Genomic DNA, 42951 nt, shown 5'->3' with positions numbered 1-42951 from the left:
ACTGTCTGTCCAGACCGGTTTCGAGAGGGAGCCCGTGAGGGCTCCAGTAAATCTCCGTGTGCAGGATGTCCCTGATGTCACTCACACTTATAGCAACACTCCGGCATCAGCCGGCATCCTGCACCCCTCATACCGCCAGGCGGAAACGCCGTGGCGCTATCGGTGTTTCGTCCTCCCCCGCCGGGGGAGGTGTCCCGAAGGGACGGAGGGGGATGGTGCAGGATGAAGCGCCGAATACCCCCATCGACCCGCGGCCTTGCCGCGGCCCACTTCCCCCGGCGGGGGAAGACGAAAGAGGCACTGGAAAGCGCGACTGCGCGCCGGCCCTTATGGGCCGCCCCATCGGAGGCGTCCGCGAAGCGGACTGCCGTGAGATCGAACAGATTCCCCCCCATCGACCCGCGGCCTTGCCGCGGCCCACTTCCCCCGGCGGGGGAAGAAAGACAGTCTTCCCTCATAATCAATTGCAGCAAGTTTACTGGTACGTCAGGGCTGATCCGTTTAGTTCAATCGCCGTAATCAGATCGGGGAGTGTTCCATGCGTATTCCTGCCGTTGGTCTTGCGGCCAGCCTTGCCTCCTTTGTGGTGTTTTCCGGGGTTTCCACATCGGCCGGGCACGCGCAGGACACGGCGCCCATCCCGGTCGAGCGCATATTCGGCTCGCCCTCCCTGAGCGGTCCCTCCCCGCGTTCGCTGACCTTTTCTCCGGACGGCAGCCGGGTGACTTTCCTGCGGCCCAAGGACGAGGATGCGGGCGTGCTGGATCTCTGGGCGATGGATATCGACGGAGGTGAACCCTACCGCCTCGTCGACAGCCGCGTGCTCGCCCCGGAAGAGCGCGCCCTGTCGGAAGCCGAGCGCCAGCTGCGCGAGCGCGCCCGCATTCGGGGTTCCGGGATTGTGCGCTACGACTGGGACAGCCAGGGCGAAGCGATCCTCGTCCCGCTCGACGGCGACGTCTTCCGTGTCGATGTCGAGACCGGCGAAGCGCGCCGCCTGATGGAGACGCCGGAATACGAGACCGATGCGCGCATCTCCCCGCAGGGCAATTTCGTGTCCTTCATCCGCGAGCAGAATCTTTACGTCACCGACCTGGAAACCGGCGAGGAACGTCCGGTCACGCGTGACGGCCGCGGCCTGCTCTCCTGGGGTATGGCGGAATTCGTCGCCCAGGAAGAACTGGACCGGTCGACCGGATACTGGTGGTCGCCCGACGAGCGCTTCATCGCCATCGCACGGGTCGACGAAACGCCCGTCGACAATGTCCCGCGCATGGAGATCGATGCCGACGGCTCGGCCCGCGTCGTCGACCAGCGCTACCCGCGCGCCGGTACGGACAATGCCAAGGTAGAGCTTTTCATCGTCGAGCTGGCGACAGGCGAATTCCGCCAGGTCGAGCTCGCCGAAACGGACGACATCTATCTGGCCCGCGTGAACTGGGCGCAGGACAGCAGCCGCGCCTATGTCCAGGTCCTCAACCGCGCCCAGACCCGTCTCGACATCCTCGCCGCCGATCCGGCAAGCGGCGATGCGGACATCTGGCTTACCGAAACGACGGATGTCTGGATCAATCTGACGAATGACTTCCGCGCCCTCGACGACGGCAGCGTCCTCTGGACCAGCGAGGACACGCCCGGGGGCTTTCGCCACATCCAGCACCGTGCAGCCGATGGCAGCCTGATCGCGCAGGTCACTTCGGGCGAGTGGGTCGTCTCGGAAATCGATGCCGTCGATCGCGAAGCCGGTCTCGTCTATTTCACGGGCTGGATGGAGACGCCGCTGGAAAGCCATCTCTATGCCGTGCCGCTGGACGGGTCTTCGGAGCCGGTCCGCGTGACGGAAGGTCAAGGCCGCTGGTCGGCGAATTTCAATGCCGGCGCCACCGTTTTCATCGGCCGTTATTCCGATCCGGAAACCCCGCCGCAGACCGCGCTCTACGCCGCCGACGGCTCGCGCATTCGCTGGATCGAGGAAAACCGTCTCGATGAGACGCATCCCTATTTCGCGTATCTCGACGATCACATCACGCCGCAGTACGGCACGCTGACCGCAGCCGACGGGACCGAGCTGCACTACCAGGTCTTCCTGCCGGCGGATTTCGATCCGTCGCGGCAATATCCCGCCGTCCAGTATCTTTACGGCGGACCGCACTCCCAGCGGGTCCATCGCGGCTGGCAGTCCCTGCGCGCCCAGATGTTCGCCCAGCGCGGCTATGTCTATTTCACCATCGACAATCGCGGCTCCTGGAATCGCGGCCGCGATTTCGAAGCCCCGCTGCGGCACGCCATGGGCTCGGTCGAGGTGGAGGACCAGCTCGCCGGTCTGGACTATCTGAAAAGCCTCGACTTCGTCGATGAAGACCGCGTCGGCATCTGGGGCTGGTCCTATGGCGGCTATATGACGCTGATGACCACGCTGCAGGCGCCGGGGGCCTATGCCGCCGGCGTCGCAGGTGCGCCGGTCACCGACTGGGCGCTCTACGACACGGCTTATACCGAGCGCTATATGGGCCATCCCGAGGAGAATGCGGACGGCTACGAAGCTTCCTCCGTCTTCGCCCATCTCGAGAATTACGAGACGCCGCTCCTGCTGATCCACGGCATGGCGGACGATAATGTCATCTTCGCCAATTCGGTCCGGCTCTTTGCCGAGCTTCAGGCCAGGCGCGAACAGTTCGAGATGATGACCTATCCCGGTCAGCGTCACGGCGTGCGCGGCGAGGACCGCCAGATCCAGATGTGGACGATGATCCTGGATTACTTCGATCGCATGCTGGGCGAGGCGGAGGAGGATTAGGTCCTTCCCCTCGACGGGGAAGGTGACCCGAAGGGCCGGAAGGGGTGAAACGCGGAGCGTTCCTTTTTGGTGAAGTCACCCACTCCACCTCGCCCATCAAGGGCGAGGACCGTCTGGCCCTAAAACGCCACCCAGCGATGCGCTTCGTCGCGCATGCGCTGCCGGCGGGGCTTCCAGTCGGGCATGAGCTGCTCGACCACGGCCCAGTAGGCGGGCGAATGATTGACCTCGACGAGATGGGCCGCTTCATGGGCGCAAACATAGTCGATCAGCGCTTCGGGAAAGCCCATCAGCCGCCAGTTGAGCCGGATCGTTCCGTCCGGGGCGCACGAGCCCCAGCGGCGTTTCTGGTCACGGATGACGACCTTGGCCACGGACCGATCGAGCGCGGCAGCGTAGGCTTGGACCTTGGGCGCCATGAGCGCCAGTCCCTCGCGCTTGAAATACCGCATCAGCGCCGATTTCAGCGTCCGCTCGCGCAGGGCACCATCGAGCGCCGGATCGACCGTCATGACGAGGCGACCGGCTTCGTGACGGACGCGCGTCCGCACGCCGCGCTCCTCGATTTCGAGGCGGAGGTCGCCACCGAGCCAGGGAATGATTTCGCCGCTCCGGAAGGCCAATGAGCGCGGTTCGGGCCGGTCCGCCCATTTGTCCAGCTTGTCGAGAATCCAGCGCGACTTCTCGCAGAGCGCCTCCTCGACGTGACCGAGACTGGCGCGCTGCGGCGCCGTGACGGAAAGGCCGTCATGGGAAACCGAAAAACCGATCGTGCGGCGGCGGCTGCGCTTGAAGCTGTATGCGACCGGGCGGCCGTCCAGAAGGATGGTCCGCCTCTCGCTCATGCGATGGTCAGCAGCTCGTCGCAAATGGCTTCCAGGCCGGCCTGGTCGTCCGTGTCGAAGGCGCCGAATTCGGTCGAGTCGATATCGAGGACCGCGGCGAGTTTGCCCTCCGCATCGCGGACCGGGACGACGATCTCGGAGTTCGACCGGCTGTCGCAGGCGATGTGATCGGGAAAGGCATGCACGTCCTCGACCAGCTGGGTTTCGCCGGTCTGCGCGGCCGCGCCGCACACGCCCTTGCCGAAGGGAATGCGCAGACAGCCCATCGTTCCCTGATACGGCCCCACGACGAGCTCTCGCGGCTTGTCGGGATCGACGATGTAGAATCCGGTCCAGAAGAAGCGTTCTCCGAACATCTCGCGCAGCAGGCAGGCCGCCGTCGCATAGCGCGCCGTCACCGATGTTTCCCCGGCGATCACGGAGGCGATCTGCTTGCGCACGTCTTCATAGAGTTCGGTCTTGCTGGTCATGCTCGGGCCCTTCCTTGCGGTCGCGCACAGATTGGGTGTGCCCGCCTCCGGTTCAAGGACGCAATGCAGTCGGACTCAGAAACGCAGCCCGCCTCGCAATGATTGCCGAATGGCGTGCTCAAGCACCTGTTCGGCCCCTTCCGGATCGTCGCGTGGCTGCGGCGCGTCGCTACCCTGCTCGCCGTCCTCGTGTTCGAGACGGGTATTGATCATGCGGATGCGGGCATCGACCAGGCCGTAGATTTCGGACGGGATCTTCGTCGTCACATTCATCCCCAGCTCCTTCGCCTCTTCCGGCGAAATGGCCTGGCTGTGCGACAGAGTGCCGGAGGAAAGGTGGTCGGCGAGGAAATGCTCGGGCCGGCTGCCGTCACGGTGGGCCGGATTGACGATCTCCCGCGCCACCTTGGAGGCATAGCGATCGTACTTCTCCGCTTCGTGAGCCAGCATGACCAGAACGTCCTGCGTCGCCAGCGCGCCTTTCTGCTCGAGCAGATCCTTGTAGGCCTCGGTCGGAAAACCGCCATAGACGGTATCGATCGGACCCAGCGACGCCGTCCCGTCGAGACCGACCTGGTCGGCCGCGAGCGCGATCATCGTCCCGCCGGACATGGCGACATAAGGCACATAGGCGATCACCCTCGGCGCCTTGCGCGGATTGTAGTGGCCTTTCGCCTTGCCGATATGGTGCTTCAGGGCGAGCGCGATCATGTGCGCCGGACGGGCATATCCGCCCAGCGTATGCAGCACGACGACGATACGCGTCCGCTCATTGGCCTGACGGATGGAGGCGACGGCCTCGAAGGCCTCGTCGAAGGCGATCTGCTGCTGGGCGCTGTCCCGACCGACGAAATCGTCGCCCAGGTCGTGAATGAGATCGATCAGGATGGTATTCCCGCTCTCGATCTTCTTGCGGAATTTCTTGTATTCGGCACTGGCCGCCTTGTAATCGAGCGCACGCTTGCGGCGAAGCTTGGTGATCTGCTCGACATCATGGGTGAAGCGCTGACGATTGGCCCAGACCGCCATGCCGACAACCAGCACTGCCGTAAGCGCAACCCCGCCGGCCGCTGCCATCAGAGTGGAATTGTCGAAACCTTCGATCACCCGGAATCCCCCTCGCCGCGCTCCCCGCGCGACGCTCCGGGTAATATTAGCCTGCGTTAACCATAGGACAAGCGATTGCGGGGACGCGGTCTCGCAAGGCCCTGGAGTTGTGCCCCATTGATCACAGCCGCGATTATCAGCTTATCCCCGCTCAGCAGAATGCCGCTACGCTGGCCAGCATCATGGAGCGAGCCGGTACGAAATACTCAGCGCATACCCTAGCCCGTCGCGTCGGCCGGCTCGTCGTCATCGGCCATCTCCGCATCGCGAACGATACGGTTCAGCAGACCGGCGAGACGGACGCCGCCCTGCTTGAGCTGGTCGCGGTTCGTGCGGAGAGAGCGCTGGTAATAGGCCTCGCCGGGCTCGATGGTCTCGTCGGCACTGGCCCAGTAATAGGCAAAGTCGCGCGAGCGGACGATGTCATGGCTCTGCTGGGCCCAGGCGATCGGATCGAGCGGCGCATACACCGTCACGCCGTCGAGCGGGATTTCCGCGGCGAGCGCATCGGCGAGATACTGCCAGCGGTCCTCTTCCGGTGCCCAGGGCCATTCCTCGCTCATATGGTCGAGCAGGATCTCACTATCCCAGACCCGGTGGAGATTGGTGCGGCGCTCGCCGCGCCAGAGCACCGGAATGTCATTGCCGCCACGGTCGCCCTCGATGGAAACATGCAGGGGTTGATGAATATCGCCGAGCCAGTGGGCCAGGAATTTGAGCGCCTCCAGGCGCTCCTCGTCCGACTGCGCCGGATCGGCGAATACGCCCGCATGCAGATCGATCGCCTCGGTAATGCAGCCATTGTCGGCGCAATCTTCCGGGTCGATATGCGGGTCGTCGCGACGCTGATTGATGTAGTGCCAGGGGGCCGTATGGCGATGCGTCGTACCGCGCACCTGATCGGCCCAGGAACAGACATCCCGGAAGTGGTCGAACTGCGCGTCCCGGGCGACCAGACGGTCGATTTCTGCGCGCGCATCATCAGTCAACAGCCGGTAGGCGAGATCGCAGACGATGCGGTGTCCGTCCCGGCCATAGGCCTGCGCCGGAGATACGGAAAGGAAAGCAGCAGCAAAACCCGCTGCGACAGCGATACGGAACAGGGCGGTCATGACAGTCTCCCGGTCGGCCGGGAGCGCCCGCGCCCCCGTTCAACCGCTGTCTAGGCGACCGTTGAACCACGCTCTACAATCCTCTGCGAGCACTATTCAAAGCTCACAACCATCAGATGCAATTCAGGATTTTTGTGTCTGAATTGTCATCCCCGAGACCCTCAGAATCTTACGCCTCATTGCGCAAAGCAAGCAGCACTATACCGTCCGGACGGTATTGACTGTACCGTCTGGACGGTTTATGTGCGGCGCAACATTTCAGGCATCCGGCACCCATGAGCAAACCATCCACAAGAGACACCATCCTTGATGCCGCGACCGACGTCGTGGCCCTGGACGGCGCGAAACAACTGACGATCGACGCCGTCGCCGCGAAAAGCGGCGTTTCGAAAGGCGGCGTGCTCTATCACTTCCCCAACAAGGTCGCGCTGCTGCAGGGCATGGTCGATCGTGTCATCGCCGAGGTCATCGACGATGTTCAAAAGGCAAGACTCACGGCCACGGAAGCCGGCGAGCCCGTCCTGCCGCGCGTCATCGATGCCCTGTTCGAGCGCATCGATACCAATGACAGTGTATCCGGCGGACTGCTCGCGGCCTCGGTCGAGCATCGCGACCTGCTTGGTCCGGCCCGCGAGGCCATCAGCGGGCTGTTCCAGCAGCTCGCGAACGAGGCACCGGATCCGATCCAGGCACAGATCATCCTGCTCGCGCTCGACGGCCTGAAAATGACGTCCCTCCTCGGCATCAGTCATGTCGATCCCAACCAGATCACCGCCATCCGCCAGAGAATGATCGCGATGGCCCGGGAGCCTTACGCATGAAACGCCTGTTTCTGACCGCCACGACCGCCATCCTCGTCCTTGCGGCGGCCTGCTCCGAAGCACCACCGGAAGTGGAGGCTCCGCCGCGGCTCGTCCAGCTGGGCGAGGTCGAAGGCCTGCGCGAGCAGACACGCTATGAGTTCGTCGGCCGGGTGGAAGCCCGCCAGTCGGTCGACATGGCGTTCCAGGTGGCAGGACAATTGGCAGATTTGCCCGTAAGCGACGGACAGCGCGTCATGGAGGGCGATCTCGTTGCACAGCTCGATCTGGAAGACTTCCAGCGGGCCGAACGCGAAGCCCGAGTGCAGCTTCAGCAAGCGCAGACCGAGCTCGAGCGCCAGCAAACCCTGCACGAACGCGGAATCGCCTCCCAGGCCGCGCTCGACACGGCTCAGACCAATTACGATTTGCGGGCCGTCGCGCTGGAGACCGCCCGTCGCAATCTGGGCTATGCCACACTGACCGCGCCCTTCGACGGCCTGGTCAGCCGCCGGTTGATCGACAACTACACTATCGTCTCGCCCGGCCAGCCGGTGCTGCGTATCCAGGATATCGGCGAGCTGCGCGTATCCGTACCGCTCTCCGAAGACATGGTCGCGACCTTCGATCGCGATAACCTCGTCTCCCTCGAAGCGAGCTTTGCCTTCCTGCCCGGACAGACCCTTTCGCTTGAGCCGCGCGAACTCGTCGCCGAGCCGGATGCTGCCTCCCGCACCTATCGGGCCGTGGCGGCACTGCCGGACAATATACCGGCCAATGTCCTGCCCGGCATGACCGCGTCGGTCACCGCGCAATTCCGCCGCAGCGAGCCGGTCAGCGCCGATGTCCGCGTTCCCGTCACAGCGATTTCCGAGCAGCCCGACGGAACGACGACGGTCTGGGTCTATGATGCGGACGCCGGAACCGTCGCATCCAGGACGGTCCGCACGGGCGAAATCATAGGTCACCATGTTGTCATCACCGAGGGTGTGACGTCCGGCGAAGCCATCGTCACGGCAGGGGTGTCTGCCCTCTATGACGGCATGCGGGTGCGTCCGCTCGACGACCGCCAGCGCTTCGGGACTCCCCAATGAGCCTGCAGCAGTCCAGCGCCGTCTCCCTTGCCCGCCTGTCCATCGAAAAGCCGGTCCTGACCTGGCTGGTCATCCTCTTCTGCGCGCTGGGCGGCTTGCATGGGTTTACCAATGTGGGGCGGCTCGAAGACCCGGCCTTCACCATCAAGCAGGCCATCATCTTCACGCCGTATCCCGGCGCGACCGCGGAAGAGGTCGAACAGGAAGTCACGGAACGCCTCGAGATCGCCATCCAGCAAATGGGGCAGATCGACCTGATCACCTCGGAATCCTCACCCGGCATTTCAGAGATCCATGTCGAGATCCAGGACATCTATGGCGGCGACGAGCTGACCGATGTCTGGACCGAGCTGCGCGCGAAGATCCGCGACACGGTCGCATCTCTCCCGCCCGGCGCCGGGGCTCCCAATGTGATCGACGATTTCGGCGATACCTACGGGATTTTCTACGCCGTCACGGCAGACGGGTATTCGGACGACCGGATACGCGACGTCGCCCGCATGCTGCGCCGCGAATTGCTGACCGTCGAGGATGTCGCGAAGGTGAGCGTCGAGGGGGAGCCGGAAGAGCGCATCTATATCGAGATACCCCAGGAAAATCTTGCTCGTCTGGGACTGTCCTACGACAATCTCCTGGCCGAGCTCGGCCGTGAAAATGCCGTGGTGACTCCGGGCTCCACACCGCTGGGCGGCCGCTATGTCCGCATCGACCTGCCGCAGACGCTGGGAGGGGTCGATACCATCCGGAACCTGCTGATAACGCCGCGCAATGACGGACAATCGATCCGGCTTTCGGACATTGCCAGCGTGACGCGCGCGCCACTCGAGCGGCCACGCCAATTCATCTATCACAACAATGTCCGCGCCTTCACACTGGGCATCGCCGGACGCCCCTCGGCCAATATCGTCGATGTCGGACATGCGGTAGAGGCCCATCTCGCCGGGCTCGAGGCCAATCTTCCGGCGGGCGTGGAACTGCACCCGATCTACCAGCAACACGAAGTCGTCGACACCGCGATCAATTCCTTCCTTTTCAGCCTGGCGCTGTCGGTGGGTATCGTGGTGGGCGTGCTCTGCATCTTCATGGGGTGGCGAGCCGGGCTGACTGTGGGGTCCGCCCTCTTCCTTACCGTTTCGGGCACCATCTTCTTCATGAATCTCTGGGCCATCGAGATGGAGCGCATCTCGCTCGGCGCTCTGATCATCGCCATGGGCATGCTGGTCGACAATGCGATCGTGGTGGCCGAGGGCATGCTGACCGGCGTGATGCGCGGCAAACCCCGTCTCCAGGCGGCAGAGGAAGCCGTCACCACGACGCAATGGCCGCTTCTGGGGGCCACGGTCATCGGCATCCTGGCCTTCGCCGGGATCGGTCTGTCGCCGGACTCGACCGGCGAATTCCTGTTCTCCCTGTTCGCGGTGATCGCGATTTCGCTTCTCCTGAGCTGGGTCATAGCCGTGACCGTCGTGCCGATGGTCGGCTTCCACCTCTTCTCTGCACAGCGCAAGCAGGCGCAGGAGCAGGACGATACACAGCAGGACGCCGCGATCTATTCCGGCCGCATGTTCGCCTTCTATCGCGGGCTGCTCGGCACGGCCCTGCATCGACGCTGGCTCGTAGTTGCGGGCCTGATCGCGGTGACCATCACCTGCTATGCCGGCTTCGGCTCGGTGAAGAACGCCTTCTTCCCGGCTGCCAATACGCCGATGTTCTACGTCAATGTCCTGCACCCGCAAGGCACGGACATCCTCACAACCGACGCGACCTTGCGCGAAATCGGAAGCTTCGTCGCGGAACAGCCTGAAACGACCGATTTCGACACTTTCGTCGGTGCCGGCGCGACGCGCTTCATGCTGACCTATAATGCCGAACAGCCGAACACCGCCTACGGACAGCTGATCATTCAGACGTCACACCGCGACCAGATTCCCGACCTCTCCGAGCGTATTCTCGCCCATGTGCGCGACAATTTCCCGGACGTGGAGGTACGCGTGGACCGGATCGTCTTCGGTCCGCCGTCCGGCGCGCAGCTGGAAGCGCGCTTCATGGGGCCGGATGCCGACATTCTCCGAACGCTTGCCGACCAGGCCATCACAGCGCTGCACGAGCGCGGCAATGTCATCGACCTGCGAACAGACTGGCGCAACCGGACGCCGGCCATGCGGCCAGTGCTCAATGAAGGCCGCGCCCAGACCATCGGCGTGACGCGAGAGAATATCGCCAATGCACTGCAATTCGCGACCGAGGGCTCGCAGGTCGGAGTCTATCGCGAAGGCGAGGAACTGATCCCTATCATTGCCCGCGCGCCTGCCCGCGAGCGCGCCGGCGATACCTATCTGTCGGACCGGCTGGTCTGGAGCCCCAGCCAGAATGCCTACATCCCGATCGACCAGGTCGTCTCCCATTTCGCCGTCGAGTTCGAGGACGTGCTCATCCAGCGGCGGGACCGCTTGCGCACCATATCCGTGCGCGCCAATCCCCTGCCCGGCGAAACTGCGGCAGAGGGGTTCGAGCGCTTCCGGCCGATCATCGAATCCATCGAGCTGCCGCGCGGCTATGGGCTGGAATGGGGGGGCGAATACGAAGCCTCCATGGATGCCAATGCCTCTCTCGGCAGCAAGCTTCCGCTCACCTTCATTGCCATGCTGACCATCTCCTTCCTGCTGTTCGCGAAGGTCCGGCAGCCGCTTATCATCTGGGCCGTCGTCCCGATGGCGGTGAACGGCGTGGTGATCGGCCTGCTGGCGACCAATATCGCCTTCTCCTTCACCGCCCTGCTCGGCCTGCTCTCCCTCTCCGGCATGCTGATCAAGAATGCGATCGTGCTGGTCGACGAGATCGATATGCGGATCGTCGCCGGAGCGGAGCGGTTCGCGGCGGTCAGGGACGGCTCGGTCAGCCGCCTTCGCCCCGTACTCCTTGCGGCCACCACCACCATACTGGGCATGACGCCGCTGCTCTGGGACGCCTTCTTCCAGGGCATGGCGATCACGATTATTGGCGGCCTGGCCTTCGCGACCGTCCTGACCATGATCGCGGTGCCGGTGCTCTACGCGCTCTTCTTCAACATCAAACGGCCGCAAGCCGCTTGACCCGGACGCGGCGGCGGGCAAGCCTCGCCGCATGAACCGGGTTGAAAACGCTCACAATATCGACGCCCTGCGCGAACTGGCACGGCGGCGGCTGCCGCGCATGGTATTCGACTACATCGACGGCGGCGCGGACGACGAGATTACCCTGCGCGCCAATGACACCCGGTACGGCGATTATGCGCTCAACTGGAAAGCCCTGGTCGATATCGCCGAAATCGACATGACGACGACGGTGATGGGCGCCCGGACGCGAGCTCCCATCATCGTCACGCCGACCGCAGCCCAGCGCCTCTTCCATCCACGGGGCGGTGAGGCTGCCGTCGCAAGGGCGGCGAATAAGGCCGGCCTGATCTACTGCCTCTCCACCCTCGCCTCCACCACGATCGAGGATATTGCGCACTTCACCGACGGACCGAAATGGTTCCAGGTCTATGTCTGGAAGGATCGCAGCCTGGTCGAGAAAGCCCTGGAGCGGGCCAAGGCCGCCGGATATACAGGCGTCATCCTGACCGTGGATGTCCCTGTCGCCGGCAATCGCGAACGCGATCATGTCAACGCCTTCACCATTCCCCCGAAGATCAATCGGAAGACCGTCAGCCAGGTCCTCGCCCGGCCGGGTTATCTCGCCGATATGGCGATGACGCCGCAGATCGCGGCCGCCAACTGGGCCGAACTCGATACCGGCGGCATGGGCATTGTCGAATTCCTCAACAGCCAGTTCGACCGCTCCGTCACCTGGGAGGATGCGAAATGGATGAAGGAGGTCTGGGGCGGTCCCTTCGCCATCAAGGGCATATCACGACCCGACGATGCACGGCGCTGCATCGATGTGGGCGCGGACGCCGTCTGGGTCTCCAATCATGGCGGGAGGCAGCTCGACACGGCACCGGCCACGATCGACACGCTGGCCGATATCGTCGCTGCGGTCGGGGACGAGGCGGAGGTCATCCTGGACGGCGGCATTCGCCGCGGCACCGACATCATCAAGGCCATCGCGCTCGGAGCCCGGGCCGTCGCGGTCGGACGCCCCTATCTCTTCGGCCTGGGTGCCGCCGGCGAAGCCGGCGTGACACGTGCTCTCGAAATTCTCACTTCCGCCCTTCAGCGCGACATGGCCCTGACGGGCGTTTCGCGCCTGGACGATTTGTCGCCGGACTTCGTCCGCATGCCCTGATAGACAGACCTCTACGACAACACCGGAGAGCCCGACCATGTTCGCTGCCGAAAGCCTTGTCCGCACGCTGATCAATCAAGGCGTCGAGGTCTGTTTCACCAATCCGGGCACCTCGGAAATGCACATGGTCGCCGCCCTCGACCGCATCGACGGCATGAAGTCGGTGCTCTGCCTGTTCGAGGGTGTCGCGACCGGCGCGGCGGACGGTTATGCCCGCATGGCCGGAAAGCCGGCCTGTACGCTGCTGCATCTCGGCCCCGGAGCAGGCAATGGTCTCGCCAATCTTCACAATGCGCGTCGCGCCTATGCACCCGTGATCAATATCGTCGGCGATCACGCCCGCGATCACGTCATTCTCGACGCACCGCTCACCAGCGATGTCGACGGCGTTTGCGAGCCGATGTCACGCTGGGTCGGCCGCGTCGGCGCGCCCTCCGAGGTCTCCGCCATGGCTGTGGAGGCCGTGCGCCAGGCCTACGGTCCGGAACGCGGCGTCGCCAGTCTTGTCCTCCCGGCCGACTGCGCCTGGTCCGACCAGGAACCCGATGTCCTGCCGGCGATCACGCCCCCCGCGCTCCAAACCATCGACAACAGCCGGATCGCAGAGGTCGCAACCGCTTTGCGCAACGCGGACAATCCGGTCATCCTGCTCGGCAATGATGCCTGCCTGGACGCGGGTCTGGAAGCGGCAGGCCGGATCGCGGAAGCCACGGGTGCCCGCCTTTTCATGGACACTTTCGTACCCCGCATCGCCCGCGGCCATGGCCGGGTATCGCCCAAGCGCCTGGCCTATTTCGGCGAACAGGCGCTGGAGGAACTTGCCGGTACGGACCTGCTGGTCGTCGCCGGGTCGAAGCCGCCCGTGGCCTTCTTCGCCTATCCCGGACAACCCGGCGAGCTGACACCTGAAGGCACGAATACCGTTACGCTCGGCGGTGCTGCCGACGACATGGGCGCGGCACTAAGCGCATTGGCTTCCGAACTCGGCGCCGATAAAGCTCCCTCGAAACCCCAGCGCTCCCAGGCCCCGAAACTCTTCCCGGACGAGGCGCTCAATCCCGGCTATGTCGGCATCTCGCTCCTGCGGCACATGCCCGAGGACTCGATCATCTGCGACGACTCGACCACTTCGGGCATAGGCGTGTTTCCCTGGATCGACGAAGGCCCCCGCCATGACTGGCTCTGCCTGACGGGCGGATCGATCGGCTCCGGAATGCCGCAAGCGGTCGGCGCGGCACTGGCCTGCCCGGACCGCCAGATATTTGCCCTGTGCGGCGACGGAGCAGCCGCCTACACGCTGCAGGCTCTGTGGACGCAGGCACGCGAAAAACAGAATGTCATCAATGTGGTCTTCGCCAATCACTCCTACCTGGTGCTGAACGTCGAGCTGGCACGGGTCGGAGCGGGCAATCCTGGCCCTGCCGCAAAGCAGATGCTGTCGCTCGAGGAGCCGCGGATGGATTGGGTAAAGCTGTCGGAAGGTTTCGGAGTCACCGCACGGTCGGCCCGAACGGCAGGCGAGTTCGACACGGCGCTCGCAACCGCGCTCGCCGAAGGCGGTCCCCAGCTGATCGTGGCAGAAATCTAGGCGCTGGCAGAACGCGGCGGCGTATCGCCGGTACCCCGGCCAGTCGCCGGATCGGACCCGTCCTGTGCCCTTGTTTCGCGCGTCAGCAGGACCTCCAGGACGGAGCGCAGGGCGTTCAGCTCGACAGGCTTCGGCAGATAGGCATCGAAGCCTTCCTTCGCGAATTCGCGGCGATGGTCGTCGGATGCCAGAGCCGTGACTGCCACGATCATGGCATCACCGGACGTCCCGCCTTCGCGGATGCAATGCATCGCGCTGACGCCGTCCATTTCGGGCATCTGCACATCCATGAAGACGACGTCATAGGTGAATGACGCCGCCTTGTTGACGGCCTCTCGGCCACCCGAAGCGATATCGATGACAGTGTCGCTATGCGGGCAGATCTGCTTGACCATGGCCTGCATGACGATCTGGTTGGTCTTGACGTCGTCGACGACCAGGATGCGCGCCGGGATATCCAGAGTTTGCGGCGCGGCAATCTCCTCGATCTCCTCGGCCGGATCCGGACTGGCGACAGTCATGGGAAGGCTCAGCGTGAAGGTTGATCCACGCCCCAGATCGCTGGAAACGGTCAGGTCGCCACCCATTTTCCGCGCAAGGCGGCGGCAGATGGTGAGGCCGAGTCCCGTCCCGCCATATTTACGGGTCGTCGATGTATCGACCTGGCTGAAGGCATCGAAGATCAGATCCTGCTTGTCGCGCGCAATACCGATCCCGGAATCGCGAACGCTCAGCGTGATCTCGCTGCGACCGGTATCAGGATCGGACTTCTCTCGCAGCATCACGGAAATCTTGCCCGCATTCGTGAACTTCACGGCATTGGCGAGCAGGTTGTTGACGATCTGCCGGAAACGAAGCGCATCCCCGGCGACCACGAAATCGTGCGGAATCTGGCTTGATAGGGTCAGCTCGACGCCCTTGGCATCGGCCTGCGGACGCCAATGGGTTGCAGCGTTGTCGACCAGCCGGCCGAGGTCGAAACTGCCGTCTTCGAGCTCGAGACCGCCTGCCTCTATCTTCGAGAGGTCGAGAATTTCGTTGAGCAGATGAAGGAGATGCTGGCCGGACTCGTCGATCAGACCGAGGCTTCGACGGTGGTGGTCGGACAGCTTGCGGTCTTCCAGAAGAACGCTCGTCATGCCCAGAACGCCGTTCAGCGGCGTACGGACTTCATGGCTCATATTGGCGATGAATTCCGACTTGGCGCGATTGGCCTCACGGGCCTCGGCGAGCGCCCTTTCAAGGCGCTGGTTCGAATTGCTCAGAACCCGCTGGGCTTCGGTCGTCGCCGATCGGAAACTGGATCCGAACAGCACGATCCAGACGCAGGAAAAACCCGCCGCCAGAACGAGGATATTGAGCATCTCCTCCGGGCTGTAACTGAAGGTCCGGCCAGGCCCTGCACCGCCATACCAGGCCACGATGCCGAAATAGACGGCGATCGGCGGGACGATAAAGGCAAGGCCGCGCATGCCCCAGGCGATGTAGGCGCCCAGAATGATGCCCGGCAGGTAAAGCGTTCCGGGCGGAAATGATCCGCGATTGGCCCAGGCCGCAGCCAGCAGCACGGCGAGCCCGAGGCCGATCATCAGGCCGATAACGAGATTGGGACGGCGCAGACGCAGACCGAGGCCACCGATCACGGCAGCGACAAGTGCGGACGCCACGCCAAGCTCGGCCATGCCCGGCTCGCCATCGACGACGAACGTCAGAACGAGAGCATTGACCAGACCCATGAGAGTGAAAACGGCCGTAAAGGCGACCGCGACACGCGATCGCACGGCATGATCGAAATCAGTCAGCGGATTGGCGCCGGTCAGGCGGTCTACGCGTCTCCAGATCATCTCCGGATCTCCTCTCCCGAAGACGGTTCTACACTTCCAAGGTTAATATTTTAGTGTATGGGCGGGCGCCGAGCCCCTCAAGGTTGTGCAGAACTGTCATCCTCCACCAGGTCGAGTGGCAGCGGATTTTCGATCGTGGCCGTGCCGTCGAAATAGCTTTCGATGATCGGCCAGTCATAGGCGGAAACATGCCGCCCCATGGCGAGCCCTTCGATATTGTCGGCCATGATGTGATACCCGCCGTAAAGACGCGAGATACCGGCCTGATCCGCCGTATAGGAGAAGGTCGGAAAATCCAGCGTAACAGGCGTACCCGGTCCTGGTTCCGTCATTGAGCCTGCCATCACTTCGACGCTGTAGCCGAATTCGTCACTGCCAGTGAAACGCCGCAGCGTGTCGGCGGCAGCCGCCGAAATTGTGGAGTGACCTGACGGATAGCCCGCGAAGGGCGGCGTCGGAAAGACCGCGGGCGAATAGGGCATCCAGCGGCTGGCCGGCAATTCGGATCGCCCCTCGCCCGGACCGCCCCATGCGTCGATCACTTCCTCTCCGAAATAGTGACGAATGAGTGTCCAGGGCCGCGAGGTGTCGTAATAGATCTTGCTGTCCCAGGACGCGATGAAGGCGTCCATGGAGACGTTGGCGACCGCGAAATACATGCGCACATCCGTATCGAGATCGGTCTGATCGCGGCAGGAGACGACCTGCGACATCTGCAGCCAGTGTCCCGACTGCCCGGTCGAGGCGGGACCGTCGCGCATGAACTCCACCAATGCCTTCTGATCCGGCGTCAGATCGGCATTCATCTCGGCGACCTGCTCCGTTTCGGCCAGAAGCTGGTCGCTGTCGACGACCGGCGGCGGCGGCGCGCGGAACTGGTCGGCGCTGTCCAGACCGAACGTATCCACACGGTACCAGTGCGGCGTCAGCCAGGTCTGGACGGCCACGCCGCCATTCCCGTCACTTGCGGGGATCGGCTGCCAGCGATCCGGATCGTTGATCTGGTAAGGCCCGTTCACCGGACGGTACATGATGTATTCCGAATAGGGCGTTCCGTCCGACCCCGCCTCGTCGCCGAGCTGGTTGGCACCGTCATGGTGCCGGGCCTCGACCACGGCGAGCGCGGCGAGGCGTCCGATTCCCTCCGGCGTCTCTGCGTCCTCGCTGGCGATATCAGCGTCATAGCCCGCCGCCGCGAACGCGTCGCGAATGCGCGCCGCCTCGTCGGGGAACTGATCTAGCAGGGCATAATAGGCCGCATAGGCGATCGCCGTCCGCTTGTTCTCAAGCGTTCGCTCGGCTTCTGGTCGGCGCAGGGCGGCGCCGTAGCGTGTGCCGACGGCTGTGGCGTCATAGGCGGCCCAGGCATCGAAGACGGCTGTCTGGACGATCGCCATCTGGCGAGACAGCACGGTCGGGCGCGCACCGACGCGCAGGACTTCGTGGGCCGACACGTCGAGCAGGACATCGAGCCAGTGATAGGCCTCGCTGGGATGCCAGTCGCTTTCAGTGACAAAGTCATCGCAGGTTTGCATGGCCTGGGCATTGGCTGGCGCAGGCACTTGTGTCGCGAGGCCGAGCGCCATCGTCGAGACGAACAAATCAAGCATGAAAATCTCCCCTCAGTGCGTATGGCATACGCCTATGTCCGCGTGATCTCAAGGCAGCAGGAAGGCGCACCACATATTCATGGTTGTCTTTTTCCCGAAACAAAAGGGGCGGCGCCTGCCGGCGCCGCCCTTGTCTGGGTGCGGACCGAAGTCCGACTGATCCGGATCGTCAGAATGCAGCCTGCACGCCGAAGGTGAGGATGTCCGTCTGCGCATCGCGCTCGGACCAGGTCGCACCACCCGGCAGGTTGCCACCACTGAGGAAGTTGAGCGGGACCCAGCCATCCGTGTGGATGTATTCGCCGAACAGGTTGACCGAAGGCGTCACGAAGTAGCCGAGTCCGGCAACCCACTGGTCCTGGCGTTCCCAGGGCGCACCGTCATCGCCGGCACGAAAGCGGCTGAACTCGAGCGAGATGTCGAGATCGCTGTCGCGGCCAATATCGAGGCCGTAGCGGCCGCCGAAGGTGAAGGACACGGTTTCCTGGGCCTCGAAAACGCTGAGCGGGTTCGGCGCCGGAACGGCAGAACCCGGCCAGACGTCCGTCGTCTGTGCGTATTCGCCCAGCAATTCCAGATCGCCCAGATTGATACGCGAATAGACGGCCCAGGCCGGGTTGTTCTCGTCGCACGGGTTGAAGTGGAAAACCGGGTAGGCCTGGCAGTACGGGCTGCCATGTTCGTAGCTCGCTCCGACCATGAAGCTGTCGCCATCGCCGAACGTGCCGGTGTAGTTGGCGTCGATCGCGAAATTGTTCACGCGCGACGGCACGTTCGTGCCCTGGACCGAAGTGTTGGCAGCGCGGAACTGGGCACCACCCTGAATCGCCATGGCGCGCAGGTGGAGACCATTGTCGTAATAGCCAACCAGACCGCCATAGGCGAGGCCGGCAAAGGCGTGCCAGTTCGACGAATTGGTGAACGGGCTGACCGTATCGTTGAGGCCGAAGGGCGTGTCAATCTTGCCGATGGCGGCGTAGACCGGCGAATTGTCCAGATTGCCCCACATCACATAGGCGCGGCGGAGCTGGATCTGGTTGCGGCCGAGGGCCGTGATCGTGCCCTGACCGAAGCTCTGCTCGGGATCGTAGAGCAGCTCGATATAGCCGGTCATGTTCTCGCTCAGGCGGGCGGTCGTCGCCAGCTGCGCCGAGTGTACGACGAATTCCGAAACTTCCTCGCCGATCTGGTTGTTTGAGGTCGGGTGGCGCATCAGCCAGCCGAATTTCGTGTCGGAGTTGGAACGCTGGTAGTTCGCAAGCGCCGTGATGGCGCCGCCGAGCGTCACGCGATGGTTCAGCTCGCCATTCCGCATCGCCTCCAGCTGAACGAGCTGGCGGGTATTCACGTTCTCGGCGTGGTCCAGAACGCGATAGCTGTATTCCGAGCTCAGACCGACGAAGTTCTCGCCCATGGCGCTCTGCGCATCGGCCATGTGGGCCTGGTGCATGTCGGCGTGATACGGCGTGGTGGCAACATTGTCCGCCGGCGCATGGTGCGGCATCGGCGCCTGGCCAGCCCCATGATGCGGGCCGTGAGCGGCCGCCGGAGCCGCTTCGCTTTCCATCTGGCCTTCGAGATATTCGAGCAGACGGCGATTGGTCTCCTCGAGTTGCGCGATCCGCGCTTCCAGCTCGCTGATACGGGCTTCATCCACATCGCCGTCCGCGAACGCCGGCGCAACGCTTCCAGCCAGCGCGAGCAGGCTCGCGCCGCCAATCAGAACACTTTTCACTTTGACGTCCCCTGTCTTGAAATATCGACCGTCCCTGGCCGATAACGCCGCACTCCTAGTGCGGTTTTCTTAGGCCAGCAAGTCGCCATTTGAACGTTTTTCGGGAAATATAATATCAGCGCAACCTGACCCTGTTCCGGGTCCCGGCTCACCGGTTTGAACGCCCGGACTTTTCCTTTTCCCACAAGGCCTTCGGTCGCCAGGCGCATCCGCGCAACACTTGCCGGATATTGCGCGCACCGGCGCGGCAGGCATTCGGGAGACAACGGGAATATCGGGACGGAGAATGGTGGGCCCGGAGGGCATAAGTCAACCGTTATAAATCAATACCTTGGTAAGATTTTGACCTGCCGAATTGGTCGTACTGTTCGATAGGGTTCGCGGAAAGTGTCTTTGGCGTGGAGTAGGGCACAGATTCTCAGCCATAGAGTCTGCATGACAAGTCACACGGATACGGCTCTCGTGTTCCAGTCGCCCGCTTGCGGTCAAACCGCTCTGCACGGGATCAGCTCGCAGTCTTCGAAAGGAATTAGTGCTGAGGGTTGCGCTCCAAATAGTCTCCGCAGTCAATCAAATACTGCTGATTTTCAGAGGTATAGACCTGCGGCAGAAAAAACGCCGCCCAAACCATCGGAGCGAAGACCACTAACGCAAGCGCCAAACCAGCCCGTCCTCTCCACGCTAGGACAGCTGCAGCGATCAGAGTAATCAAACCAAGAGGCGGCCAAAACATCATAATCCCGTACAATCGATCAAGGTCGGCCTCAGCGACATCGAGCAATGTGAGTGGGTTAGCCACCACAAACGACGCCAAGACAAACCAGATGAGCGCCGCTGTACCGACTACAATTCTGCTTAATATTCTCATCGGTATCCCAATCTCGGCATCTTCATCCAACACGCTGGATAAATCGCGACAACCAATAGCCCAATGAATACAAGTACTTACAATGATAGTGGTGGGCCCGGAGGGACTCGAACCCCCAACCAAGCGGTTATGAGCCGCCGGCTCTAACCAATTGAGCTACAGGCCCGCTCGACAGAGCGTCGCTATCGATACCGGCAAGGCGAGCCGCCGCCAAGTCGGCATCGCAGGCTTGCGCGGGAAAACTGACAGAACCGTAATGCGCGTGGCATAATCAAGGCCTGCCCGTTCAGGGTGCAGACAGCGCGGATGTGGCTGGTTAGGGTTCCTATCGACAGACGTCCCAATGGAGACCACCGACATGATCCGCGCACTCCTGGCCTCGACGGCCGCCCTCGCCTTCATCACCCTGCCCGCCTGCGCCCAGAGCGCGGACGAGGCGGCGCCGACGCTATCGCTCTCGGCCAGCGCCGATATTCAGCTGGCGCCCGAGTTTGCGGATGTGCGCGCAGGCGTCGTGACGCGCGCCGAAACGGCCGAGGCGGCTGTTCGTGCCAATGCCAATGCCATGTCCCAGGCCTTCACCGCCCTGCGTCGCGCCGGCGTCGCCGAGAATGACATGCAAACGGCCCGTCTCTCGGTTTCGCCCGTCTACGACAATCGCCGCGAGGAAGGCGGTACACGTCTGGAAATCATCGGCTATGAGGCGCGCAATACCGTATCGGCGCGCGTGCGCGACACCGGCGATGTCGGCGAAGTCATCGATGCCATGGTGACGGCCGGCGCCAATTCGATCGACAGCGTCTCATTCGGTGCGGAAGACACGGACGAGGCCATGGATACGGCTCGCCGCGAAGCCATCGCCGATCTTCTCGAAAAGGCCGAACTCTTTGCCGATGCAGCCGGATTCGAGCTGTGCGGCATCCGGCGGATGAGCGAAGGCGGAAGCGTGCCGCAACCGGTCTTCGAAGCCCGCACGTTCGGCATGTTCGAAGATGCAGCCGCCCCGACACCTGTTGCAGCCGGACAGCTGACGCTGACCGCCACGGTCAGCGCCGACTTCTGCATCTCGCAGGAATAGGCAAATCTGCGCTTAAGCGGCTTCCGGCTTGGCCACGACCTGGTTGTGCTCGTCCAGAAGGACGACGACCGGGTCGTGCTGCTCGGCCTCGGCCGCTTCCATCTCGGCATAGGCGACGACAATGATGCGGTCGCCGACCTGGGCCAGACGGGCGGCGGCACCATTGATGCCGAAGGTCCGGCTGCCGCGCGGCGCTTCGATGGCATAGGTGGTGAAACGCTCGCCATTATTGATGTTGAGCACGTCGACCTGCTCGTACGGCAGGATGCCGGCCGCATCGAGATAGTCGCGGTCGATCGAGATCGAGCCTTCATAATGCAGGTCTGCCTGGGTCACCGCGGCCCGGTGCAGCTTGCTCTTCATCATGGTGAGGCGCATGGCGCTCCTCCGAACTTACGATTATTGCGCTGCACATACGTGCGCGGGACGGAAAATTCAACGCCCCACAACCGAATAGCGCGTCTTCAATTATCACCTCTTCGTGCGATTCCTTTATGGCCGGGTAAACGCGACTCCTGCGTACCGGATGCGATGAACGCTGAGTGAGCACCTGCATCATTAACCGGACATGCGCCCTGCGCGAAAATCCGCTATGGTTTCGCTTTGAAACGGGTTTGCCATGACTGTACGGACGCCGCATCTCATTCCCCTCGCACTCGCCCTGGCCGCGACGACCGCCAGCGCCGCACAGGATAGTGCTCAAGAGGCCGATCCGCCGACGGCCCGCACGCTCGAGACCGATTTGCAGCCCGCAAGCCCGCTCAATCAGACCGCGCTCGACCCGGCCGTCCTGAACCGGGCGGCACTCTCAACCGAACGCGCAACTGCCACGCCGGAAGAGCCCCGTGTGATGCCGATCAACTGGGACAACGCGCTTGCGGACATGCGCCGGCAGACCGTCATCAGCCAGCAGGAACTGTCCTCCGCTCAATCGCTGGCGCAATTGCCGCGTCCCGACAATGCCCAGCTGGTCGACGTGACCGGGACGCGTCTTCCGGTTCTGGTTCCGAACATGGCAACGCTGGGGATTGATGAAACGCCGCGGATCGCACTCTTCCCGCACGAAAATTTCTACACGCTATCCATCACCGGTTCGAATTTCCTGATCGAGGTGTTCGGCACGCGGATGGCGCATGCCGAAGTTCCCGACGCGCGGGTCGCCCGGCAATTGGGTCAACGCGACAACAAGGGCTACCGGATCGTCCGGACGGAATATGGCCAGGAGCTGACCTTCAATCGCTACGGTGCCGCCTACTCGATCACGATCGAGTGCGATGATCCGCGTTTCGATCCGCGCTGTACGAGCGACAGTTATGCCCGCCAGGTCGCAAACGGACTGCTCGTCGCTGCCGGGACCCCGGCCGGTCAGGGAGAACGCTGATGTCACGCTCGACCGAAGTCTCGCTTGCCATGATGATTGCCGCGACCGGCGTCGCCGCCATGGTGTTCTGGCCTCCTGATACCGGTCTCGGCGATATCGCGGTCGACACGCCCGAACTGGTAGAGCTCGATCCGGGCGAAGACGATACGCCCGAACCTGCCGAGGATGGGGAGCCGGACACGGAACCGGACGCCGATGACGATACCGGACCCGTCGCCGAAGAGCCGGACGACGACGTCTTGCCTGCCGCGCAGTATGACGAGGCCGGAGAGGCCTTCACCTGGCTTCCCGCAGGAGACCTCATCGAGGGCTCCGGCACCGGGCAGCCCCTGCAGATCAACTATGTCCCGGGCATGCGCTTTCCTCTCGAAGCGGGGCGCGCCTTCGCCAACAGCCAAGTCTATAATTATGGCGGCTATCTCGGCCCGGCCGGAGGGCAGTGCAATGCGCAGAACTACGCCTATTCCTGGCGCGACAATTTCTGCGAAACGCGGGGCTACAGCACGCCCATGTGCCCGACCGGCGAAGGCCACCAGGGACAGGACATCCGTCCTGCGACATGCCAGGACGCCGTCCACTGGGCGGTTGCCGCCGATGACGGCACCATTACCTCGATCGGCAGCTATTCTGTCCGCCTTATGAGCGACGACGGAGTTCGCTATACCTATCTCCATCTCGAGAAGGATACGCTCCAGGTCGAAGTCGGCGATCGTGTCAGCCAGGGCGAACGGCTCGGTTTCGTCTCCAACGAATTCGGTTCGACCGCCACCACGATCCACCTCCATTTTGAGATCCAGATGGCGATCGATACCGGATCGGGCATCCAGAACACGCCGGTCCCGCCCTATCTCGCCCTGGTGGACAGCTATGAGCGACTGATCGAGAGCCCGGGGAGCTGAACCGTCGGATCAGGCGAGGTGAAGAACGACCTCGCGCCGGTGCGGCGCGCGCCGGTGCTCGAACAGGTACAGCCCCTGCCACGCCCCCAGAAGCATGCGCCCGTTCTCGACGGGAATGCCGATCGATGTGTGGGTCAGCGCCGCCTTGATGTGGGCCGGCATGTCGTCCGGCCCTTCCGTCGTATGCGTCAACCAGTGCATGGATGGATCGTCGGCATCGGGTACAAGCCGCGCAAAGAAGGCCTGGAGGTCGCGCTGCACATCCGGGTCAGCGTTTTCCTGGATCGTCAGCGAGCATGATGTGTGGCGCACATAAGCCGTCAGCAAGCCCTCGCGAGGGTTTACTTCGGATACGAATTTTTGTGCTTCGCGCGTGAACTCATGGAGGCCGGGGCCGTGTGTCTGGATGTGGAGCCGGTGCAATGACATGCGTTCAGGATGTCCCGGCCGCTTCCGGGCGTCCAGTGTCAGAGACCAGGCTTTTCCAGTACCGGCCCGCGCGCGAGCGAAGTCGCATAGAGCATTCGCATCATGCCCGGCGTATCGGAGGATACCGTCCGGGCGATCCTGTCGCGCACGTGCCCGGGTACCCGGTCCGGCGGGATGATCGGGTCGAGCGCCTCGACCTCGTCCTCGAAATACTCGTCGTCGGCGGCCGGATCGCCACTGAGATCGCCAATGCGTTCCATGACGCAGGCCGAACAGGCCGGCGAACTGCCGGCATCGCGCAGGGTGGCGATATTGATCCCGTCCAGCACTTCCGCGCGCTGACGTGCAATCCCGTTGAAAATGCCGAACATCATCGTGGTGTGGCTGGCGTCCCAGCCGACCGAGAAAAACTGATGCTGCAGAAGCAGGGCCCAGCCATGATAGCGCTCGCCCTCGATCCCGGTCGTGAACCCGATCAGGCCGTCCGGACGACGACGGATCATGGTGATGTCGCAGAGGTAATGCCCTGGCAGATCGCTCGAGGACCGGACCGTTCGCCAGAATCCTTCATACGCCTTGCCACGCATTTTCCCGCCTCGAAGACCTTCCTCGAACAGGGCCTGCGGGACGAGGTCAGCACCTGCCGGCCTCTCGGATACCGGCTCCAGTTCGGCGCCCAGCATTGCCGCGAATTCCGGCAGGGGGCGTTCCCAGTCATGCATGGTAAAGCCGTCGACCTGACCGGCGATAAAGCGCGTGAGATTAGCGAGATTGTGTTCGGAGGGAATAACGGTGCCCGCCACCCATCGTCCGACCAGCGATTTGTCGACATTGATAGCCGCCGCCAACCCTGTCCGGCTCATGACCAGCGTCTTCAACACACAGCGCAACTTGTCCGAAAAATGATCGGGTCTCATGACCTGGCCCTCACGCCCGGTCGCAGCATGCAACGGTTGTGCAACTCCATGCAACCCCCATGTGCGCCGGCGCTTGCGTTTGCACCTGCGCGCATGCCGCCGGGTATCGCAAAAGGCGCCTCGTCATCGCCGCGGACCGGGAGGGACGGACGCGGAACCAAAGGGAGAGACCTAAAGATGAAGACCCAAATCCTGAACCAGGCCGTCATTGCCGGCTTTGTCGCTATCGCCGCTTTCGGCACCATCCAGGGCAACGCCTTCGCGCAATCCAGCGAAGGACGTCTTTCGCAGAACGAGCACACCACGGTCGAGACGGCCAATACGGTGCAGGCGCCCGGCATCGCCGAAACTGCTGTCGGTCTTCTGCTGCCCGCGGTCCAGCGCGCTCGTGCCGAGCGCAACCAGGAGGCTCGCGGTCTGAGCCAGAACGAACACACGACGGTGGAAACGGCCGAAACGGTTCAGGCCCCCGATACCGCGGCAACGGCCATCGGCCTTCTCCTGCCCGCTGTCCAGCATGCCCGTGCCCACCAGGCGCAGCGCCGCCGCGGGATGAGCCAGAACGGTACCACGGTCGAGACCGCCGATACCATCCGGGCGCCGGAAACGGATGAAGGTCGTGCTCGAGGGCTCAACCAGAACGAGCATACTACCGTCGAAACCGCCGACACCGTTCAGGCCCCGCGGGGCGAAGACGGGGCGCGTGGCCTGAGCCAGAACGAACACACCACGGTCGAGACGGCCGATACGGTGCAAGCTCCGGAAACGGATGAGGAAGCCAGCCTGTTGCTTCCGGCCGTGCAGAAAGTGCGCGAAGCCGCGAGCCGGCGCGACTGAGCCGGGGACCGACGCCGTATCCAATGGGAAAGGCCGGGCAATCGCCCGGCCTTTCTTTTTCTGTTCCCTATTGGAGAACGCGGAACACCGCCAGGTCGTAGTCAAGCGCGAAGCCGCGAAGCTCCGACAGCCGGTCCATTCCGAGAATGAGCGCCGGCGTTCCGGTCAATCCGAACGTCCGGAAAGTCGGCGAGTCGATGATTGTCAGGGCTCCCGTGCCGAGCCGGGCCGACCCGATCTCGATACCGGCAGCAAAACCCTCTACCCGCTCGATTTCATGCTGGCTCACCCCCATGCGCTGCGACGTGACGGCGTCCGTCTCAGCCCGGTCGGGCATGGCTGCGAGCAAGGCCGGGTTGGCGAAGCTTTCCGCCGCGCCGGTATCGATCACGGCGATGGCCTCCACGCCATTGACGCTGACCGGCACCAGAAAGAAGCCGCCATACATCAAGCGTGCAGACACCGCATCGCCAAGGCCGGCCTCGGCTCCGGCGCCGAAGCCGACGGTCCGCTCCGCCCAGTCGAAGACGATACGGCCCGATGCAAAGATGTCCTGACCGATAATACCGTCATGCCCGTGGCCACCGGCGTCGAACTCGCCCGTCAGCGAATAATAGTATCCATCCTCGACAAGGCGCCCGCCGACCTCGAACGTATCTAGCGCGTACATCGGGACGGTTCGGTGCCCCGCGACACCGGCGATTTGCGCCTGCATGCCCGGCGCCGGCTCCAGTCCCAGTTCATCGATGACCGGGGCGCCGATACCCGTGCGCTGCGCCGCCGTGTCGACGACGAAGTCGAAGGCGGCTTCGCCATTCACATTCGCCGACACCACCGGACGGCCCGACGCATCGAACCGGAGCGGGATCGGTCCGCCATCGGCATGAGCCAAAGGCGCAACCAGGCCTGCGGTGGCCGTTATGGAGAGAAGTGCGGCTGTACCGTGCGACCTCAGCCGGGCCGCAAAAGAAGTCTGTGTCATCCTGTTTTCCTTCGCCATTGCGTGGGATGACACACGCATAATCCGGTGCGACCGGGCCCGTATTGGACGAATGTGATCTTCAGGCGGCGGGGCGCAGGCTGCGCGGACTGGACCCCGTGCGCGCCCGGATCGCGCGGCACATATGGCTTTGATCGCAGAAACCGGCCTCTATCGCGATTTCGCTGAGTGCTGCATCGGTCTCGAGAATGAGGCTTGTCGCCCTCAGAGTCGCGGAAATTTGCCGCGCCGCGACTGGAGAGCACCCGAAGGCGTCGGCATATTGCCGCGAAAAATGCTCGCGGCTGACCCGGAAGCGCTCCGCTAGCGCGCAGATCCGCGTATCGCTGCCCTCGATCTCGATCCGAGCCTCACGCAACCAGGCCGGCAGGGGCCTGTCATCACCCGTCGTGCCGCGGCACAGGCGAGCGAGATAGGCATAAAGGTCAAGTTCTCCGGCGAGCCCGCGCTCGGCGTCCGGCGGGTCTTCGCCGGCTTCGAGACGCACATGGCTGTGTCCGAACAACCGCCCCAGCCGCCGCGTCAGCGCCTTGTCGCGCAGGTGGATATTGCGACACGCAGCGCCCGCCGCGCCGACATGCAGCGTATGGCCAAGTCCCGCCGGCGAAAGCCGTAGCTGGCCTCCGGACACATGGAAACTTCCATCCCCCTGCGCCTCTTCGAATCCGCCATCCTCGACAACGAGAAGGTGCCAGCTGTCATGGGCATGACCGGCATGACGTTCGCCCGGCCTCATACTGAAGCGTGCCTGGCTGAACGTGCAGGATGCAGGCGAAGGCGGTTGAAGCGCTGTCATGACGGCAATTTACCGGACGATCGCCACGCTGCTGAGACAAATCGACAATCTGACGAGGATTTAACGCGAAGGTCGGCTGGCGGTCATGTCTGCCTGGAAGAACGGCGCAGGCCTGACAGCAAAAAGGCCGCCCGGTCGGGCGGCCTTTGAAAATGTCCACGATCCCGGCCCGCAAGCGGATCTGCGGGGATCAATTGTCCAGGAAGCTCCTGAGTTTGCGCGAACGGCTCGGGTGTTTGAGCTTACGCAGCGCTTTCGCCTCGATCTGGCGGATACGTTCGCGGGTGACCGAGAATTGCTGGCCGACTTCCTCGAGCGTGTGGTCGGTATTCATGCCGATCCCGAAGCGCATGCGGAGCACGCGCTCCTCGCGCGGCGTGAGCGAGGCGAGCACGCGGGTCGTAGTCTCACGAAGATTGGCCTGGATAGCGGCATCGATCGGCAGGACCGCATTCTTGTCTTCGATGAAGTCGCCAAGGTGGCTGTCTTCCTCGTCGCCGATCGGCGTTTCCAGCGAAATTGGCTCCTTGGCGATTTTCATCACCTTGCGAACCTTCTCGAGCGGCATGGCCAGCTTCTCAGCCAGTTCTTCCGGAGTCGGTTCGCGGCCGATCTCGTGCAGCATCTGGCGCGAGGTGCGGACGATCTTGTTGATCGTCTCGATCATGTGCACCGGGATACGGATGGTGCGGGCCTGGTCGGCGATCGAGCGGGTGATCGCCTGGCGGATCCACCAGGTGGCATAGGTGGAGAACTTGTAGCCGCGGCGGTATTCGAATTTATCGACGGCCTTCATCAGGCCGATATTGCCTTCCTGGATAAGATCCAGGAATTGCAGGCCGCGATTGGTGTATTTCTTGGCGATGGAGATGACGAGACGCAGGTTCGCCTCGACCATTTCCTTCTTCGCCACGCGCGCCTCGCGCTCGCCCTTCTGGACGGTGCGGACGATGCGGCGCAAATCCTCGATCGGCACGCCGGCACGCTGGGTCAGATCGGCCAAATCGTCACGAATCTTGCCCGCATCTTCACGTTCACGGTCCACGAACCGGGCCCAGGCCTTGGACGTATCGGCCATGGAACTCGGCCATTCCGGATTTAGTTCGTTTCCGAAATAACTATCCATGAACTGCGCGCGCGGCACGCCGTGCGCGTCGGCCATACGCAGCAGCTTGCCTTCCAGCGTCATGCGTTCCTTGTTGATCGCATAGAGCTGTTCGACCAGCGCCTCGATACGGGCATTGTTCAGGTGCATCGTGTTGAGGTGAGTCACGATGGAGTTCTGCAGCGCCTCATATTTCTCGCGGCTCTGCTTGGTGAGGTCCTTGCCCTCGATACGGGCTGCGACGAGCTTGTCCTGGAGCTTGCGGAAGGCCGCGAAATCGCTCGCGATCAGGTCGAGCGTCTCCATGACTCCGTCGCGCAGTTCGGCTTCCATGGCGGACAGGGAGAGCGACGCGCCGTCATCATCATCGTCGTCGTCATCATCCTCGCCGGAGCCCTCGGTCTCCTCGCCGTCCTCCTCGTCGTCGTCGGACTTGGTCTTTTCGTCCTCGTCCGGCTTGCCGGACGGACCGGCCTGTTCGGGCGTCGGCGTTTCGCCTTCGCCGGTGTCCTCTCCGTCCTCGTCCTCATCATCGCCAGCCGCTTCGGCCTGTTGGCCGCCATAGGTGGCGTCGAGGTCGATAATGTCGCGCAGCAGAACCTGGCCTTCCTGGAGCTCGTCGCGCCAGACCATGATGGCCTCGAAAGTCAGCGGGCTCTCGCAGAGGCCGCGGATCATCGCATTGCGGCCGGCCTCGATGCGCTTGGCGATCGCGATTTCGCCTTCGCGTGACAAAAGCTCGACCGAGCCCATCTCGCGCAGATACATGCGGACCGGGTCGTCGGTACGATCGGCAGAGGACGGCGTATTCTGACCGACCACGGCAGTCTTGCTCGCGCCGGCCACGGCGCGACTTTCGCTTTCCTCCGATTCCTCGGAATCGTCGCTCGAGTCGGCGGCCTTGGCATTATCGCCGTTTTCGTCATCGGCATCAGGGTCGTTGTCGACCACATTGATACCCATTTCCGAAAGCTGGGCGAGCACGTCCTCGATCTGCTCGGAGGAGAACTCCTCGCTCGGGAGAACCGCATTCAGCTCGTCATGAGTCACATAACCGCGCTTCTTGGCGGTCTTGATCATGTTCTTCACCGACTGGTCCGTCAGGTCCAGCAGCGGGCCGTCCTGCGCTTCCGTCGATTCGTTGGCTTCAGCCGGTTTGCTCATGTATTCGTCCCTGTCGCGCTGTCAGCTGCGCACAATGGTAAAACTCTGTCAGGATGACTCAGACCGTGATGTCTCTCGGCGGTAGGCCTCCACCAACCGTCGCACGCTGTCAGAATCGTCCCTGCCAATTTCTTCCGCCAACCGCGCGCGGATCTCGTCGCGCCGGTCCTGTGCCTCACTCCGTTCCATATAGGCCGCCGCAAGCCGCATCCAAGCCTCGCCCCGAGCCATGGATGATGCTTCCGTTCCGCCAAGGGCGGCCCGCATGGGCCCGCGCTCTCCGTCCAACCGCTTCAGTTCTGCCGCGTATCCGGCTTCGGCCAATCGGGCCCTTAGCGTGTCGGTTTGCACAGACTGCCCAGAAGAGCAGGCGTCTAGAACGGCGTCGCGCAATGAGTCAAGCGGACCGAGGCGTAAAAGCGCCAAAGTTTCCACCTGATCCAGCGCGATTTCCGGGTATTCGATCGCCGCGATCAGCAGGATACGCGCGTCCGAGGCGCCCGGCCTGGCCTGTGCCGCGCGTCGCAGACCGGCTGTCGGACCCAGGCGGGGCAGGCGCCCCCGTCCCGACTGTGAACGCTTCTCGTAACGAGGGCGCGAGCCGAAGAGCGCGTCCATGCGCTGATCGAATTCGCGCTTGTACTCCTCGCGGATGTCACTGTCGGAAATCTGAGCGACCAGGGCGCGGATGCGGCGGCGAAAGCTGGCGCGACGATCGGGATCGTCCAGCGGCTCGGCGGAAACCTCGCGCTCCCAGAGCAGATCGGCGAGCGAGCGCGTCTCCGTGAAGACAGCCCGCAGGGCGTTGCTGCCCTCTTCGCGGAGCAGGTCATCCGGATCCTTGCCTTCCGGCATGAAAGCGAAACGCAGTGTCTTGCCCGGCTCGAGCAGAGGCAGGGCCCTGTCGGCGGCCTTGAAGGCCGCGCCGCGGCCGGCCGCGTCTCCGTCGAGACACATCACCGGCTCGCCGCCAGCGCGCCACAGGAGCTGGATCTGGTCCTCGGTGATCGCCGTCCCCAGCGGAGCCACGCCCTGCTGGAGCCCGGCGCGCGCCAGCGCGACGACGTCGAGATAGCCCTCGGCGACGATCAGGCCCCGAATACCGGCCTTGGGATCGGATGCGGCCCGGCGGGCCTCGGGATAGTGATAGAGCACCGACCCCTTGTGGAAGATCGGCGTTTCCGGCGAGTTGAGATATTTCGCCCGCGCTTCCTTGGAGAGAGCGCGCCCGCCGAAGGCCACCAGCCGTCCGCGCGGATCGTGGATCGGAAACATGATGCGGTCGCGGAAGCGGTCATAGGGCGAACCCTGGTCCGGCTCGATCAGGAGACCGGCCTCGATGAGATCGCCGATCGGTGCGCCCGCCGTGACGAGCTCGTCCTTGAGGGCCGTCCGGCTTTCCGGCGCATAGCCGATCCCGAACGTCTTGCAGTCCTCGCCGGTCAGGCCGCGGCGCTTGAGATAATTGCGCGCTTCCTCGCCGGCGGGCGAGCGCAGGGCGCGCAGATAGAAAGCCTGCGCCGCCTCCATCCACTCGACCAGCGATTTGCGGTGCTGGGTCTTCTGGGCGGCCTCGGGGTCCGGATCGGGCAGGCGCAATCCCGCCTCGCCTGCCAGGCGTTCGGCCGCCTCCATGAAGGACAGGCCCTCCATCTCCTCCAGCCAGGTGAAGATGTCGCCATGCTTGCCGGTCGCAAAGCAGTGGTAGAAGCGTTTCTCGTCATTGACGAAGAAGGAGGGCGTACGCTCTTTCTTGAAGGGCGAGAGTCCCGCGAATTCACGTCCCTGCCGCTTGAGCTGGACGGTCCGCCCTATCAGGTCGGAGGGCCGCACGCGCGCCTTGATCTCGTCAATGAAATCTTCGCTCAGACGCATGAAGGACGAACCCGCTCCGATTGGCGCACTTTAGCCGGACATGATGCGCTCGAAAGTCGGTCACGTCACGCCCGGAAAACCGTCAGCGCGCGGAAATCTGCAGGATGGCGAAAGGTATCAGGCCGCGCCGGTCAGCAGGCTCTTCACCTTGGCGCCGGCCTTGCCGAAATCCATGCGGCCGGTATAGCGCGACTTCAGCTCGTTCATGACGCGGCCCATATCTTTCAGGCCCGATGCTTCGAGCTCGCCGACCACATCGGCGGCGGCCCGCTCGATCTCGCCCTCGTCCATCGGCTTGGGCAGGTATTCACGAACGATGTCCGCTTCCGCACGCTCTGCCTCGGCCAGGTCGAGCCGGCCGGCCTTCTCGTAGGTCTCCGCGCTCTCCTCGCGCTGTTTTACCAGCTTCTGGAGCAGAGACATGATTTCCTGGTCCTCGCAGCCGCCGCAGCGATCTTCCGCGCGAGCCGCGATATCGCGATCCTTGATGGCCGCCGAAATCAGGCGGAGCGTCGCCAGACGCATCTTGTCCTTCGCCTTGAGCGCGGACTTCATTTCGTCGGAGATACGATCACGAAGTGTCATGGGAACAACCAATCCATCTGGGCGCCGAAAACGCGCCGGCCGGGAAATATCGGTGCGAAGAGTTCGGGTTTGCAGGCCCTGCCGGGCGTACACTGTTTCGCGCGAATTCGGCCTTATCCTTGTGGCAACTGACGCCGAGGCTCGAGCCTCCGAAACGAGGGAGCGGGGAATATGCTCTTGTGACGGAAGAATCAAGCCCCGCGGCAAAAGCGTGATCGGCGGGACAGCCATGCATCCGTGCGGTATTGACCGCGTGATCCGGAGCGACTAGCAGAGCGGCCGTTTACCCGGATGTTGCCACCGCCCGATTCCCGCGCGGCCCGCCGGTAGGTCTGAATGGTCCTGGAGAGCTGACATGACGCAATCATCCCACGCCAATGCTACCGGTGCGATCGCACTGGCCGACGGCAGCGTTTTTCTCGGCCACGGTGCCGGCGCCAGCGGCCAGGCCGTCGGCGAGCTCTGCTTCAATACGGCGATGACCGGCCACCAGGAAATCCTCGCGGACCCGTCCTATGCTGGCCAGGTCGTCTGCTTCACCTTCCCGCATGTCGGCAATGTCGGCGCCAACAGCGAAGACGAGGAAGCCGCCTCCGAGCCGGCCACCCACGCCGCTGTCGGCATGATCAGCCGTGCCGAAATCACGCCGCCGGCCAACTGGCGCGCAGAGCAGTCCTTCGAGGAATGGCTGCGCACTCGCGGCATCGTCGCCCTGACCGGCGTCGATACGCGCGCCCTCACCCGCCGCATCCGCGAAAAGGGCATGATGATGTGCGCCATCGCCCATGACGCCTCCGGCAATATCGATGTCGAGGCCCTCAAGGCCGCTGCCGCCGGCGCGCCGACCATGGAAGGCCGCGAGCTGGCGGGCGATGTCGCCCGTACCGAGGCCGGCGAGTGGAATGAAGGCAACTGGACGCTGGGCGAAGGCTATGCCCATGGTCCTGAAGAAGGCCCGCGTGTCGTCGTGCTGGATTTCGGCGTGAAGGCCAACATCCTGCGCCTCCTCGTCGGCGCCGGCGCCCGCGTCGCCGTGCTGCCGGGCAAGGCCTCCTTCGAGGACATCAAGGCGCTCGATCCGGACGGTGTGGTCTTCTCCAACGGTCCGGGCGACCCGGCCGAGACGGGCAAATACGCCCTGCCGACCATCAAGGCCGTCATCGAGGCCGGCTTCCCGGCGCTCGGCATCTGCCTTGGACACCAGATGCTGGCCCTCGCCGTCGGCGCGAAGACCGTCAAAATGCCCCAGGGCCATCACGGCGCGAATCATCCCGTGAAGAACCATGAGACCGGCCAGGTCGAGATCGTTTCCATGAATCACGGCTTCGCAGTCGATGGGGAGACGCTGCCAGCCAATTCCGTGGAAACCCATGTCTCGCTCTTCGACGGCACGAATTCCGGCTTCAAGCTGACCGACAAGCCTGTCTGGGCCGTCCAGCACCACCCGGAAGCCTCCCCGGGCCCGCAGGACAGCTTCGGCGTCTTCGACCGGTTTGTCGGCGAGCTGAAAAAAGAGGTGGCGTAACCGCGTGACGGTAGCGACCAGATTAGAAGTCGCAGCTTTGCATCCAGGCAAATCATGCCACTCTGCGGTTATGCATCGATCCGCATGTCTGGTACCTGTTTTCGCCCTTGCCGTCCTTTCGGCTTGCTCGCCTGAGACTCAGAGCGAGAGTCAGCACGAGCGGCTCGGAATGGCGAGCGAGCAGGACATAAACACCTTGGAGCAGTGGCGCCGGAACCGCGACGCGCCGGCAGGAGCCCTGCTGCCGGCCGACTGGACCGTCAGCGATCCACAACGCACCGAGAACGGCAGCATCTTCGTTTCGGCATGGACGCCATCCCGTGCATTCGTCGCCATGCCCTACGGGTTGAGGGTGCGACCGGGTCTGTCGCTTTCATGCCTGTCGGGCGATCTCTCGATACTGCTTTATATCGATCCTGGATATCTTGAGCAGGATGCGATTCCAGTCCGCTGGTCAGTGGACGATCAAGCCTTGCCCGACGCGGCGTGGACGGCCCGGCGAACGAGCTACAATGTTTTCGGGCTGCCGGCTGATGCTGATCCGGAGGATGTCGTCGACCGCCTGGTTTCAGGTCAGCGCCTGGACATGACACTGATGACCGAGGCGGCTGATATCGACGTGAGCTTCGAGCTCGACGGATTTCCCGCCGCGCTGAATCAGCTTCGGCAGGCGTGTTCAGACTGAGGACCGCCGGGTGGAGGCTTTTCCCGACCCAAAATCTCGCCATGATGGCAACATGCTGAATCGCCGCGCTCTGCTCGCCGCCTCTGCCGCCACCGGCCTTGCCGCCTGTTCCCGCTCCGCGCCGCCCGCGGGCCTGCTGCGCGTCGCCACGTCGAACCTGCCTGACAGTCTCGATCCGGCGCGCGGGGAGTTCGCCTCCGCCGCACTCGTCTACAAGCAGATCCATGCCGGGCTCACCGAATACGGGCCCGGCGGCGAGGTGGTGCCAGGGCTCGCTGCGAGCTGGGATGTCAGCCGCGACGGGCTGCGCTGGACGTTTCGGCTGCGCGAGGGGCTGAGCTGGTCGGACGGGCATCCACTCACGGCGGAAGACGTGGTCTACTCCGCGCGGCGCATCGTCGATCCCAGCCAGAGCTTTGCCGTTCTCGGCGATTTCTACGCCGTGGCGAATGCCCGCGCGGTGCTGGCCGGCGAGATGCCGCCGGGAGCGCTGGGCGTCAGCGCGCTGGACGACCGGACTGTCGAATTCCGCCTCGATACGCCGCTGGGCCTGCTTCCCACCCTGATGCGCGAATTCTACCCCTTCCCGCGCCACGTCATCGACGTGCACGGCCTGCAATGGGTGCGCCCGGAAAATATCGTCACGGCTGGCGCCTATACGGTCACCGCGGAAAGCCAGCTCGCGCTCGATCTGGTGAAGAACCCGAATTATTACGCCGCCGACGATGTGGGCATCGAGCAGATTCGCGTCGACGCCGTGCGCGACGATGCCACTCGCGTCCGTCTCTTCCGCTCGGGCGATTACGATCTCGCCGACAATCCGCCGCCCTCCCAGCTCGACTTCCTGCGAGACCGGCTGGGCGAACGCTTTAGGAGCTTCGATGCGCCGATCCTGCGCTATCTGAAGCTCAATCATGCGCGAGCTCCGTTCAATCGCGTGAATGTGCGCCGCGCCCTATCCGCGGCCATAGACCGGGGGTTCATCGCCCGCGAGTTCTACGCGGGGACGGCAAATCCCGCACGGCGCGTGCTGCAGGGGTCGGGAGACGTGCCGGATATGCCCCAGGCAGGTGCCACCCGGATCGATCGTCCACTCGAAATCCGAACGACACCCGGCGTCGGCGAGCGGATAGCGGTCGCCATAGCGGACGACTGGCGGCGGATCGGCGTCGAGACCGAGCTCCTGGTCTCCTACCCGACCGATCTCTACCAGGCCGTCGATGGCGGCGATTTCGACATTGCCGTGGCCAGCTTCAATCGCGGCCTCAAGGCCGACCCCTTCTTCATGCTCGATCCGTTCGCACCGGACGGGTTCGCGGCCAATTTCAACTGGCGTGACGATGCCTTCGCGGCACTGATGGCCTCGGCCCGCCGCCAGAGCGATCCGGAGGCCCGCGCCCGCCTCTACCGGGCCGCCAACGATCACATCCACGACCAGGCCGCCATCATCCCGCTCGTCCACGAACGCGCCCACTGGCTGGTCGGCGAACGCGTGACCGGAACGCGGCCGGACGTGCAGCCCATGCTGTGGCGCAATCTGGAGCTCGCCGATGTCTGATCTTGCGATGACACTCAAGCAGCGCTGGCTGGACCAGATGAACGCGCTGGGTCAGTCTCCCAATGAGCCTGTCATAGACAAGCTTCTCGCGGCTTACGCAGAACCGCACAGGCGATATCATGGCCTAACGCATCTCGAATACATCTTCGCCGAGATAGACCGGATGGCAGGCGAGTTCCGTGAACCTGGCCGCGTCTGGCTGGCGGCCTGGTTCCACGATGCGATCTACAACACCAAGGCCAAGGATAACGAGGTGAGAAGTGCCCGGCTGGCGCACGAGGAACTCGCCGGGCTCGCCCTCGCCGATGGACTCGTGGATCGCGTGACAGCTCTTATCGAGGCGACCGCCTCCCACCAGGATGGCGGTTCGGACCACGACGATGATCTCTTTTTGGATATCGACTTCTCCATTCTCGGCGCACCGCCGGAAATTTACGACCGCTATGCTGAAGGCGTACGCGAAGAGTATGGATGGGCGCCCGGTTTGCTCTACCGGCAAGGGCGCCGCGCTTTCCTCAAGTCGGCCCGCAAGGCGCCGCGCATATTCCTGACCGACCACTACGAAAGCAGGCTTGGAGATCAGGCCCGGGAAAATATGCGGCGGGAACTTGAATTGTTATAAATAATTCAGAGACCTGAGCCAAAACGCACCGAAAGGCTCAGTTTCCCCCTCGCCTTCCATTCGATTCCGCGTTAGGTACCCGCTTCAGCACCAAAACTGACCGCTTGCACGGCGCTCCGTTCACGGAGGGTCGCGACGAGCGCGCGCGCATGAAAACGAAGGCCACGCCCATGCCCAAACGCACAGACATCCAGTCCATCCTGATCATCGGCGCCGGTCCCATCGTGATCGGTCAGGCCTGCGAGTTCGACTATTCGGGCGTACAGGCGGTCAAGGCGCTGAAAGCCGAGGGCTACCGGGTCATCCTGGTCAATTCGAACCCGGCCACGATCATGACGGATCCGGAGCTGGCGGACGCGACCTATATCGAGCCGATCACCCCGGAAATGGTCGCCAAGGTGATCGAGAAGGAGCGCCCCGACGCCCTGCTGCCGACCATGGGCGGGCAGACCGCGCTCAATTGCGCACTGGAACTCGACAAGCGCGGCGTGCTGGACCTCTTCGGCGTTGAGATGATCGGCGCCAAGGCGGACGTGATCGACAAGGCTGAAAACCGCGAGCGCTTCCGCAATGCGATGGACAAGCTGGGCCTCGAGAGCCCGCGCTCGCGCACGGTCAATTCCATGACCGAGGCCGAAGCCGTGATGAACGAGATCGGTCTGCCGGCCATCATCCGTCCGTCCTTCACCCTGGGCGGCACGGGCGGCGGCATCGCCTACAATGTCGAAGAGTACGAGGCGATCTGCAAGTCCGGCCTCGATGCCTCGCCGGTCGATGAAATCCTCGTCGAGGAAAGCATCGTCGGCTGGAAGGAATTCGAGATGGAAGTCGTCCGCGACAAGGCGGACAACTGCATCATCGTCTGCGCCATCGAGAACGTCGATCCGATGGGCGTGCACACGGGCGACTCCATCACCGTCGCGCCGGCCCTGACGCTGACCGACAAGGAATACCAGATCATGCGCACGGCCTCGCTCAACGTGCTGCGCGAGATCGGCGTCGAGACCGGCGGTTCCAACGTCCAGTTCGCGGTGAACCCGGAAGACGGCCGGATGGTCGTGATCGAGATGAACCCGCGCGTCTCGCGCTCCTCGGCCCTGGCCTCGAAGGCGACCGGTTTCCCGATCGCCAAGGTCGCCGCGAAACTGGCCGTCGGCTACACGCTCGACGAGATCGCGAACGACATCACCGACGGCGCCACGCCGGCCTCCTTCGAGCCGACGATCGACTATGTCGTCACCAAGATCCCGCGCTTCGCCTTCGAGAAGTATCCGGGCGCCGAAGCCAAGCTCTCGACCTCGATGAAATCGGTCGGCGAGGTGATGGCCATCGGCCGGAACTTCCAGGAAAGCATGCAGAAAGCCCTGCGTTCGACCGAGACCGGCCTGACCGGCTTCGACGAGATCGAGCTGCCGGGCGTCGAGGACGCGCAGTCCGAAGATGCCCGCAAGGAAGCCGTCCGTGCCGCGCTCTCCCTGCCCACGCCGGACCGTCTGCGCGTTATCGCCCAGGCCTTCCGCGAGGGCCTGTCGGTCGATGAAGTCCAGGCGACCTCGCTCTACGAGCCCTGGTTCCTGCGCCAGATCGAGGCGCTCGTGCACGCCGAGGAAGACGTCTCCACGCTCGGCCTGCCGCAGGACGCCGACGGCTTCCGCAAGCTCAAGTCCATGGGCTTTTCCGATGCCCGCCTTGCAATGCTGACCAGCAAGGAAGAAAGCGATGTGCGCCAGGCGCGTCACGCACTCGGCGTGCGCCCGGTCTTCAAGCGCGTCGACACTTGCGCTGCCGAATTCTTCGCGGCAACGCCCTACATGTATTCCTGCTACGAGACGCCCGGCTTCGACGGTGTCGCGGACTGCGAGAGCGATCCGACCGACAAGAAGAAGGCGATCATTCTCGGCGGCGGCCCGAACCGTATCGGACAGGGCATCGAGTTCGATTATTGCTGCTGCCACGCGGCCTTCGCCTTCGGCGAGATGGGCATCGAGTCCATCATGGTGAACTGCAACCCCGAGACGGTCTCGACCGACTACGACACGGCCGACCGTCTCTATTTCGAACCGCTGACGATCGAGGACACGCTCGAGCTGATCGCGGTCGAGCAATCCAGGGGCATGCTCGCCGGCGTGGTCGTCCAGTATGGCGGCCAGACCCCGCTCAAGCTTGCCAGCGAACTGGAAGCGGAAGGCGTGCCGATCCTCGGCACCGCGCCGGACGCCATCGACCTGGCCGAAGACCGCAAACGCTTCAAGGACCTGCTCGACAGCCTGAACCTGAAACAGCCACCGAACGCGATCGCCTCGTCGGAAGAAGAAGCCCGCGCCGAGGCCGAGAAGCTCGGCTTCCCGCTCGTCCTGCGCCCCTCCTACGTGCTCGGCGGTCGGGCCATGGAAATCATCCGCGAGATGGACAGCTTCGACCGCTATCTGCGCGAGGCCGTGCATGTCTCCGGCAAATCTCCGCTCCTGCTCGACCGCTATCTCACCGATGCGGACGAGATCGATGTCGACGCGATCTGCGACGGCGAGGATGTCTGGGTGGCCGGCGTGATGCAGCACATCGAGGAAGCCGGCGTACACTCCGGCGACAGTGCCTGCGCCCTGCCGCCCTACAATCTCTCCGACGAGATGATCGCCGAGCTGAAGGCGGAAGCCGTCTCCATGGCCAAGGCTATCGGCGTACGCGGCCTGATGAACGTCCAGTTCGCCGTGAAGGATGGCACGATCTACGTGCTCGAAGTCAATCCACGAGCCTCGCGTACCGTGCCCTTCGTGGCCAAGGCCATCGGCCAGCCGGTCGCCAAGATCGCAGCCAAGGTCATGGCCGGCGCCAAGCTCGCCGAGTTCGGCCTGAAGGATCCAGCGCCCAAGCACATCTCGGTCAAGGAAGCCGTCATGCCGTGGGCCCGCTTCCCGGGCGTCGACCCGGTGCTCGGGCCGGAAATGCGCTCGACGGGTGAAGTCATGGGCATCGACACCACGTTCGAAGCCGCCTTCGCCAAGGCAGAGCTCGGCGCCGGTATCGCCCTGCCGCGCAAGGGCGCCGTCTTCATCTCGCTCAAGGAAGGCGACAAGCCCGCGATGATCGAACCGGTGCGCGTGCTGAAAATGCTCGGCTTCACCATTCTCGCTACCGGCGGCACTGCCAAGACCTTCGAGGAAGCCGGCATTCCGGTGACCCGCGTCAACAAGGTCTTCGAAGGACGCCCGCACATCGTGGACCTGATGAAGAATGGCGACGTGCAGCTCATCTTCAATACGACCGAGGGTCGCCAGTCGCATCTGGACAGCTATTCCATCCGCCGCTCGGCGCTGGAAATGAAGATACCCTGCTACACGACAGCCTCGGCCGCCCGGGCCGCCATCGCTTCACTGCGCCGCATCGACGACGGCGCGCTTGAACCCCAGGCGCTGCAGACCTACTCTTGATGACCCTTTTTTGCGAGGCTAGCCTGTCTCCAATTCCCGAAGTTAAGTGGTCGTATGAACAAGATCCCTATGACCGTCGGAGGGCATAAAGCCCTCGACGAAGAGCTGAAACGTCTGAAAACCGTCGAGCGTCCGGCGGTGATCGCCGCGATTTCCGAAGCGCGCGAGCACGGTGACCTGTCCGAAAACGCGGAGTATCACGCCGCGAAGGAACGCCAGGGCTATATTGAGGGCCGTGTAACGGAACTCGAGGACAAGCTGGCGCGCGCCCAGGTCATCGACGTGACCAAGATGAGCGGCGATACCGTCAAGTTCGGCGCGACCGTGACCGTTCTCGACGAGGATACCGAGCAGGAATCCACCTATCAGATCGTCGGCGACGACGAGTCGGACGTGAAGTCGGGCAAGATCTCGATTTCCTCGCCGATCGCCCGCGCCATGATCAACAAGGAAGTCGGCGACGTCGTCGAGGTGAATGCACCGGGCGGGCTGAAATCCTACGAGATCATGTCGGTCGATTGGGAATAGCGATCTGGTCGCTATGAAAGAATGGCGGCCGGAGCTTCCGCTCCGGCCGTTTTTCTGTTTTGCGATCGCCGGTCAGACCCCGGCTCCGAGACCAGTGATGTACCGGGCCGGGTCAAGGTGCCGGCCATGATGGCGGATCTCGATGTGAACGTGCGGACCCGTGGCATTGCCTGTCTCACCGACGCGCCCGACAAGTCGTCCGCCCTCGATGTGCTGACCGGCGCGGACGTGCACTGCCGAGAGGTGCGCATAAAGCGACACCCAGCCATCTCCATGGTCGACCACGACGGCGATCCCGAAGGCAGATGATCCGTTGTAACCGTAGCCGGCATGGATGATGCGTCCGCTCGCGGCGCTGCGCACGGGCGTCCCGATGGGCGCTGCAATGTCCAGACCGCCATGCGATCCGATGCGCCCCCCGCCACGGGCCCGGCGCGCACCGAAACGGCTGGTGATCACGCCCTGCACGACCGGATGGGGGAAACGGTCCCATTCGCTTCGTTGCGGTACATGCCGCAATATGGGGGGCGGCGTTCGATCGCTCGCGGCGGTCGTCTGCGAAGCCGGTTGTGATGTCTGGGCGCATGCGGCGGCGAAAGACATGATCGCCAACGCCGCCAGCCGCGGCCCATTCCTCGGGAGATCCATGGGCGCACCGACTGTAATGAGCGTAACAGCCCCTTATACCACAGCCGGATGACGCCCCGCTGAACGAAGCGCGATCAGCGCAACCCTGCCAGATGATCCGCCGGGTCCACGCGCTCGCCGTGATGGCGCAGCTCGACATGGACATGAGGACCGGTAGAGGCGCCGGTCGATCCGACGCGCCCGATCTGGTCGCCCGCGGACACGATATCCCCGACCTCCACATCGAAGCCTTCCATGTGCGCATAGATGGTCTGCCAGCCATCGCCGTGATCGAGCACCAGCGTATTGCCCCAGCGGGCACTGTCCTGGAAACCGGCTTGCGCGTGCGTGACCACACCGTCGCCCGGCGCCAGGATAGCCGTGCCGCGTGGCGCGGCGATGTCCGTGCCGCCATGGAAAGGCGGTGAACCGGCCGGCCGGGCGGGCCTTGGCCCGAAATGCGACGTTACGCGTCCCTCGGCGACTTGCGAAGGCAGAGGAGGAGCCGGCACAACCCGAGGCGCCGGTGCAGGCTGCGGTATGGGTGCAGCCCCAGGCTCCGGGGCACTGGCAGGTGCCGGGCTCACGACCGGTGCGGACGGCGGCACATGAGCCGGCACGTCCGGGACAGACGGAGCGCGTTCACGAGAGCCCGGCTGGACCAGGGCCGGCGCCTCGGCTCCGGGGGCCTCCGCCGGACGTCGTTCGGTCATCGCCGCCTGGGCGATCGCCATAGGGACAGCCAGCGCCAATACGCAACCGCTCAGCAGCATGGATCGGGTGCGGGCCGTCGAATTGCCCGCCAGAATGGCCTTGATACGCATTTCTCTGTGTCTCCTGTCCTGGGGTCCGAAGGCAGAGACGGGCTGGGCCGCACTCCGCATCATGTCGATGAGCGCCGCCGCATAGGGCTTGCGCTCGGCGCCCCCCAGCGCCTGCAGGGCCTCCCGGTCGCAGGCCAGCTCACGCGCCACGCCGAGCTCACGCTCGATGCGGCGGAGAGGCCAGTGAAACCAGAGAAGCAAGACCAGTGCAGAACCGACAAGCCGGTCGCGTTCGTCGCCCCTGCGCAAGTGGCAAAGCTCGTGAACCAGCGCGTAATGCGCCAGCTCGCCGGTTTGCAGAAAGCCTTCGGGCACAATCACCACACCCCGCCAGCCGGTGAGGAAAGGCGTGGTCGCCGCTTCGCTCACTCTCATCTCGGGGGCACGGACGCCAAGACGCCGTGCGAGGCTGTCGAACGCCCGCCGTTCCGCGTAAGTAGCCGGTCGACTGCCGGTCATGAAACGGGTCCGGCGGCGATGACGCTGGAAGGCGACGCCCAGGGCCAGGAGGAGACCGATGACGTAGACCGCAGCGATCAGCTGAGCAGGCTTTGGCAGCGCCAGTCCTGGCGCCAAACGTGTCGGGGCGGGGTCGACAACGGAAGGCCGGTCCAGCGCTGACGGTATCTGGATCGGTGCGGCCTCTGCCAGCTCGGGCGCGGCCTGAGGTACGAAAAAGATGACCGGCGCGAGCAGCAAGGGCAGGACGGCGACCAGACGTGCTGTGCGCCAGACAGAAACGGACATATTGTCCCGCGCGCGGGCTGCAGCGCGCGCAGCGATCCAGGCCGCCAGTCCCGAAAGACAGGACAGGGCAGCACCCGTCAGAAGTGCGTCGAGCAAACCGGTCATTTCGCGTCCTCGCCACACTCCGCCGTGTCTTCCAACAGGCGCGTCAGAGCCGCAGCCTCCTCGTCGGTGAACAGATCAGAGTTCGCGAAGGCGGACGCCG

At 63.8% G+C, this 42951-nt stretch carries 35 protein-coding genes and 1 tRNA gene (1 of these 36 only partly in view); 16 read left to right on the top strand and 20 right to left on the bottom strand.

Annotation, left to right across the window (positions count from 1 at the left end):
• The first annotated feature begins 538 nt into the window (after window positions 1-538).
• Window positions 539-2797 carry a S9 family peptidase gene (locus AC13HB_RS04315; RefSeq protein WP_482948495.1) on the top strand — a complete coding sequence of 753 codons (2259 nt, stop codon included), beginning with the start codon at window positions 539-541 and terminating at the stop codon, window positions 2795-2797.
• Window positions 2798-2916: 119 nt separating this feature from the next.
• Here the strand turns inward: AC13HB_RS04315 and AC13HB_RS04310 are convergent, their stop codons facing one another.
• The 4 genes from AC13HB_RS04310 to AC13HB_RS04295 form a co-directional block, all read right to left on the bottom strand.
• Entirely contained in the window at window positions 2917-3642 is a 726-nt protein-coding gene (locus AC13HB_RS04310; protein WP_482948494.1) for a M48 family metallopeptidase, read from the bottom strand.
• Window positions 3639-4112 (bottom strand): GAF domain-containing protein, encoded by a 474-nt coding sequence (locus AC13HB_RS04305; RefSeq protein ID WP_482948493.1) that lies wholly within the window; start codon window positions 4110-4112, stop codon window positions 3639-3641. The genes AC13HB_RS04310 and AC13HB_RS04305 overlap by 4 nt, the downstream gene beginning before the upstream one ends.
• 75 nt (window positions 4113-4187) lie before the next feature.
• A complete protein-coding gene (locus tag AC13HB_RS04300; protein WP_482948492.1) occupies window positions 4188-5219 on the bottom strand; it encodes an SDH family Clp fold serine proteinase in 1032 nt (343 codons plus the stop codon).
• A 218-nt stretch (window positions 5220-5437) separates the two neighbouring features.
• Window positions 5438-6331 carry a S1/P1 nuclease gene (locus AC13HB_RS04295; RefSeq protein ID WP_482948491.1) on the bottom strand — a complete coding sequence of 298 codons (894 nt, stop codon included), beginning with the start codon at window positions 6329-6331 and terminating at the stop codon, window positions 5438-5440.
• 275 nt (window positions 6332-6606) lie between these two features.
• On the opposite strand from AC13HB_RS04295, the gene AC13HB_RS04290 reads away from it, so the two are divergent.
• The 5 genes from AC13HB_RS04290 to AC13HB_RS04270 are packed head-to-tail and all read left to right on the top strand — an operon-like array spanning window position 6607 to window position 14079.
• A complete protein-coding gene (locus AC13HB_RS04290; protein WP_482948490.1) occupies window positions 6607-7152 on the top strand; it encodes a TetR/AcrR family transcriptional regulator in 546 nt (181 codons plus the stop codon).
• On the top strand, window positions 7149-8225 hold the full coding sequence (locus AC13HB_RS04285; protein WP_482948489.1) for an efflux RND transporter periplasmic adaptor subunit: 1077 nt from the start codon (window positions 7149-7151) through the stop codon (window positions 8223-8225). Before AC13HB_RS04290 ends, AC13HB_RS04285 begins: the two co-directional genes overlap by 4 nt.
• Window positions 8222-11317 (top strand): efflux RND transporter permease subunit, encoded by a 3096-nt coding sequence (locus AC13HB_RS04280; RefSeq protein WP_482948488.1) that lies wholly within the window; start codon window positions 8222-8224, stop codon window positions 11315-11317. The genes AC13HB_RS04285 and AC13HB_RS04280 overlap by 4 nt, the downstream gene beginning before the upstream one ends.
• Window positions 11318-11348: 31 nt before the next feature.
• On the top strand, window positions 11349-12491 hold the full coding sequence (locus AC13HB_RS04275) for an alpha-hydroxy acid oxidase (RefSeq protein ID WP_482948487.1): 1143 nt from the start codon (window positions 11349-11351) through the stop codon (window positions 12489-12491).
• A 37-nt stretch (window positions 12492-12528) separates the two neighbouring features.
• Window positions 12529-14079, top strand: a complete 1551-nt coding sequence (locus AC13HB_RS04270) for an acetolactate synthase large subunit (RefSeq protein WP_482948486.1) — start codon at window positions 12529-12531, stop codon at window positions 14077-14079.
• Here AC13HB_RS04270 and AC13HB_RS04265 read toward each other — a convergent pair.
• The 5 genes from AC13HB_RS04265 to AC13HB_RS04245 all read right to left on the bottom strand — a co-directional run bounded on the left by AC13HB_RS04265 (window position 14076) and on the right by AC13HB_RS04245 (window position 20302).
• Complete coding sequence (locus AC13HB_RS04265; RefSeq protein WP_482948485.1) at window positions 14076-15923, bottom strand: ATP-binding protein; 1848 nt, start codon at window positions 15921-15923, stop codon at window positions 14076-14078. The genes AC13HB_RS04270 and AC13HB_RS04265 overlap by 4 nt on opposite strands.
• A 77-nt stretch (window positions 15924-16000) precedes the next feature.
• Complete coding sequence (locus AC13HB_RS04260) at window positions 16001-17533, bottom strand: vanadium-dependent haloperoxidase (RefSeq protein ID WP_482948484.1); 1533 nt, start codon at window positions 17531-17533, stop codon at window positions 16001-16003.
• 169 nt (window positions 17534-17702) lie between these two features.
• Complete coding sequence (locus AC13HB_RS04255; RefSeq protein ID WP_482948483.1) at window positions 17703-19268, bottom strand: hypothetical protein; 1566 nt, start codon at window positions 19266-19268, stop codon at window positions 17703-17705.
• A gap of 529 nt (window positions 19269-19797) precedes the next feature.
• Window positions 19798-20169, bottom strand: coding sequence for a hypothetical protein (locus AC13HB_RS04250; protein WP_482948482.1), 372 nt, complete (start codon window positions 20167-20169; stop codon window positions 19798-19800).
• 56 nt (window positions 20170-20225) lie between these two features.
• Window positions 20226-20302, bottom strand: a tRNA-Ile gene (locus tag AC13HB_RS04245).
• A 192-nt stretch (window positions 20303-20494) separates the two neighbouring features.
• Here AC13HB_RS04245 and AC13HB_RS04240 point away from each other — a divergent pair.
• Complete coding sequence (locus AC13HB_RS04240) at window positions 20495-21214, top strand: SIMPL domain-containing protein (RefSeq protein ID WP_482948481.1); 720 nt, start codon at window positions 20495-20497, stop codon at window positions 21212-21214.
• A gap of 12 nt (window positions 21215-21226) precedes the next feature.
• Here the strand turns inward: AC13HB_RS04240 and panD are convergent, their stop codons facing one another.
• The gene (gene panD, locus AC13HB_RS04235; RefSeq protein ID WP_482948480.1) at window positions 21227-21592 is read right to left on the bottom strand and encodes an aspartate 1-decarboxylase; all 366 of its coding nucleotides are present in this window, start codon (window positions 21590-21592) and stop codon (window positions 21227-21229) included.
• A 241-nt stretch (window positions 21593-21833) separates the two neighbouring features.
• Between panD and AC13HB_RS04230 the strand changes: the two genes are divergently transcribed.
• Together AC13HB_RS04230 and AC13HB_RS04225 are read left to right on the top strand one after the other, a co-directional pair.
• A complete protein-coding gene (locus tag AC13HB_RS04230) occupies window positions 21834-22595 on the top strand; it encodes a hypothetical protein (RefSeq protein WP_482948479.1) in 762 nt (253 codons plus the stop codon).
• A complete protein-coding gene (locus AC13HB_RS04225) occupies window positions 22595-23494 on the top strand; it encodes a M23 family metallopeptidase (RefSeq protein ID WP_482948478.1) in 900 nt (299 codons plus the stop codon). Before AC13HB_RS04230 ends, AC13HB_RS04225 begins: the two co-directional genes overlap by 1 nt.
• 9 nt (window positions 23495-23503) lie before the next feature.
• Here AC13HB_RS04225 and AC13HB_RS04220 read toward each other — a convergent pair whose 3' ends face one another.
• On the bottom strand, window positions 23504-23923 hold the full coding sequence (locus AC13HB_RS04220) for a secondary thiamine-phosphate synthase enzyme YjbQ (RefSeq protein WP_482948477.1): 420 nt from the start codon (window positions 23921-23923) through the stop codon (window positions 23504-23506).
• A 38-nt stretch (window positions 23924-23961) separates the two neighbouring features.
• The gene (locus tag AC13HB_RS04215; RefSeq protein ID WP_482948476.1) at window positions 23962-24840 is read right to left on the bottom strand and encodes a helix-turn-helix domain-containing protein; all 879 of its coding nucleotides are present in this window, start codon (window positions 24838-24840) and stop codon (window positions 23962-23964) included.
• Between the two features lie 177 nt (window positions 24841-25017).
• Between AC13HB_RS04215 and AC13HB_RS04210 the strand changes: the two genes are divergently transcribed.
• On the top strand, window positions 25018-25677 hold the full coding sequence (locus AC13HB_RS04210; RefSeq protein ID WP_482948475.1) for a hypothetical protein: 660 nt from the start codon (window positions 25018-25020) through the stop codon (window positions 25675-25677).
• Between the two features lie 67 nt (window positions 25678-25744).
• On the opposite strand, the gene AC13HB_RS04205 is transcribed toward AC13HB_RS04210, so the two are convergent.
• From AC13HB_RS04205 to AC13HB_RS04185, 5 genes are all read right to left on the bottom strand, one after another.
• A complete protein-coding gene (locus tag AC13HB_RS04205; RefSeq protein WP_482948474.1) occupies window positions 25745-26659 on the bottom strand; it encodes an aspartyl protease family protein in 915 nt (304 codons plus the stop codon).
• Window positions 26660-26738: 79 nt separating this feature from the next.
• Entirely contained in the window at window positions 26739-27473 is a 735-nt protein-coding gene (locus tag AC13HB_RS04200; RefSeq protein ID WP_482948473.1) for a helix-turn-helix domain-containing protein, read from the bottom strand.
• 190 nt (window positions 27474-27663) lie between these two features.
• Window positions 27664-29742 (bottom strand): RNA polymerase sigma factor RpoD, encoded by a 2079-nt coding sequence (rpoD, locus tag AC13HB_RS04195; RefSeq protein WP_482948472.1) that lies wholly within the window; start codon window positions 29740-29742, stop codon window positions 27664-27666.
• Between the two features lie 48 nt (window positions 29743-29790).
• A complete protein-coding gene (dnaG, locus tag AC13HB_RS04190) occupies window positions 29791-31617 on the bottom strand; it encodes a DNA primase (protein WP_482948471.1) in 1827 nt (608 codons plus the stop codon).
• 117 nt (window positions 31618-31734) lie between these two features.
• The gene (locus AC13HB_RS04185; RefSeq protein ID WP_482948470.1) at window positions 31735-32202 is read right to left on the bottom strand and encodes a GatB/YqeY domain-containing protein; all 468 of its coding nucleotides are present in this window, start codon (window positions 32200-32202) and stop codon (window positions 31735-31737) included.
• Window positions 32203-32557: 355 nt separating this feature from the next.
• Between AC13HB_RS04185 and carA the strand changes: the two genes are divergently transcribed.
• The 6 genes from carA to greA all read left to right on the top strand — a co-directional run bounded on the left by carA (window position 32558) and on the right by greA (window position 40548).
• Window positions 32558-33727 (top strand): glutamine-hydrolyzing carbamoyl-phosphate synthase small subunit, encoded by a 1170-nt coding sequence (gene carA / locus AC13HB_RS04180; RefSeq protein WP_482948469.1) that lies wholly within the window; start codon window positions 32558-32560, stop codon window positions 33725-33727.
• Between the two features lie 169 nt (window positions 33728-33896).
• Window positions 33897-34412 (top strand): hypothetical protein, encoded by a 516-nt coding sequence (locus AC13HB_RS04175; RefSeq protein WP_482948468.1) that lies wholly within the window; start codon window positions 33897-33899, stop codon window positions 34410-34412.
• Between the two features lie 52 nt (window positions 34413-34464).
• Entirely contained in the window at window positions 34465-35970 is a 1506-nt protein-coding gene (locus AC13HB_RS04170; protein WP_482948467.1) for a peptide ABC transporter substrate-binding protein, read from the top strand.
• Complete coding sequence (locus tag AC13HB_RS04165; protein ID WP_482948466.1) at window positions 35963-36592, top strand: HD domain-containing protein; 630 nt, start codon at window positions 35963-35965, stop codon at window positions 36590-36592. Before AC13HB_RS04170 ends, AC13HB_RS04165 begins: the two co-directional genes overlap by 8 nt.
• A gap of 170 nt (window positions 36593-36762) precedes the next feature.
• Window positions 36763-40020: a carbamoyl-phosphate synthase large subunit gene (carB, locus tag AC13HB_RS04160; RefSeq protein WP_482948500.1), complete on the top strand. Its 3258-nt coding sequence runs from the start codon at window positions 36763-36765 to the stop codon at window positions 40018-40020.
• Between the two features lie 54 nt (window positions 40021-40074).
• Entirely contained in the window at window positions 40075-40548 is a 474-nt protein-coding gene (gene greA / locus AC13HB_RS04155) for a transcription elongation factor GreA (protein ID WP_482948465.1), read from the top strand.
• Window positions 40549-40620: 72 nt separating this feature from the next.
• Here the strand turns inward: greA and AC13HB_RS04150 are convergent, their stop codons facing one another.
• The 3 genes from AC13HB_RS04150 to AC13HB_RS04140 all read right to left on the bottom strand — a co-directional run.
• Complete coding sequence (locus AC13HB_RS04150; RefSeq protein WP_482948464.1) at window positions 40621-41007, bottom strand: murein hydrolase activator EnvC family protein; 387 nt, start codon at window positions 41005-41007, stop codon at window positions 40621-40623.
• 263 nt (window positions 41008-41270) lie between these two features.
• On the bottom strand, window positions 41271-42851 hold the full coding sequence (locus tag AC13HB_RS04145) for a peptidoglycan DD-metalloendopeptidase family protein (RefSeq protein WP_482948463.1): 1581 nt from the start codon (window positions 42849-42851) through the stop codon (window positions 41271-41273).
• On the bottom strand, window positions 42848-42951 hold the 3' end of the coding sequence (locus AC13HB_RS04140) for a BlaI/MecI/CopY family transcriptional regulator (protein WP_482948462.1). The gene runs 289 nt beyond the window's last position; the window shows 104 of its 393 coding nt (coding positions 290-393); the start codon falls outside the window, past its right edge; the stop codon is at window positions 42848-42850. The genes AC13HB_RS04145 and AC13HB_RS04140 overlap by 4 nt, the downstream gene beginning before the upstream one ends.

The organism is Maricaulis sp. B-26 (genome assembly GCF_056857855.1).
This window is presented reverse-complemented; position numbering and strand designations above follow the sequence as displayed.

What these genes read in the sequence shown, in the direction of transcription:
- AC13HB_RS04315 (WP_482948495.1), top strand. Translation starts at nt 539, where the DNA reads ATGCGTATTCCTGCCGTTGGTCTTGCGGCCAGCCTTGCCTCCTTTGTG.
- AC13HB_RS04310 (WP_482948494.1), bottom strand. Translation starts at nt 3,642, where the DNA reads ATGAGCGAGAGGCGGACCATCCTTCTGGACGGCCGCCCGGTCGCATAC.
- AC13HB_RS04305 (WP_482948493.1), bottom strand. Translation starts at nt 4,112, where the DNA reads ATGACCAGCAAGACCGAACTCTATGAAGACGTGCGCAAGCAGATCGCC.
- AC13HB_RS04295 (WP_482948491.1), bottom strand. Translation starts at nt 6,331, where the DNA reads ATGACCGCCCTGTTCCGTATCGCTGTCGCAGCGGGTTTTGCTGCTGCT.
- AC13HB_RS04290 (WP_482948490.1), top strand. Translation starts at nt 6,607, where the DNA reads ATGAGCAAACCATCCACAAGAGACACCATCCTTGATGCCGCGACCGAC.
- AC13HB_RS04285 (WP_482948489.1), top strand. Translation starts at nt 7,149, where the DNA reads ATGAAACGCCTGTTTCTGACCGCCACGACCGCCATCCTCGTCCTTGCG.
- AC13HB_RS04280 (WP_482948488.1), top strand. Translation starts at nt 8,222, where the DNA reads ATGAGCCTGCAGCAGTCCAGCGCCGTCTCCCTTGCCCGCCTGTCCATC.
- AC13HB_RS04275 (WP_482948487.1), top strand. Translation starts at nt 11,349, where the DNA reads ATGAACCGGGTTGAAAACGCTCACAATATCGACGCCCTGCGCGAACTG.
- AC13HB_RS04270 (WP_482948486.1), top strand. Translation starts at nt 12,529, where the DNA reads ATGTTCGCTGCCGAAAGCCTTGTCCGCACGCTGATCAATCAAGGCGTC.
- AC13HB_RS04265 (WP_482948485.1), bottom strand. Translation starts at nt 15,923, where the DNA reads ATGATCTGGAGACGCGTAGACCGCCTGACCGGCGCCAATCCGCTGACT.
- AC13HB_RS04260 (WP_482948484.1), bottom strand. Translation starts at nt 17,533, where the DNA reads ATGCTTGATTTGTTCGTCTCGACGATGGCGCTCGGCCTCGCGACACAA.
- AC13HB_RS04240 (WP_482948481.1), top strand. Translation starts at nt 20,495, where the DNA reads ATGATCCGCGCACTCCTGGCCTCGACGGCCGCCCTCGCCTTCATCACC.
- panD (WP_482948480.1), bottom strand. Translation starts at nt 21,592, where the DNA reads ATGCGCCTCACCATGATGAAGAGCAAGCTGCACCGGGCCGCGGTGACC.
- AC13HB_RS04230 (WP_482948479.1), top strand. Translation starts at nt 21,834, where the DNA reads ATGACTGTACGGACGCCGCATCTCATTCCCCTCGCACTCGCCCTGGCC.
- AC13HB_RS04225 (WP_482948478.1), top strand. Translation starts at nt 22,595, where the DNA reads ATGTCACGCTCGACCGAAGTCTCGCTTGCCATGATGATTGCCGCGACC.
- AC13HB_RS04220 (WP_482948477.1), bottom strand. Translation starts at nt 23,923, where the DNA reads ATGTCATTGCACCGGCTCCACATCCAGACACACGGCCCCGGCCTCCAT.
- AC13HB_RS04215 (WP_482948476.1), bottom strand. Translation starts at nt 24,840, where the DNA reads ATGAGACCCGATCATTTTTCGGACAAGTTGCGCTGTGTGTTGAAGACG.
- AC13HB_RS04210 (WP_482948475.1), top strand. Translation starts at nt 25,018, where the DNA reads ATGAAGACCCAAATCCTGAACCAGGCCGTCATTGCCGGCTTTGTCGCT.
- AC13HB_RS04205 (WP_482948474.1), bottom strand. Translation starts at nt 26,659, where the DNA reads ATGACACAGACTTCTTTTGCGGCCCGGCTGAGGTCGCACGGTACAGCC.
- AC13HB_RS04200 (WP_482948473.1), bottom strand. Translation starts at nt 27,473, where the DNA reads ATGACAGCGCTTCAACCGCCTTCGCCTGCATCCTGCACGTTCAGCCAG.
- rpoD (WP_482948472.1), bottom strand. Translation starts at nt 29,742, where the DNA reads ATGAGCAAACCGGCTGAAGCCAACGAATCGACGGAAGCGCAGGACGGC.
- dnaG (WP_482948471.1), bottom strand. Translation starts at nt 31,617, where the DNA reads ATGCGTCTGAGCGAAGATTTCATTGACGAGATCAAGGCGCGCGTGCGG.
- AC13HB_RS04185 (WP_482948470.1), bottom strand. Translation starts at nt 32,202, where the DNA reads ATGACACTTCGTGATCGTATCTCCGACGAAATGAAGTCCGCGCTCAAG.
- carA (WP_482948469.1), top strand. Translation starts at nt 32,558, where the DNA reads ATGACGCAATCATCCCACGCCAATGCTACCGGTGCGATCGCACTGGCC.
- AC13HB_RS04175 (WP_482948468.1), top strand. Translation starts at nt 33,897, where the DNA reads ATGGCGAGCGAGCAGGACATAAACACCTTGGAGCAGTGGCGCCGGAAC.
- AC13HB_RS04170 (WP_482948467.1), top strand. Translation starts at nt 34,465, where the DNA reads ATGCTGAATCGCCGCGCTCTGCTCGCCGCCTCTGCCGCCACCGGCCTT.
- AC13HB_RS04165 (WP_482948466.1), top strand. Translation starts at nt 35,963, where the DNA reads ATGTCTGATCTTGCGATGACACTCAAGCAGCGCTGGCTGGACCAGATG.
- carB (WP_482948500.1), top strand. Translation starts at nt 36,763, where the DNA reads ATGCCCAAACGCACAGACATCCAGTCCATCCTGATCATCGGCGCCGGT.
- greA (WP_482948465.1), top strand. Translation starts at nt 40,075, where the DNA reads ATGAACAAGATCCCTATGACCGTCGGAGGGCATAAAGCCCTCGACGAA.
- AC13HB_RS04145 (WP_482948463.1), bottom strand. Translation starts at nt 42,851, where the DNA reads ATGACCGGTTTGCTCGACGCACTTCTGACGGGTGCTGCCCTGTCCTGT.